At 72.4% G+C, this 55,961-nt stretch carries 54 protein-coding genes and 2 tRNA genes (2 of these 56 cut by a window edge); 34 read left to right on the top strand and 22 right to left on the bottom strand.

Annotation, left to right across the window (positions count from 1 at the left end; genetic code table 11):
* The 3 genes in view from AC4H2S_RS14215 to AC4H2S_RS14205 are tightly spaced (each overlapping or abutting the next) and all read left to right on the top strand, a layout consistent with a single transcriptional unit that may run on beyond the window.
* A protein-coding gene (locus tag AC4H2S_RS14215; RefSeq protein WP_491497627.1) for an FAS1-like dehydratase domain-containing protein crosses the window boundary here: on the top strand, positions 1-164 show its end. It extends 250 nt beyond the left edge of the window; the window shows 164 of its 414 coding nt (coding positions 251-414); its start codon lies beyond the left edge, outside the window; its stop codon occupies positions 162-164.
* Positions 161-577, top strand: a complete 417-nt coding sequence (locus tag AC4H2S_RS14210) for a MaoC/PaaZ C-terminal domain-containing protein (RefSeq protein ID WP_491497626.1) — start codon at positions 161-163, stop codon at positions 575-577. The genes AC4H2S_RS14215 and AC4H2S_RS14210 overlap by 4 nt, the downstream gene beginning before the upstream one ends.
* Positions 555-1,628, top strand: coding sequence for a UDP-N-acetylmuramate dehydrogenase (locus AC4H2S_RS14205; RefSeq protein WP_491497625.1), 1,074 nt, complete (start codon positions 555-557; stop codon positions 1,626-1,628). Before AC4H2S_RS14210 ends, AC4H2S_RS14205 begins: the two co-directional genes overlap by 23 nt.
* A 46-nt stretch (positions 1,629-1,674) precedes the next feature.
* On the opposite strand, the gene AC4H2S_RS14200 is transcribed toward AC4H2S_RS14205, so the two are convergent.
* Positions 1,675-2,718 carry an adenosine deaminase gene (locus AC4H2S_RS14200; protein ID WP_491497624.1) on the bottom strand — a complete coding sequence of 348 codons (1,044 nt, stop codon included), beginning with the start codon at positions 2,716-2,718 and terminating at the stop codon, positions 1,675-1,677.
* Between the two features lie 148 nt (positions 2,719-2,866).
* Here AC4H2S_RS14200 and AC4H2S_RS14195 point away from each other — a divergent pair.
* From AC4H2S_RS14195 to AC4H2S_RS14170, 6 genes are all read left to right on the top strand, one after another.
* Positions 2,867-2,939 (top strand) — tRNA-Trp (locus AC4H2S_RS14195).
* A gap of 39 nt (positions 2,940-2,978) precedes the next feature.
* The gene (gene secE, locus AC4H2S_RS14190; protein ID WP_186340212.1) at positions 2,979-3,233 is read left to right on the top strand and encodes a preprotein translocase subunit SecE; all 255 of its coding nucleotides are present in this window, start codon (positions 2,979-2,981) and stop codon (positions 3,231-3,233) included.
* Positions 3,234-3,327: 94 nt separating this feature from the next.
* Positions 3,328-4,173, top strand: a complete 846-nt coding sequence (nusG, locus tag AC4H2S_RS14185; RefSeq protein ID WP_491497623.1) for a transcription termination/antitermination protein NusG — start codon at positions 3,328-3,330, stop codon at positions 4,171-4,173.
* 103 nt (positions 4,174-4,276) lie between these two features.
* Complete coding sequence (gene rplK, locus AC4H2S_RS14180; protein WP_186340213.1) at positions 4,277-4,705, top strand: 50S ribosomal protein L11; 429 nt, start codon at positions 4,277-4,279, stop codon at positions 4,703-4,705.
* A gap of 94 nt (positions 4,706-4,799) precedes the next feature.
* Positions 4,800-5,522, top strand: a complete 723-nt coding sequence (gene rplA, locus AC4H2S_RS14175) for a 50S ribosomal protein L1 (protein ID WP_491497622.1) — start codon at positions 4,800-4,802, stop codon at positions 5,520-5,522.
* A 191-nt stretch (positions 5,523-5,713) separates the two neighbouring features.
* A complete protein-coding gene (locus AC4H2S_RS14170) occupies positions 5,714-6,571 on the top strand; it encodes an SCO4651 family lipoprotein (protein WP_491497621.1) in 858 nt (285 codons plus the stop codon).
* Positions 6,572-6,599: 28 nt separating this feature from the next.
* On the opposite strand, the gene AC4H2S_RS14165 is transcribed toward AC4H2S_RS14170, so the two are convergent.
* A complete protein-coding gene (locus AC4H2S_RS14165) occupies positions 6,600-7,589 on the bottom strand; it encodes a DnaB-like helicase C-terminal domain-containing protein (RefSeq protein WP_491497620.1) in 990 nt (329 codons plus the stop codon).
* A 288-nt stretch (positions 7,590-7,877) separates the two neighbouring features.
* On the opposite strand from AC4H2S_RS14165, the gene rplJ reads away from it, so the two are divergent.
* The 6 genes from rplJ to AC4H2S_RS14135 all read left to right on the top strand — a co-directional run bounded on the left by rplJ (position 7,878) and on the right by AC4H2S_RS14135 (position 19,030).
* Positions 7,878-8,543: a 50S ribosomal protein L10 gene (gene rplJ, locus AC4H2S_RS14160; protein WP_491497619.1), complete on the top strand. Its 666-nt coding sequence runs from the start codon at positions 7,878-7,880 to the stop codon at positions 8,541-8,543.
* 78 nt (positions 8,544-8,621) lie between these two features.
* Complete coding sequence (gene rplL / locus AC4H2S_RS14155) at positions 8,622-9,014, top strand: 50S ribosomal protein L7/L12 (protein WP_491497618.1); 393 nt, start codon at positions 8,622-8,624, stop codon at positions 9,012-9,014.
* 341 nt (positions 9,015-9,355) lie between these two features.
* On the top strand, positions 9,356-12,937 hold the full coding sequence (rpoB, locus tag AC4H2S_RS14150; RefSeq protein ID WP_491497617.1) for a DNA-directed RNA polymerase subunit beta: 3,582 nt from the start codon (positions 9,356-9,358) through the stop codon (positions 12,935-12,937).
* Between the two features lie 86 nt (positions 12,938-13,023).
* Positions 13,024-16,869, top strand: a complete 3,846-nt coding sequence (locus AC4H2S_RS14145) for a DNA-directed RNA polymerase subunit beta' (protein ID WP_491497616.1) — start codon at positions 13,024-13,026, stop codon at positions 16,867-16,869.
* Positions 16,870-16,955: 86 nt separating this feature from the next.
* Positions 16,956-18,203 (top strand): geranylgeranyl reductase family protein, encoded by a 1,248-nt coding sequence (locus AC4H2S_RS14140; RefSeq protein ID WP_491497615.1) that lies wholly within the window; start codon positions 16,956-16,958, stop codon positions 18,201-18,203.
* Positions 18,200-19,030 (top strand): lysophospholipid acyltransferase family protein, encoded by an 831-nt coding sequence (locus AC4H2S_RS14135; protein ID WP_491497614.1) that lies wholly within the window; start codon positions 18,200-18,202, stop codon positions 19,028-19,030. The genes AC4H2S_RS14140 and AC4H2S_RS14135 overlap by 4 nt, the downstream gene beginning before the upstream one ends.
* On the opposite strand, the gene AC4H2S_RS14130 is transcribed toward AC4H2S_RS14135, so the two are convergent.
* On the bottom strand, positions 18,963-19,988 hold the full coding sequence (locus AC4H2S_RS14130; protein WP_491497613.1) for an acyltransferase family protein: 1,026 nt from the start codon (positions 19,986-19,988) through the stop codon (positions 18,963-18,965). The genes AC4H2S_RS14135 and AC4H2S_RS14130 overlap by 68 nt on opposite strands.
* A gap of 32 nt (positions 19,989-20,020) precedes the next feature.
* On the opposite strand from AC4H2S_RS14130, the gene AC4H2S_RS14125 reads away from it, so the two are divergent.
* The 4 genes from AC4H2S_RS14125 (at position 20,021) to AC4H2S_RS14110 (ending at position 24,672) form a co-directional block, all read left to right on the top strand.
* Positions 20,021-20,923 carry an NUDIX domain-containing protein gene (locus tag AC4H2S_RS14125; protein WP_491497612.1) on the top strand — a complete coding sequence of 301 codons (903 nt, stop codon included), beginning with the start codon at positions 20,021-20,023 and terminating at the stop codon, positions 20,921-20,923.
* Positions 20,916-22,184, top strand: coding sequence for a hydroxyacid-oxoacid transhydrogenase (locus AC4H2S_RS14120; RefSeq protein ID WP_491497611.1), 1,269 nt, complete (start codon positions 20,916-20,918; stop codon positions 22,182-22,184). The genes AC4H2S_RS14125 and AC4H2S_RS14120 overlap by 8 nt, the downstream gene beginning before the upstream one ends.
* Positions 22,185-22,577: 393 nt before the next feature.
* Complete coding sequence (locus AC4H2S_RS14115) at positions 22,578-23,792, top strand: class I SAM-dependent methyltransferase (RefSeq protein WP_491497610.1); 1,215 nt, start codon at positions 22,578-22,580, stop codon at positions 23,790-23,792.
* On the top strand, positions 23,785-24,672 hold the full coding sequence (locus AC4H2S_RS14110; RefSeq protein ID WP_491497609.1) for a hypothetical protein: 888 nt from the start codon (positions 23,785-23,787) through the stop codon (positions 24,670-24,672). Before AC4H2S_RS14115 ends, AC4H2S_RS14110 begins: the two co-directional genes overlap by 8 nt.
* Here AC4H2S_RS14110 and AC4H2S_RS14105 read toward each other — a convergent pair.
* A complete protein-coding gene (locus tag AC4H2S_RS14105; protein WP_491497608.1) occupies positions 24,669-25,382 on the bottom strand; it encodes an aspartate/glutamate racemase family protein in 714 nt (237 codons plus the stop codon). The genes AC4H2S_RS14110 and AC4H2S_RS14105 overlap by 4 nt on opposite strands.
* A gap of 20 nt (positions 25,383-25,402) precedes the next feature.
* On the bottom strand, positions 25,403-26,155 hold the full coding sequence (locus tag AC4H2S_RS14100) for an SDR family NAD(P)-dependent oxidoreductase (protein ID WP_491497607.1): 753 nt from the start codon (positions 26,153-26,155) through the stop codon (positions 25,403-25,405).
* A gap of 25 nt (positions 26,156-26,180) precedes the next feature.
* On the opposite strand from AC4H2S_RS14100, the gene AC4H2S_RS14095 reads away from it, so the two are divergent.
* The 4 genes from AC4H2S_RS14095 to AC4H2S_RS14080 all read left to right on the top strand — a co-directional run bounded on the left by AC4H2S_RS14095 (position 26,181) and on the right by AC4H2S_RS14080 (position 29,422).
* Positions 26,181-27,071, top strand: coding sequence for an RNase H family protein (locus AC4H2S_RS14095; RefSeq protein ID WP_491497606.1), 891 nt, complete (start codon positions 26,181-26,183; stop codon positions 27,069-27,071).
* A gap of 55 nt (positions 27,072-27,126) precedes the next feature.
* Entirely contained in the window at positions 27,127-27,498 is a 372-nt protein-coding gene (locus AC4H2S_RS14090) for a hypothetical protein (RefSeq protein ID WP_491497605.1), read from the top strand.
* A 131-nt stretch (positions 27,499-27,629) separates the two neighbouring features.
* Entirely contained in the window at positions 27,630-28,886 is a 1,257-nt protein-coding gene (gene mshA / locus AC4H2S_RS14085) for a D-inositol-3-phosphate glycosyltransferase (protein ID WP_491497604.1), read from the top strand.
* Positions 28,883-29,422 (top strand): type III secretion system chaperone family protein, encoded by a 540-nt coding sequence (locus AC4H2S_RS14080; RefSeq protein ID WP_491497603.1) that lies wholly within the window; start codon positions 28,883-28,885, stop codon positions 29,420-29,422. The genes mshA and AC4H2S_RS14080 overlap by 4 nt, the downstream gene beginning before the upstream one ends.
* Here AC4H2S_RS14080 and AC4H2S_RS14075 read toward each other — a convergent pair.
* The 3 genes from AC4H2S_RS14075 to AC4H2S_RS14065 form a co-directional block, all read right to left on the bottom strand.
* On the bottom strand, positions 29,419-30,348 hold the full coding sequence (locus AC4H2S_RS14075) for a DMT family transporter (protein WP_491497602.1): 930 nt from the start codon (positions 30,346-30,348) through the stop codon (positions 29,419-29,421). The genes AC4H2S_RS14080 and AC4H2S_RS14075 overlap by 4 nt on opposite strands.
* A 73-nt stretch (positions 30,349-30,421) precedes the next feature.
* Positions 30,422-31,099: a response regulator gene (locus tag AC4H2S_RS14070; protein WP_491497601.1), complete on the bottom strand. Its 678-nt coding sequence runs from the start codon at positions 31,097-31,099 to the stop codon at positions 30,422-30,424.
* A 10-nt stretch (positions 31,100-31,109) separates the two neighbouring features.
* Complete coding sequence (locus AC4H2S_RS14065) at positions 31,110-32,345, bottom strand: sensor histidine kinase (RefSeq protein ID WP_491497600.1); 1,236 nt, start codon at positions 32,343-32,345, stop codon at positions 31,110-31,112.
* A gap of 112 nt (positions 32,346-32,457) precedes the next feature.
* Between AC4H2S_RS14065 and phoU the strand changes: the two genes are divergently transcribed.
* A complete protein-coding gene (phoU, locus tag AC4H2S_RS14060) occupies positions 32,458-33,108 on the top strand; it encodes a phosphate signaling complex protein PhoU (RefSeq protein ID WP_491497599.1) in 651 nt (216 codons plus the stop codon).
* Positions 33,109-33,147: 39 nt separating this feature from the next.
* Here the strand turns inward: phoU and AC4H2S_RS14055 are convergent, their stop codons facing one another.
* Genes AC4H2S_RS14055 through AC4H2S_RS14045 form a run of 3 tightly spaced genes read right to left on the bottom strand, consistent with a single transcriptional unit; the run spans position 33,148 to position 35,096 of the window.
* On the bottom strand, positions 33,148-33,891 hold the full coding sequence (locus AC4H2S_RS14055) for a phosphoglyceromutase (RefSeq protein WP_491497598.1): 744 nt from the start codon (positions 33,889-33,891) through the stop codon (positions 33,148-33,150).
* A complete protein-coding gene (locus AC4H2S_RS14050; protein WP_491497597.1) occupies positions 33,888-34,364 on the bottom strand; it encodes a hypothetical protein in 477 nt (158 codons plus the stop codon). The genes AC4H2S_RS14055 and AC4H2S_RS14050 overlap by 4 nt, the downstream gene beginning before the upstream one ends.
* 21 nt (positions 34,365-34,385) lie before the next feature.
* Positions 34,386-35,096, bottom strand: a complete 711-nt coding sequence (locus AC4H2S_RS14045) for a UbiA family prenyltransferase (RefSeq protein ID WP_491497596.1) — start codon at positions 35,094-35,096, stop codon at positions 34,386-34,388.
* 156 nt (positions 35,097-35,252) lie between these two features.
* Between AC4H2S_RS14045 and AC4H2S_RS14040 the strand changes: the two genes are divergently transcribed.
* Positions 35,253-35,738 (top strand): CarD family transcriptional regulator, encoded by a 486-nt coding sequence (locus AC4H2S_RS14040; RefSeq protein WP_056602200.1) that lies wholly within the window; start codon positions 35,253-35,255, stop codon positions 35,736-35,738.
* 113 nt (positions 35,739-35,851) lie between these two features.
* Positions 35,852-36,322 (top strand): 2-C-methyl-D-erythritol 4-phosphate cytidylyltransferase, encoded by a 471-nt coding sequence (locus tag AC4H2S_RS14035; protein ID WP_491497595.1) that lies wholly within the window; start codon positions 35,852-35,854, stop codon positions 36,320-36,322.
* Here the strand turns inward: AC4H2S_RS14035 and AC4H2S_RS14030 are convergent.
* Both AC4H2S_RS14030 and ispF read right to left on the bottom strand, forming a co-directional pair.
* A complete protein-coding gene (locus AC4H2S_RS14030) occupies positions 36,303-36,986 on the bottom strand; it encodes an IspD/TarI family cytidylyltransferase (RefSeq protein WP_491497594.1) in 684 nt (227 codons plus the stop codon). The two genes, AC4H2S_RS14035 and AC4H2S_RS14030, sit on opposite strands and share 20 nt — an antisense overlap.
* Positions 36,987-36,995: 9 nt before the next feature.
* Positions 36,996-37,481 carry a 2-C-methyl-D-erythritol 2,4-cyclodiphosphate synthase gene (gene ispF / locus AC4H2S_RS14025; RefSeq protein ID WP_491497593.1) on the bottom strand — a complete coding sequence of 162 codons (486 nt, stop codon included), beginning with the start codon at positions 37,479-37,481 and terminating at the stop codon, positions 36,996-36,998.
* A gap of 37 nt (positions 37,482-37,518) precedes the next feature.
* On the opposite strand from ispF, the gene AC4H2S_RS14020 reads away from it, so the two are divergent.
* Positions 37,519-39,036 carry a molybdopterin-dependent oxidoreductase gene (locus tag AC4H2S_RS14020; protein WP_491497592.1) on the top strand — a complete coding sequence of 506 codons (1,518 nt, stop codon included), beginning with the start codon at positions 37,519-37,521 and terminating at the stop codon, positions 39,034-39,036.
* A gap of 267 nt (positions 39,037-39,303) precedes the next feature.
* Here the strand turns inward: AC4H2S_RS14020 and AC4H2S_RS14015 are convergent, their stop codons facing one another.
* Complete coding sequence (locus AC4H2S_RS14015; protein WP_491497591.1) at positions 39,304-40,518, bottom strand: C39 family peptidase; 1,215 nt, start codon at positions 40,516-40,518, stop codon at positions 39,304-39,306.
* A 110-nt stretch (positions 40,519-40,628) separates the two neighbouring features.
* Between AC4H2S_RS14015 and cysS the strand changes: the two genes are divergently transcribed.
* From cysS to AC4H2S_RS14000, 3 genes are read left to right on the top strand one after another with little or no spacing between them, the layout of a single operon-like run.
* Positions 40,629-42,047, top strand: coding sequence for a cysteine--tRNA ligase (cysS, locus tag AC4H2S_RS14010; protein WP_491497590.1), 1,419 nt, complete (start codon positions 40,629-40,631; stop codon positions 42,045-42,047).
* Between the two features lies 1 nt (position 42,048).
* Positions 42,049-43,011, top strand: a complete 963-nt coding sequence (rlmB, locus tag AC4H2S_RS14005) for a 23S rRNA (guanosine(2251)-2'-O)-methyltransferase RlmB (protein WP_491497589.1) — start codon at positions 42,049-42,051, stop codon at positions 43,009-43,011.
* The gene (locus tag AC4H2S_RS14000; RefSeq protein ID WP_491497588.1) at positions 43,008-44,540 is read left to right on the top strand and encodes a metallophosphoesterase; all 1,533 of its coding nucleotides are present in this window, start codon (positions 43,008-43,010) and stop codon (positions 44,538-44,540) included. Before rlmB ends, AC4H2S_RS14000 begins: the two co-directional genes overlap by 4 nt.
* On the opposite strand, the gene AC4H2S_RS13995 is transcribed toward AC4H2S_RS14000, so the two are convergent.
* Positions 44,531-45,739 (bottom strand): DUF4032 domain-containing protein, encoded by a 1,209-nt coding sequence (locus tag AC4H2S_RS13995; protein WP_491497587.1) that lies wholly within the window; start codon positions 45,737-45,739, stop codon positions 44,531-44,533. The genes AC4H2S_RS14000 and AC4H2S_RS13995 overlap by 10 nt on opposite strands.
* Before the next feature lie 10 nt (positions 45,740-45,749).
* The gene (locus AC4H2S_RS13990) at positions 45,750-47,600 is read right to left on the bottom strand and encodes a glycoside hydrolase family 13 protein (RefSeq protein WP_491497586.1); all 1,851 of its coding nucleotides are present in this window, start codon (positions 47,598-47,600) and stop codon (positions 45,750-45,752) included.
* A gap of 48 nt (positions 47,601-47,648) precedes the next feature.
* On the opposite strand from AC4H2S_RS13990, the gene AC4H2S_RS13985 reads away from it, so the two are divergent.
* Positions 47,649-47,724, top strand: a tRNA-Thr gene (locus tag AC4H2S_RS13985).
* 29 nt (positions 47,725-47,753) lie between these two features.
* On the opposite strand, the gene pdxY is transcribed toward AC4H2S_RS13985, so the two are convergent.
* Genes pdxY through AC4H2S_RS13955 form a run of 6 tightly spaced genes read right to left on the bottom strand, consistent with a single transcriptional unit; the run spans position 47,754 to position 54,404 of the window.
* On the bottom strand, positions 47,754-48,617 hold the full coding sequence (gene pdxY / locus AC4H2S_RS13980; protein ID WP_491497585.1) for a pyridoxal kinase PdxY: 864 nt from the start codon (positions 48,615-48,617) through the stop codon (positions 47,754-47,756).
* Positions 48,618-48,640: 23 nt separating this feature from the next.
* Positions 48,641-49,402, bottom strand: a complete 762-nt coding sequence (locus AC4H2S_RS13975) for a dioxygenase family protein (RefSeq protein WP_491497584.1) — start codon at positions 49,400-49,402, stop codon at positions 48,641-48,643.
* Between the two features lie 34 nt (positions 49,403-49,436).
* Positions 49,437-50,132, bottom strand: coding sequence for a uracil-DNA glycosylase (locus AC4H2S_RS13970; protein ID WP_491497583.1), 696 nt, complete (start codon positions 50,130-50,132; stop codon positions 49,437-49,439).
* On the bottom strand, positions 50,129-51,565 hold the full coding sequence (locus AC4H2S_RS13965; RefSeq protein ID WP_491497582.1) for a pyridoxal phosphate-dependent decarboxylase family protein: 1,437 nt from the start codon (positions 51,563-51,565) through the stop codon (positions 50,129-50,131). The genes AC4H2S_RS13970 and AC4H2S_RS13965 overlap by 4 nt, the downstream gene beginning before the upstream one ends.
* Positions 51,562-52,920 (bottom strand): MFS transporter, encoded by a 1,359-nt coding sequence (locus AC4H2S_RS13960; RefSeq protein ID WP_491497581.1) that lies wholly within the window; start codon positions 52,918-52,920, stop codon positions 51,562-51,564. The genes AC4H2S_RS13965 and AC4H2S_RS13960 overlap by 4 nt, the downstream gene beginning before the upstream one ends.
* A complete protein-coding gene (locus AC4H2S_RS13955; protein ID WP_491497580.1) occupies positions 52,917-54,404 on the bottom strand; it encodes an alpha/beta fold hydrolase in 1,488 nt (495 codons plus the stop codon). The genes AC4H2S_RS13960 and AC4H2S_RS13955 overlap by 4 nt, the downstream gene beginning before the upstream one ends.
* A 98-nt stretch (positions 54,405-54,502) precedes the next feature.
* On the opposite strand from AC4H2S_RS13955, the gene AC4H2S_RS13950 reads away from it, so the two are divergent.
* The 3 genes from AC4H2S_RS13950 to AC4H2S_RS13940 form a co-directional block, all read left to right on the top strand.
* On the top strand, positions 54,503-55,141 hold the full coding sequence (locus AC4H2S_RS13950) for a fasciclin domain-containing protein (protein WP_491497579.1): 639 nt from the start codon (positions 54,503-54,505) through the stop codon (positions 55,139-55,141).
* A 114-nt stretch (positions 55,142-55,255) separates the two neighbouring features.
* Positions 55,256-55,846, top strand: coding sequence for an RNA polymerase sigma factor (locus AC4H2S_RS13945; protein WP_491497578.1), 591 nt, complete (start codon positions 55,256-55,258; stop codon positions 55,844-55,846).
* A protein-coding gene (locus AC4H2S_RS13940; RefSeq protein WP_491497577.1) for an anti-sigma factor crosses the window boundary here: on the top strand, positions 55,833-55,961 show its 5' end (the start). It continues 648 nt past the right edge of the window; 129 of the gene's 777 nt are visible here — the first part of the coding sequence; its start codon is at positions 55,833-55,835; its stop codon lies beyond the right edge, outside the window. The genes AC4H2S_RS13945 and AC4H2S_RS13940 overlap by 14 nt, the downstream gene beginning before the upstream one ends.

Genomic DNA, 55,961 nt, shown 5'->3' with positions numbered 1-55,961 from the left:
TCGGCGACGAGCTCAGCGCGACGCTGACGGTGACCGGGCTGCGGCAGATCGGCGGCGCCGACATCATCGCCACCGCCAGCGAGATCACCGACGCCACCGGCGCGGTCGTGTGCACCGGCAAGGCCACCCTCGTCCACTCCTCGGGCCAGGAGGCGGCGCAGTGACCGCCCCGCTGGAGGCCGGCGCCTCCCTCGAGCCCAGGACCTACACGATCACCCGGGCCGACCTCGTCGCCTACGCCGACGCCAGCGGCGACCACAACCCGATCCACCAGGACGAGGAGGTCGCGCGCAGCGTCGGCCTGCCCGGCGTCATCGCCCACGGCATGTACACCCTCGCCCTCGTCGGACGGGCGGTCGCGGAGTGGACCGACGGCGCCGAGGTCGTCGACCTCGGCGCGAAGTTCACCAGCCCCGTCGTCGTCCCCGCCGAGGGCGGGGCCCAGGTCGTGGTGGGGGGCACCGTGAAGTCGGTCGCCGACGGACTGGTCACGCTCGCGCTCGAGGTGACCTGCGAGGGCAGCAAGGTGCTCGGCATGCCCAGGGCCGTCGTGCGTGGGGCCGGCGCCGGTGACTGACCTGCGCGACCACACCACCCTGCGGCTGGGCGGCCCCGCCCGGGAGTGGGTGCGTGCCGACACCGAGGCCGACCTCGTCGCGGCCGTGGCCGACGCCGACGCCGCCGGCACCCCGGTGCTGCTGCTGGCGGGCGGCTCCAACCTCGTCGTGGCCGACGCCGGCTTCGACGGCCGGGTCGTGCAGGTCGCCACCACCGGGACCGCGGCCGACACCGACACCTGCGACGTCGACGCGCTCGCCCAGTGCGGCGGCGTCGTGCTCACCGTGGCGGCCGGCGAGGACTGGGACGCGCTCGTGGCCCACGCCGTCGCCCAGGGATGGGCGGGCATCGAGGCCCTCTCCGGGATCCCCGGCGCGGTCGGCTCCACCCCGATCCAGAACGTCGGCGCCTACGGCCAGGACGTCTCCCAGACCATCTCCCGGGTCCGGACCTGGGACCGCGTCGACCGCACCCAGCGCACCTTCGCCGCCGCCGACTGCGGCTTCGGCTACCGCCACAGCCGGTTCAAGGCCGAGCCGGGGCGCTACGTCGTCCTCGAGGTGACCTTCCAGCTTCGGCAGGGCGACCTGTCCGAGCCGATCGACTACGCCGAGCTCGCCCGCACCGTCGGCGTGCGGACCGGCGAGCGGGCGCCGCTGGCGGCCGTGCGGGACGCCGTGCTGGCGGTGCGCGCGGGCAAGGGGATGGTGCTCGACCCCGCCGACCACGACACCTGGAGCGCGGGATCCTTCTTCACCAACCCGGTCCTCGCCCCCGAGCAGGCCGCTGCGCTGCCGGCCGACGCCCCGCGGTGGGAGCAGCCCGACGGCGGCGTGAAGTCGAGCGCCGCCTGGCTGATCGAGCGCGCCGGCTTCACCAAGGGCTACACCAGCGCGGCGGCGGGGGAGCGCGTACGCCTGTCGACCAAGCACACGCTCGCCCTTACCAACCGCGGTGGCGCCACGACCGAGGAGCTGCTCACCCTGGCCCGCGAGGTGCGCGACGGGGTGCGCGAGCGGTTCGGCATCACCCTGGTCAACGAACCCGTGACGGTCGGCTGCTCCCTCTGAGCCCTGCGAGACCTCTGAGCCCTCCGGGCCCTCGTGGCCGGAGGGCTCAGGCCAGCCAGGCCGCGATGTCGCGCCGCGCGGCCGCCATCACGTCGGAGGGCGCCTGCGAGGCCTCGAACGACATCTCCGCCAGCCGGGCCAGCGTCGCGTCGTCGAGCTCGTGCGCGGCGCGCATGGTGGCGTACTGGCCGGCGAGCCGGGAGCCGAAGAGGAGCGGGTCGTCGGCGCCGAGCGCGACGGTCGCGCCCGCTGACAGCAGCTGGGGGAGGGGCACCGACGTCAGGTCGGAGTAGACGCCCAGCGAGACGTTGGAGACCGGGCACACCTCGAGCGCCACGCCCGACTCGACCACCCGGTCGAGCAGCGCGGGGTCCTCGACGGTGCGCACGCCGTGGCCGAGCCGCTGGGCGCCCAGGCTGTCGAGGCAGGTGCGCACGTGGGACGGCCCGCGCAGCTCGCCGCCGTGCGGCACGAGCAGGAGCCCGGCGCGCTCGGCGATGCGGAAGGCCCCCTCGAACTCCTCGGTGCGCCCGCGGCGCTCGTCGTTGGACAGCCCGAAGCCGACCACGCCCCGACCGGCGTACTGCGCGGCCAGCCGGGCCAGCGTGCGGGCGTCGAGCGGGTGCCGGGTGCGGTTGGCGGCGATGACCACGGCCATGCCCAGGCCGGTGCGCTCGGAGGCGTCGCGCACGCAGTCGAGGACCAGCTCGGTGAACGCGGTGATGCCGCCGAAGCGCGCCGCGTAGCCGCTCGGGTCGACCTGGATCTCCAGCCAGCGGCCCCCGTCGCGCACGTCGTCCTCGGCGGCCTCGCGCACCAGGCGGCGTACGTCGTCGGGCGTGCGCAGCACCGAGCGCGCCACGTCGTAGAGGCGCTGGAAGCGGAACCAGCCCTTCTCGTCCGCCGCGCTCAGCTGCGGCGGCCAGTCCTCCACCAGCGAGTCGGGCAGCACGATCTGGTCGCGCTCGGCGAGCTCGAGCAGCGTGGCGTGCCGCATCGAGCCGGTGAAGTGGAGGTGCAGGTGCGCCTTGGGCAGCCGCGAGACGTCTCGCAGCGGCTCCGTACGCCCCGCCCCCGCAGCACCCGCCATCCCTGCATCGTAGGCGGACCCGGTGCTCGCTCCGCCCCCGGTGCGACGCCTCGGTTCGACTGGGACTGGGCCCGCCCCGTATGCTTCCGGACTGGTGGTTTCGCCACATGCTTCGGCATGCCCCCAGTGATGGGGACGAGACCGCCGGAGGGCACTAGCTCAACTGGCAGAGCATCGGTCTCCAAAACCGAAGGTTGGGGGTTCAAGTCCCTCGTGCCCTGCGAGGAACACTGCACAGCAACAACGAGAAGGTGGATGACGTGGCCGACGGCAACGCGGTTCAGGACCGGCGCGACTCGCGCGGCGACGACCGTGGGCGCACCAGCCCCGTCACGTTCCTGCGCCAGGTGGTGGCCGAGCTCCGCAAGGTGGTGTGGCCCACCCAGCAGCAGCTGGTCACCTACTTCTTCGTCGTGCTGGTCTTCGTCATCGTGGTGATGGCGCTCGTGACCGTCCTCGACCTGGCTTTCGGAAAGCTGGTCTTCGAGGTCTTCACGGGCAACAGCGCCCAGTGACGAGGTGGGCAGTGACCACCGCTCGCAATCCCGCCGGGTGATCCCGGCCCCCGGTCCCGGCGACCGGGACCAGCAACGACCTACGGAGTGAGACGTGTCTGAGAACAATGACGTGGACCAGGTCGACGACCAGGTCGAGTCCGTCGACGAGGCGACCCCGGAGGACGCCGTCACGGACTCCGTCGCGGACACCGAGACCGACGAGGTGAGCGACGAGGGGATCGAGGACGCGACCGACGAGGCCGCTTCCGAGGAGACCGACGCCGACGAGTCCGAGGACGAGGCCGAGGCCGGCGACGAGCCCGCCGAGGAGTCGGCCGACGACCCGCTCGAGGCGTTCCGCCGTGAGCTGTGGGCCAAGCCCGGCGACTGGTTCGTGGTGCACACCTACTCCGGCATGGAGAAGCGGGTCAAGCAGAACCTCGAGAACCGCATCATCTCCCTCAACATGGAGGACTACATCCACGAGATCGTGGTCCCCACCGAGGAGGTCGCGGAGATCAAGAACGGCCAGCGCAAGATGGTCACCCGCACCGTGCTCCCCGGCTACGTCCTGGTCCGCATGGACCTCACCGACGAGTCCTGGTCGGCCGTGCGCCACACGCCGTCGGTCACCGGCTTCGTGGGCCACAGCCACCAGCCCGTGCCGCTGAGCATGAGCGAGGTCGAGGACATGCTCGCGCCGGCCGTCGTGGCCGTCGCCGAGGCCGAGGCCGCCGCGTCGGGCGAGAAGGGCGCGTCCACGACCCCGCGCAAGCCGGTCGAGGTGGCCGACTTCGACGTCTCCGACTCCGTGATGGTCGTCGACGGTCCGTTCGCCACGCTCCACGCGACGATCACCGAGATCAACGCCGAGTCGCAGCGCGTGAAGGCGCTCGTGGAGATCTTCGGCCGCGAGACCCCGGTCGAGCTCTCGTTCTCGCAGATCCAGAAGGTCTGACGATTTCGTCGGTCCGCCGTGCGGGCCCGACACTGAAGTAGCGACAACCCGTGGCAGGGGGCATCGGCCCTCGTCAGGACCACAAGAGAGAAAGAAGAAGGCAATGCCTCCCAAGAAGAAGATCGCCGCACTGGTCAAGGTGCAGCTGCAGGCCGGCTCGGCCACCCCGGCCCCGCCGGTCGGTACGGCGCTCGGCCCGCACGGCGTCAACATCATGGACTTCTGCAAGGCCTACAACGCCCAGACCGAGTCCATGCGTGGCAACGTGATCCCCGTCGAGATCACCATCTACGAGGACCGCTCGTTCGACTTCATCACCAAGACCCCGCCGGCCGCCGAGCTGATCAAGAAGGCCGCCGGCCTCTCCAAGGGCTCCGGCGTCCCGCACAAGGACAAGGTCGGCAAGCTGACCAAGGACCAGGTCCGCGAGATCGCCGCGACCAAGCTGCCGGACCTCAACGCCAACGACATCGACGCGGCCATGAAGATCGTCGAGGGCACCGCGCGCTCGATGGGCGTCACGACCGACTGAACGAGGTCGCGGGCTCAGCACAACAGCTCCGACGTGGGAGAGCCGCGCTGGCTCGCCTAAACCACATCCTTCGCACCACAGAAACGAGAAGACCATGCAGCGCAGCAAGACCTACCGCGCGGCCGCGGAGTCGTTCGACCAGGACGAGCTCTACGCCCCGCTGGCCGCCATCAAGATCGCCAAGGCTGGCTCCAAGAAGAAGTTCGACGAGACCCTCGACGTCGTCATGCGACTGGGCGTCGACCCGCGCAAGGCCGACCAGATGGTCCGCGGCACCGTCAACCTGCCTCACGGCACCGGCAAGACCGCCCGCGTCCTCGTGTTCGCCAACGCCGACAAGGCCGAGGCTGCCCGTGAGGCCGGCGCCGAGTTCGTCGGTGGCGACGAGCTGATCGAGAAGGTCGCCGGCGGCTGGCTCGACTTCGACGCCGTCGTGGCCACGCCCGACATGATGGGCAAGGTCGGCCGCCTCGGTCGCGTGCTCGGCCCCCGCTCGCTCATGCCCAACCCGAAGACCGGCACGGTGACCCCCGACGTCGCCAAGGCCGTCACGGACATCAAGGGCGGCAAGATCGAGTTCCGCGTCGACCGCCACTCCAACCTGCACTTCATCATCGGCAAGGCCTCGTTCTCCGAGGTCGCGCTCGCGGAGAACTACGCCGCCGCGCTCGACGAGGTGCTGCGTCTCAAGCCGGCCAGCTCCAAGGGTCGCTACATCAAGAAGATCACCGTCTCCACCACGATGGGTCCCGGCATCCAGGTCGACCCCAACCGCGTGAAGAACGTCGCGTCCGAGGACGAGGGCGCCCAGGCCTGACCCCCGGTCCGCCAGCACGGCCCGGTCACCCCTCACGGGGTGGCCGGGCCGTCCTGCGTTCCCGGGCAGGTCCGGGGGCGGTTGCTCCCGTCGAGACCCCGGCCGTTCGTTTGCCCGTGCGACCCTTGGGTAGAAGGCCACCCGGCCACCCGGCCACCGGATCGTCGATCACCTCGTCCCAGGAGACACTCATGCGCGTCACGCCCCTTGCCCGCCGCCTCGGCTCCGCCGCCCTGGTCCTGACCCTGGGGGCCGGGCTCGCCGCGTGCAGCGACGACGCCGGCTCCGACGACTCCTCGAGCTCGGCGACCGACGAGAGCACCGACGAGAGCACCGACGACAGCACGGACGACGGCGCCGCGGAGGGGGAGAGTGGGGCGTCCCTGACCGAGCTGTCGGCCGACGACTTCTACCCGTCGGTGATGGACGCGATGCGCGAGGCCGAGACGTTCGCCTTCGAGACCACCTCCGGCACCGCCGGCCAGACGCAGACCATGACCGGTGAGGCCCGCTTCGCCGGCGACGGCGTGGAGATGAAGGCGTCGAGCACCGGGGCACAGGAGATGGAGATGATCCTGATCGACCAGGCGATGTACATGAGGTCGAAGGACCTCGGCACCGGTGACAAGTGGCTCAAGATCGACCTGAGCGACCCCGACTCGCTGTTCGGCATGATCGGCAAGATGACCGACCCCGAGGTGATGTTCAGGTCGATGGAGGCGCCGAAGAAGCTCGAGCTCGTCGGCACCGAGGACGTCGACGGCGTCGAGACCAACCACTACCGCATCACCCTCGACCCCACCCAGTACGTCAAGGCGATGGAGTTCCCGCCCGCGATGGCCAAGATGCTGCCCGACGAGCTGGTGACCGAGATGTGGGTCGACGCCGACAACCTGCCGCGCAAGTTCACCCAGACGATCGAGGTCCCGGCGACCGGAGGCGGCCAGCCGACGACCTCGATCAGCGAGGGCACCTACTCCGACTTCGGCACCGACGTGGAGATCGAGGCGCCCCCGTCGAGCGAGGTCACCGAGCAGCCCGGGCTGTGAGCCCGGCGACGGGCGGGTCTGCCCGGGGTCAGTCCCGGAAGATCCGCTCGTCGATCAGCTGCTCCTTGACCTCCGTGCCCTCGGGCTCGTAGCGGCCCTGGTCGAAGCGGGTGCGGAACTGCAGCACGGCCCCGTCGCGGCCGAACCGGTTCTTCTCCACCGTGAGCACGGCGTACTCCCGGAACCGCTCGGCGTTGCCGAGGTCGTAGGTCAGGTGGTGGCGCGCGACGATGTCGAACTTGTTGTTGAGCACCAGCACGACGTCGGCCTCGTAGGCCAGGGCGCTCGAGCCGCGCAGGTCGTTGGCGCGCATCCGCCTGCCGGAGCGCAGTGCCTTCTTCTCCGCCGCGGAGATGGCCAGCACCGGGGCCGCGATGTCGATGGCGAGGTCCTTGAGGCCCTCGACCACCTCGGTCGTGCTGGTCTCCTCGTCGGGGTGGCGCGACATCACCTTCTGCAGGTAGTCGACGACGACGAGCGGCGTGGTGCCCGACAGCTCGCGCACCGCCTCGATGGCGGCCTGGATCGCGCCGAGGTCGGTGCGGGTGCCGGTGGAGCGGTGCACGAAGAGCATCTCGGAGTAGTGGGCCACCCGCGCCAGCGCCTCCACGCCCGAGGGGACCGACTCCAGGCGGTGCTCGAGGGAGCTCACCCAGAGGTCGTCGAAGATCGAGCGGATGCTGTTGACCCGCACCTGGTCGGAGTCGTCGAGCTCGCCCGCCTCCATCGCGAGGAGCTTCTGGGTCAGGTCCTCGGCGTCGTGCTCGAAGGAGAAGTAGAGGACCGGGCGGCCGGTCGCGGCGTTGTTGCGCGCGACCTGGAGGGCGAACGTGGACTTGCCGAGGCCCTGCGGGCCCGCGAGCAGCACCAGCGAGCCGGCGCGCATCCCGCCGCCGATCAGGGGGTCGAGACCGCCGAAGCCGGTCTTCCAGAGGCGCCCTGCTGCGTTGCGCCCGGTGAGCATGCGTTCGTCGCTGCGGGCGAGCGAGGCCCCGACGGTCATGAGCTGGTGGTCCACGCGGCAATGGAACCAGTGTTGGCGACCGGGCGTGGGACGATTGGGCGCTTTGCCGCCCACTCCCCGCCGATTTGTCGCCCTCGTGCCGTGGCGCGTAGTGTTCCTCTCGAAACCAGAGACCGCAGGTTGTCATGGGCTCCTCGCCCACGACTGAAGGTCCGCAGCAGCGGGCGGCCGGCGCAGGTGACAGAGCAGCGGCAGAGATGCCGCACCAACGCCCTGAGCCTGTGCTCGGGGCGTTCGTCGTCTGTGGGACCGACGCCGGTGGTCAACCCCGGAAGGAGACCCATGGCGCGGCCAGAAAAGACTGCCGCCGTCGCAGAGATCGTTGAGTCCTTCAACGACTCCGCCGGCGCTGTGCTGACCGAGTACCGCGGGCTCACCGTGAAGCAGCTGCAGGACCTGCGGCGAGCCCTCGGCGAGAACGCCAACTACGCCGTGGTCAAGAACACGCTGGCCAAGATCGCCGCCACTGAGGCGGGCATCGACGGCTTCGACGACCTGCTGACCGGCCCCACCGCCATCGCCTTCATCAATGGAGACGTGGTCGAGGCCGCCAAGGGTCTGCGTGACTTTGCCAAGGCAAACCCCGCTCTTGTCATCAAGGGCGGAGTCCTCGACGGCAAGCCCCTCGACGCCTCCGAGATCGCCAAGCTGGCGGACCTCGAGTCGCGTGAGGTGCTGCTGGGCAAGCTGGCGGGCGCGATGCTCGCCTCGCTGTCCCAGGCCGTCTACCTGCTCAACGCGCCGATCGCCCAGGCCGCCCGTCTCGCGGGTGCGCTGCAGGCCAAGGCCGAGCAGGACCCCTCGATCCTCGCAGGTGGTGCCGGCACGCCGGCTGCTCCCGCTGCCGAGGACGCTCCGGCGCAGGAGGCCCCCTCGTCCGAGGGAGCCGCCGACACCGAGGCGACCGACGAGTCGGCCGACACGGCCGCCGAGTCCACCGACGCCTGACCAGGCCGACGTACACCACCTGAAACCCCGGCGCTGCCGCACCACGCGGCCGCACCACACAAGGAAAGGTTTGCCACCATGGCGAAGCTCAGCACCGACGAGCTCCTTGAGGCCTTCAAGGAGATGACCCTGATCGAGCTCTCCGAGTTCGTGAAGCAGTTCGAGGACACCTTCGGCGTGACCGCCGCCGCCCCCGTCGCCGTGGCCGCCGCCCCGGCCGCCGGTGGTGCCGCCGGTGGCGACGCCGCCGCCGAGGAGAAGGACGAGTTCGAGGTCGTTCTCGAGGCCGCCGGCGACAAGAAGATCAACGTCATCAAGGAGGTGCGCGCCCTGACCTCCCTCGGTCTGAAGGAGGCCAAGGACCTCGTCGAGGCCGCCCCCAAGACGATCCTCGAGAACGCCACCAAGGAGGCCGCGGACAAGGCCAAGGAGGCCCTCGAGGCCGCCGGCGCCACCGTCACGGTCAAGTGACGATCCGCGTCTGAACCACGCTGCTCCGCAGCAACCGTCGAAGGGCGGCCACCCCGGGTCCGGGGTGGCCGCCCTTCGTCATGCCCGGGCTCGGGAGCCGTTCCCGGAGCGACCCGAACGGGCCCGATCGGCGCGTTCTGCTTGACCACGGGCCCTCCGGCGTCCATAGTCATGGCCAACGCGTGGCATGACCCGATGGGAAATCGTCCCCGCGTTTGTGGCGTGTCCTGAGTTGCGCTATCGTGTCTCCTTGCGCCTGCCCTCAGATGCCCGACGCCTTCCGGACGGTCGTCGTGGTGGTCGGCAAGCGCCGATCACTTGCTCATCTGTGAGGACACCTCTTGGCCGCGCGCAGCTCTGCTGGTAACCACCGTCGCACCTCTTTCGCAAAGATCACCGAACCTCTCGAGGTTCCCCCCCTCATCTCGCTCCAGACGAGCAGCTTCGACTGGCTGGTCGGCGGCGAGCGCTGGGAGGCGGAGGTGGCCGCCCGTCGGGCTGCCGGTGAGGACGTCTCCGAGAAGACCGGTCTGCAGGAGATCTTCGAGGAGATCTCCCCGATCGAGGACTTCTCCGAGACGATGATGCTCTCCTTCGACAACCCCGTCTTCCTCGACGAGAAGTACACCGAGGAGGAGTGCAAGGAGAAGGACTTCACCTACTCCCGCCCGCTCTACGTCTCGGCCGAGTTCATGAACCACGAGACCGGCGAGATCAAGGGCCAGACGGTCTTCATGGGCGACTTCCCGATGATGACCCGCAAGGGCACCTTCATCATCAACGGCACCGAGCGCGTCGTGGTGTCCCAGCTGGTCCGCTCGCCCGGCGTCTACTTCGAGTCCAGCCCCGACAAGACGTCCGACAAGGACATCTTCACCGCCAAGCTCATCCCGAGCCGCGGTGCCTGGCTGGAGTTCGAGATCGACAAGCGCGACCTGGTCGGCGTCCGCCTCGACCGCAAGCGCAAGCAGAACGTCACCGTGCTGCTCAAGGCGCTCGGCTGGACCACCGAGCAGATCCGCGAGGAGTTCGGCCAGTACGAGTCGATGATGCTGACGCTCGAGAAGGACAGCGTCCGCTACGAGACCGTCTACGAGGAGCTGCAGAAGAAGGCGCGGGGCGAGGCCCCCACCGCCGAGCAGGTCAACGACGAGGTCACCCGCCTCGCGCTGCTCGACATCTACCGCAAGCTCCGCCCGGGCGAGCCGCCGACGGCCGAGGCCGCGCAGACGCTGCTCAACAACTACTACTTCAACCCCAAGCGCTACGACCTGGCGAAGGTCGGGCGCTACAAGATCAACAAGAAGCTCGGCCTCCAGGAGGCCTTCGACCAGCAGACGCTGACCATCGACGACGTCGTGGCCGCCATCCGCTACGTCGTGCAGCTGCACGACGCGGGTGTCCAGGCCGACGCGCCCGACCTGCTGGATGCCGCCGGCAACGTCGTCGAGGGCCCCGACGGTGCTCCCGTCAAGGTCCAGGCCGACGACATCGACCACTTCGGCAACCGCCGCATGCGCACCGTGGGCGAGCTCATCCAGAACCAGCTCCGCACGGGCCTGGCCCGCATGGAGCGCGTGGTCCGCGAGCGGATGACGACCCAGGACGTCGAGGCCATCACGCCGCAGTCCCTGATCAACATCCGTCCCGTGGTCGCTGCGCTGAAGGAGTTCTTCGGCACCTCGCAGCTCTCGCAGTTCATGGACCAGACCAACCCGATCGCCGGCCTGACGCACAAGCGTCGCCTCTCGGCGCTCGGTCCCGGTGGTCTGTCCCGTGACCGCGCCGGCATGGAGGTCCGTGACGTCCACCCGTCGCACTACGGCCGCATGTGCCCGATCGAGACCCCTGAAGGCCCCAACATCGGCCTGATCGGCTCGCTGGCCTCCTACGGCCGGATCAACCCGTTCGGCTTCGTCGAGACCCCCTACCGCAAGGTCGAGGGTGGTGTGGTCACCGACCAGATCGACTACCTCACCGCCGACGACGAGGACCGCTACGTCATCGCGCAGGCCAACGCCCCGCTCGACGACAAGATGCGCTTCACCGAGGAGCGCGTCCTGGTCCGCCAGAAGAACGGCGAGGTCGACGCGATCCTGCGTGACGAGGTCGACTACATGGACGTCTCGCCGCGCCAGATGGTGTCGGTCGCGACGGCCCTGATCCCGTTCCTCGAGCACGACGACGCCAACCGCGCGCTCATGGGCGCCAACATGCAGCGCCAGGCCGTGCCGCTGATCACCAGCGACAGCCCGCTGGTCGGCACCGGCATGGAGTACCGCGCGGCGGTCGACGCCGGTGACGTGGTCGTCGCCGACAACGCCGGTGTGGTCAAGGAGGTGTCCGCCGACGCCATCGAGACGATGAACGACGACGGCACCTACCAGACGTACCGCCTGGCCAAGTTCCGTCGCTCCAACCAGGGCACCTGCATCAACCAGCGCCCGCTGGTCAAGGCCGGCGACCGCCTCGAGGTCGGCACGCCGATCGCCGACGGCCCCTGCACCGACGACGCCGAGATGGCGCTGGGCACCAACCTGCTCGTCGCCTTCATGCCGTGGCAGGGCCACAACTACGAGGACGCGATCATCCTCAGCCAGCGCCTGGTGCAGGAGGACGTCCTCACCTCGATCCACATCGAGGAGCACGAGGTCGACGCCCGTGACACCAAGCTCGGGCCCGAGGAGATCACCCGGGACATCCCGAACGTCTCCGAGGAGGGCCTGGCCGACCTCGACGAGCGCGGCATCATCCGCATCGGCGCCGAGGTCACCACCGGTGACATCCTGGTCGGCAAGGTCACGCCCAAGGGCGAGACCGAGCTCACCCCCGAGGAGCGCCTGCTCCGTGCGATCTTCGGCGAGAAGGCGCGCGAGGTGCGCGACACCTCGATGAAGGTGCCCCACGGTGAGTCCGGCACGGTCATCGGCGTGCGCGTCTTCGACCGCGAGGACGGCGACGACCTGCCTCCGGGCGTCAACCAGCTGGTGCGCGTCTACGTCGCGCAGAAGCGCAAGATCTCGGTCGGCGACAAGCTCGCCGGACGCCACGGCAACAAGGGCGTCATCGCCAAGATCCTGCCGATCGAGGACATGCCGTTCATGGAGGACGGCACGCCGGTCGACGTCGTGCTCAACCCGCTGGGTGTGCCGCGACGCATGAACATCGGCCAGATCCTCGAGCTGCACCTGGGCTGGCTCGCCAAGCAGGGCTGGGACCTCAACCTCTCCGGTGAGAAGGGCGAGTCCGACTGGAAGAAGCGCCTGATCTCGATCGGCGCCGACCAGGCCGCCCCGAACACCAAGGTCGCGACCCCGGTGTTCGACGGTGCCCGCGAGGACGAGATCACCGGTCTGCTCGGCTCCACGCTGCCCAACCGCGACGGTGAGCGGATGGTCAAGGAGGACGGCAAGGCCAACCTCTTCGACGGTCGCTCGGGTGAGCCGTTCCCGGCGCCGGTGGCGGTCGGCTACATGTACATCCTCAAGCTCCACCACCTCGTCGACGACAAGATCCACGCTCGCTCGACCGGCCCCTACTCGATGATCACGCAGCAGCCCCTGGGCGGTAAGGCCCAGTTCGGCGGCCAGCGGTTCGGCGAGATGGAGGTCTGGGCGATGGAGGCGTACGGCGCCGCCTACGCCCTGCAGGAGCTGCTGACGATCAAGTCGGACGACGTGCCGGGTCGTGTGAAGGTCTACGAGGCCATCGTGAAGGGCGAGAACATCCCCGACTCCGGCATCCCCGAGTCGTTCAAGGTGCTCGTCAAGGAGATGCAGTCGCTCTGCCTCAACGTGGAGGTGCTGTCGCAGGACGGCTCCACCATCGAGATGAAGGACGCTGAGGAAGACGTCTTCCGCGCGGCCGAGGAGCTCGGCATCGACCTGTCCCGCCGCGAGCCCAGCTCGGTCGAAGAAGTCTGAGTCACCGGTGCGCCGGCCCCCGGCCGGCGCACCGCCCTCAGTCCCACGCTCCACTTTCCACGTACTAACGAAGGACTACAGCCATCGTGCTCGACGTTAACTTCTTCGACCAGCTTCAGATCGGCCTGGCCACCGCGGACGACATCCGCACGTGGAGCCACGGCGAGGTCAAGAAGCCGGAGACCATCAACTACCGCACGCTCAAGCCCGAGCGTGACGGCCTCTTCTGCGAGAAGATCTTCGGTCCCACCCGGGACTGGGAGTGCTACTGCGGCAAGTACAAGCGCGTGCGCTTCAAGGGCATCATCTGCGAGCGCTGCGGCGTCGAGGTCACCCGCTCCAAGGTGCGCCGCGAGCGTATGGGCCACATCGAGCTCGCCGCGCCCGTGACCCACATCTGGTACTTCAAGGGCGTCCCGTCGCGCCTGGGCTACCTGCTCGACCTGGCGCCGAAGGACCTCGAGAAGGTCATCTACTTCGCCGCCTACATGATCACCTCGGTCGACGAGGACGCCCGTCACCGCGACATGGACTCCCTCGAGAACAAGGTGGGCCTCGAGCGCGAGCGCCTCGAGAAGCGTCGCGACGCCTCCGTCGAGGACCGCGCCAAGAAGCTCGAGGAGGACCTCGCCACCCTCGAGGCCGAGGGTGCCAAGGCCGACGCCAAGCGCAAGGTGCGCGACGGTGCCGACCGCGAGATGAACCAGCTCCGCGACCGCGCCAACCGTGAGATCGCGCGCCTCGAGGAGGTCTGGGACACCTTCAAGAGCCTCAAGGTCCAGGACCTGCTCGGCGACGAGCTGCTCTACCGCGAGATGAAGACCTGGTTCGGCAAGTACTTCGAGGGCCACATGGGCGCCACGGCGATCCAGAAGCGCCTCCAGGACTTCGACATCGAGGCCGAGGTGGAGTCGCTGCGCGACACCATCGCCAACGGCAAGGGCCAGCGCAAGGTCCGCGCCCTCAAGCGCCTCAAGGTCGTCGACGCCTTCCGCAAGACCGGCAACCAGCCCATCGGCATGGTGCTCGACGCCGTCCCGGTGATCCCGCCGGACCTGCGCCCGATGGTCCAGCTCGACGGTGGCCGCTTCGCCACCTCCGACCTCAACGACCTCTACCGCCGCGTCATCAACCGCAACAACCGCCTCAAGCGGCTGCTCGACCTCGGTGCTCCCGAGATCATCGTCAACAACGAGAAGCGGATGCTGCAGGAGGCCGTCGACAGCCTCTTCGACAACGGTCGTCGCGGTCGTCCGGTCACCGGCCCGGGCAACCGGCCGCTGAAGTCGCTCTCCGACATGCTCAAGGGCAAGCAGGGTCGCTTCCGCCAGAACCTGCTCGGCAAGCGCGTCGACTACTCGGGTCGTTCGGTCATCGTCTCGGGCCCGCAGCTCAAGCTCCACCAGTGCGGCCTGCCCAAGCAGATGGCGCTCGAGCTCTTCAAGCCGTTCGTGATGAAGCGCCTCGTCGACCTCTCGCACGCGCAGAACATCAAGTCGGCCAAGCGCATGGTCGAGCGCGCCCGCCCGGTCGTGTGGGACGTCCTCGAAGAGGTCATCACCGAGCACCCCGTGCTGCTCAACCGTGCGCCCACCCTGCACCGCCTCGGCATCCAGGCCTTCGAGCCGCAGCTGATCGAGGGCAAGGCCATCCAGATCCACCCGCTCGTGTGCGGCGCGTTCAACGCCGACTTCGACGGTGACCAGATGGCCGTGCACCTGCCGCTGTCCGCGGAGGCGCAGGCCGAGGCCCGCATCCTGATGCTCTCGACCAACAACATCCTCAAGCCGTCGGACGGCCGTCCGGTGACCATGCCCTCGCAGGACATGATCATCGGCCTGTTCTGGCTGACCACGGACCGCGAGGGCGAGCCCGGCGAGGGTCGCGTCTTCTCCTCACCGGCCGAGGCGATCATGGCCTTCGACCGCCGTGAGATCACGCTGCAGAGCAAGGTCAGGATCCGCCTCACCGACGTCGTGCCCCCGCTCGACCTCGAGGTCGGCTCGGACTGGGAGGACCGCACCGCGCTCCTGCTCGAGACCACCCTGGGCCGGGTCTACTTCAACGACACCCTCCCGGCGGACTACCCGTTCGTCAACGAGGAGGTCGGCAAGAAGCGCCTCGGCTCGATCGTCAACGACCTCGCCGAGCGCTACACCAAGGTCCAGGTCGCCGCCTCGCTCGACGCCCTCAAGGACGCCGGCTTCCACTGGGCCACGCGCTCGGGTGTGACCGTCTCGATCGACGACGTCACCACGCCCGACAACAAGGCCGAGATCCTGGGCCGCTACGAGGCGCAGGCCGAGAAGGTCCAGAAGAACTACGAGCGCGGTGTGATGACCGACGACGAGCGTCGTCAGGAGCTCATCGAGCTGTGGACCCAGGCTGCCGCCGAGGTCGGTCGCGCGATGGAGGCCAACTTCGACCGCGCCAACCCGATCTACATGATGGTCGACTCGGGCGCCTCCGGAAACATGAACCAGATCCGGCAGGTCGCGGCCATGCGTGGACTGGTGGCCAACCCGAAGGGCGAGATCATCCCGCGCCCGATCAAGGCCAACTTCCGCGAGGGCCTGACGGTGCTCGAGTACTTCATCGCCACCCACGGTGCCCGCAAGGGCCTCGCCGACACCGCGCTCCGCACCGCCGACTCGGGCTACCTGACCCGTCGTCTGGTGGACGTCTCGCAGGACGTCATCATCCGTGAGGACGACTGCGGCACCGAGCGCGGCCTGCCCAAGCGGATCGACGACGAGCACGTGGAGACCTCGGCCTACGCCCGCTCCGCGGCCGTCGAGATCACCCACCCGGAGACGGGCGAGGTGCTCGCCGCCGCCGGTGAGGACCTCGGCGACGTCAAGATCGGCGAGCTCGTGGCCGCCGGCATCACCGAGGTCAAGGTCCGCTCCGTGCTGACCTGCGACGCCCGCACCGGCACCTGTGCCAAGTGCTACGGCCGCTCGCTGGCCACCGGCAAGCTCGTCGACATCGGCGAGGCGGTCGGCATCATCGCCGCCCAGTCGATCGGTGAGCCCGGCACGCAGCTGACGATGCGTACCTTCCACACCGGTGGTGTGGCCTCGGCCGACGACATCACGCAGGGTCTGCCCCGTGTGGTCGAGCTCTTCGAGGCCCGCTCGCCCAAGGGTCGTACGCCGATCGCGGAGTCCGCGGGACGCGTCAAGATCGAGGAGACCGACAAGGCTCGCGTCGTCGTGGTCACCCCCGACGACGGCTCCGAGGTCCAGGAGATCCCGGTGTCGAAGCGCTCGCGCCTCAACGTCGAGGACGGCGACCACATCGACGTGGGTCACCACATCACCTCCGGTACGCCCGACCCGCAGGACGTCCTGCGCATCCTGGGTGTCCGCAAGGCCCAGGAGCACCTCGTCGACCAGGTCCAGGAGGTCTACCGCTCGCAGGGCGTGGCGATCCACGACAAGCACATCGAGATCATCGTGCGGCAGATGCTGCGCCGCGTGACGGTCATCGAGTCCGGTGACACCAACCTGCTCCCGTCCGACCTGGTCGACCGGGTGCGGTTCGAGGAGGAGAACCGGCGCGTGGTCTCCGAGGGCGGCAAGCCGGCCTCGGGTCGCCCGGTGCTCATGGGCATCACCAAGGCCTCGCTCGCGACCGAGTCGTGGCTCTCGGCGGCCTCCTTCCAGGAGACCACCCGGGTGCTCACCGACGCCGCGATCAACGGCCGTTCCGACAGCCTGCGTGGGCTGAAGGAGAACGTGATCATCGGCAAGCTCATCCCGGCCGGCACCGGCCTCGAGCGCTACCGCAACATCCGGGTGGAGCCGACCGAGGAGGCCCGCGCCGCGGCCTACTCGGTCACCGGCTACGACTCCTACGACTACGACTTCGGTCCGTCGTCGCAGGCCGTCGCACTCGACGACTTCGACTTCGGTTCCTACCAGAACTGACGCGGTCGACGCAGGCCCCGACTCCTCACGGAGTCGGGGCCTGTGCCCATTTCGGGCGCGCTCGGTGCGCCTGAGAGGATTCGGTCGTGACACCCCCCTCCTCGCGCCCCACCTCGGCCGACGTGCTCGTCGTCGGCGCGGGCCCCGCCGGGTCCGCCGCCGCCGCGTGGGCCGCCCGTGCCGGGCTCGACGTCGTGCTGGCCGACGCCGCCACCTTCCCCCGTGACAAGACCTGCGGCGACGGGCTGACCCCGCGCGCGATCGGGGAGATGCAGCGCCTCGGCCTCGAGGACTGGCTGCGCGCCCACACCGTCAACCAGGGCCTGCGCGCCCACGGCTTCGGCCAGACCCTGCTGCTGCCGTGGCCGGGCGGCTCGCTGCCCGACTGGGGATCCGCGGTCGCGCGCACCGAGCTCGACGACCACCTGCGCACCGTCGCGATCAAGAGCGGAGCCCGCGCCGTCGATGGCGCCCGCGCGGTCGGCGTGCGCCGCGAGGGCGACCGGGTGGCCGCCGTGGAGCTCCGTGACGCCGAGGGCACCTACGAGGTCGCCTGCCAGTGGCTGGTGGTCGCCGACGGCGTCCGCTCGCCGCTCGGCAAGCTGCTGGGCCGCGAGTGGCACCGCGACACCGTCTACGCCGTGGCCGGGCGCGCCTACGTCGACTCCGAGCTCTCCGACGACCCCTGGATCAGCTCCCACCTGGAGCTGCGCGACGAGCAGGGCGAGCTGGTCTCGGGCTACGGGTGGATCTTCCCGCTGGGCGACGGCACGGTGAACCTCGGCGCCGGCACCCTGGCGACCAGCAGGCGTCCCGCGGAGGTGGCCATCAAGCCGCTGATGCAGACCTACGCCGACACGATCGGCGCCGACTTCAGGCTCTCCGGCGAGCTCCGGATGCCGACCTCGGCGCTGCTGCCGATGGGTGGCGCGGTCAGCAACGTCGCCGGTCCCAACTGGGCGCTCATCGGTGACGCCGCGGCGTGCGTCAACCCGCTCAACGGCGAGGGCATCGACTACGGCCTGGAGACCGGTCGGCTCGTCGCCGATCACCTCGCCAGCGGCACCGGCCTCGGTGAGGCCTGGCGCTCGACCCTCGTCGAGCACTACGGCGAGGCGTTCTCGATCGCCCGTCGTCTCGCCGGGATCGCGACCCAGCCGAAGGTCGTCTCCGCGCTCGGGCCGGCCGGGATGCGCTCGGACTGGCTGATGACGCTCGCGCTCCGCTGGATGGGCAACCTCGTCGACGACGCCGACCGCGACCGCGCGGCCCGGGTCTGGCGCTGGGCCGGTCGGCGCTCGATGGCGCGCGACGCGCGAGCGCCGTTCGCGTGAGCCGTGAGCGCACCTACCGGGCCGCCGTCGCGCTCGGGAGGGTGGGGATGCGCGCCCTGGCGTTGCGGGTGACCGGCTTCGGCGCCGAGCACGTGCCGCGCAGCGGGCCGGTGCTGCTGGCGGCCACGCACGTGTCGTACCCCGACTTCGTGTTCGTCCAGGAGGGGGTGCGCTCGTCGGGGCGCCACGTCCGGTTCATGACCCGCCACGACGTGTGGCAGGCGCCGCTGGTGGGGCGTGCGATGAGCGCCATGGGGCACATCCCCGTCGACCGCGCCGCGCCCGCCGGGGCGTACGTCATGGCGCGAGGGCTGCTCCGCGACGGCGAGGCGGTCTGCGCGTTCCCCGAGGCGGGGATCAGCTACTCCTTCACCGTCCGCTCCCTGATGCGGGGGGTGGCGAGCCTGGCCCGGGAGACCGGCGTGCCCGTGGTGCCGGTCGCGCTGTGGGGCGCGCAGCGCGTCTACTCGGTGGGGGTGCCCGACGAGCGCGGCCGCGAGCCGCGTCCCGACCTCACCCGCGGCCGCCGCATCGACGTGTCCTTCGGGCCGCCGCTGACCATCGGTCCCGGCGAGGACCTCACCGACTGGACCTGCCGGCTCGGGGCGGTGCTCACCGAGCAGCTCGAGGAGCTGCAGCGGCTGCCGCACCACCGTCCGCGCCCGGGCGAGCACGCGCCGTGGTACCCCGCCCATCTCGGCGGGCACGCCCCGACGCGGGCCGAGGCCGCCCACCTCGACATCGTGCCGCGCGCGGCGGTCAGGCCGACGTGGGGGCCGACTCGGGACGCCGGCGACGCGACTCCAGCCAGCCGAGCGGGTTCGTGAACGGCTCGAGCGCCCGCCGCACGGGTGGGGAGGCGAGGAGGAACGCGAGCCCCACCGCGCCGACCACCGTGACGACGAGCCCCGCCACCGGGTAGGAGGCGGTGACGTCGGGCCAGCCGAGGGCCTTGACCGTCTTGATGACGAAGCCGTGGAACAGGTAGACGACCATGGTCGCGGTGCCCATCGTGGTGAACCAGCCGAGGCTGCGGCGCGGCACCAGCGCCATCGCCGAGAAGGCCCCGAGCAGGCCGACCACCATCACGGTGAGCCGGGTCTGGAAGACGATCTCGTTGTCGATCGGCAGGTCCGCGTAGCCGGTGTCGTACCAGAGCAGCGCCGTCTCGGCCCAGGTGTCGGTGTAGACCGCCATCACGCCGATCCCGATCAGCGCCGGCACCGCGGCCACCCGCACCCAGACGTCGTCGAGGTGCTGGAGGTGGCGTGGCTTGAGGTGCAGGCCGAGCACGAAGAACGGCAGCAGGCCCAGGAAGCGGGGGATCATCAGCGAGTCGTCGCTCCAGAGACCCCCCAGCAGGCTGACGATCACCGACAGCGGCAGGAACAGCCAGTGCCGCTTGAGGATCGGGGTGCACAGACGCCACATCAGCAGCACGACGAGGTACCACATCGTCCAGTGCGGGACGATCCACAGCGGCCCCTCCACGCCCTCGTCGGCGACCTCGCGGCGGTAGTGGAACAGCGCCGGCTCGAAGAGGAGGTAGGGGATGAGCAGGGTGTAGACGAGGCTCCTCATCCGGCGCCGGTCCCACTCGAACGACTTGGAGAGGTAGCCGCTGACGAAGACGAAGGCCGGGATGTGCCACAGGTAGATGAAGTCGTAGACCCAGTGGCTGCCCGTGGTCGCCTCGACGAGCCCGATCGAGTGCCCCACGACGACGAGGGTGACCAACACCATCTTCACGTTGTCGAGCCACGGATCGCGGGACGGGGGAGACACGGCGCACACCGTAACTCACTAGGTTGGGGGCCATGGGAGCTCTGCCGAGGCGTCAGCGGGTGGCGGCGTACGCCGTCATCCTCCGCGTGCGCGGTGGGCGGGTCGAGATCCTTCTCAGCCGCCTGGCGCCCCGGGTGTCGCGCTCCGAGCTGTGGACGCTCCCCGGCGGCGGCGTCGACCACGGTGAGGATCCCCGGGACGCCCTGATCCGCGAGGTGGAGGAGGAGACCGGGCTCGCCGCGACCGTCGGGGACCGCGCGCGGGTCTACAGCGCCCACATGCCCCGCGCGCCGCGGGACGGCACGCTCGTCGACGCCCACGCGATCCGGCTGGTCTACGAGGGCTGGGTGCCGCCGGACTCGCCCGTCCCGCGGGTGGTCGAGGTCGACGGGTCCACCGTCGAGGCGGCCTGGAAGCCGCTCGACGACGTCACCTCGGGCGCGGTCCCGGTGTCGTCGGTGGTGACCGAGGCCCTCGTCGACCACCAGCCGTTCCGCCTGCAGCGCCTCGCCGCGTACGCCCTCGTCACCCGTCGGCACGACGGCGACGAGGAGGTGCTGCTGACCCACCTCTCCCGCACCGCCGCCCACCCCGGGAGGTGGACCCTGCCGGGCGGCGGCATCGACCACGGGGAGCACCCCTCGGTGGCGCTGGCCCGGGAGGTCGAGGAGGAGTGCGGCCTCGCGTGCGAGGTCGGTGAGCTGATCGGGGTGCACGACACCCACTTCTCGGGCACCGCCCCGTCCGGGCGGATCGAGGACTTCCACGGCGTGCACCTGCTCTACCGCGCCACCGTCGCCGACGGCGACCCGCGGGTCGTCGAGGTCGACGGCACCACCGACGCCGCGGCGTGGGTGCCGACGGCGGCCATCAGGTCCGGCGAGATCGAGGTGCTGGACGTCGTCATCCATGCGTTGGGAGCCGAGCGTGACTGAGAGCGTCTTCACCTATGCCGCACCCGGGCTGAAGTTCGGCCGCGGGGCCAGCGACGAGATCGGCTGGGACGTCCAGCAGCTGTGCCGCGACGTCCCCGGCGACGGGACCCGGCGGGTCCTGCTCGTCACCGACCGCGGGGTCGCCGCGACCGGGCACCCCGACCGGATCGCCGATGGCATGCGCGCGAGCGGGCTGGAGGTCGTGCTCCACGCCGACGCCCGCGTCGAGCCCACCGACGCCTCCCTCGAGGCCGCGATCGCCGCGGCGCGCGAGTCGGGCCCGTTCCACGCGGTGGTCGCGGTCGGCGGCGGCTCGTCGATCGACACCGCCAAGGCCGTCGACCTGATGCTCACCAACCCCGGTGAGCTCATCGACTACGTCAACGCGCCGGTCGGCGGCGGCCGGGCCCCCGAGCACCCGCTCCTCCCGCTGGTCGCCGTGCCCACCACGACCGGCACCGGCGCGGAGTCGACCACCATCTGCGTGCTCGACGTGCTCGCGCTCAAGGTCAAGACCGGGATCTCCCACGCCCGCCTGCGACCCACCCTCGCCGTCGTCGACCCCGACCTGACGACGACCCAGCCCGCGATGGTCACCGCCTCGGCGGGCATGGACATCCTCTGCCACGCGCTGGAGAGCTGGACGGCCCGGTGGTTCGCCGACTTCGAGGCCAAGCGCCCCGAGCAGCGCGTCCCCTACTGCGGCGCCAACCCGATCGCCGACATGTGGGCCGAGAAGTCGCTGTCCCTCCTCGCCGGCTCGTTCCGCGACGCCGTCCGCGACGGCACCGACCGGCACGCCCGCGAGCAGATGGCGCTCGCCGCCACGTTCGCCGGCCTCGGCTTCGGCAACGCGGGCGTCCACGTGCCCCACGCGTGCGCCTACCCGATCGCCGGCCGGGTCCGCGACTACCGTCCCGAGGGCTACCCGGCCGACGAGCCGATCGTGCCCCACGGCATGGCGGTCGTGATGACGGCGCCGGCCGCCTTCGCGCTCCTGCACGACGCCGCGCCGGAGCGGCACCGCCGGGCGGCCGCGCTGCTCGGGGGTGAGGGCGAGCCCCTGCCCGACGTGCTGCGGGCGCTGATGCGCGACGTCGGGCTCCCGAGCGGCCTGGCCGAGCTCGGCTACGGGGCCGCCGACGTCGACGACCTCGTCGAGGGGGCGCTCAAGCAGCAGCGCCTGCTGGCCACCGCCCCGATCGAGGTGACGGCCGACGACCTGGCCACCGTCTTCCGGGACTCCCTCGAGCACTGGTGAGGCGCGGGCGGACGCCGCTGCGCACGGGGTAGCCGGGCAATGGGTCGAGTCGGCGCGTCCTGACACCAGCCCGGGGTCGAGTCGGCGCGTCCTGACGCCAGTACAGGGTCGAGTCGGCGCGTCCTGACTGGCCGGTGGTCAGGACGCGCCGACTCGACGGGGTTCGAGCGCGAGGACGCGCCGACTCGACGGGGTTCGAGCGCGAGGACGCGCCGACTCGACGGGGTACGAGCGCGAGGACGCGCCGACTCGACGAGATGGGAGCGGACGTCGAGGAATGAGCGGACGCCGGGCCGGTCACTAGAATGAGGGCATGAACCCCCGCCACCGACGCCTCGTGATCCCGGTGGCCCTGGGGGCGCTGATCCTCATCGTCGTCCTCGCCGCGGTCCTGTGAGCGAGGAGCTCGCCACCGTCCGCGCGGCCGTCCTGGACGCCGACGGCCTGGTCCGCGCGCTGGCGAGCGGGCGGCGCAAGGGCCGCCCGGCTCCGGTCGTGGGCGGTCGCGAGGTGCGCCGGGTCGAGGTGCGCGCGGTCGACCTCAGGTCGGGTCGCCACCTCCAGGTGACGACGTACGACGACACGCAGGCGCACACCACCAACCACCGCGTGGGCGAGGCGGCCGAGGCGGCCGTCGACGCGCTGCTGGCGGAGCCGTTCGCCAACTGGCACGTCGAGACCGCCACCGCGACCCACCAGCTGCGGGTGACGAAGAAGGGCGTGCCGCTGCTGCACACCGCGACTCGCGCCGAGGAGCTCGCGCCGTCGCGGGAGCACGACCGCCCCAAGGACCGGCTGCTCCCCGAGGACCACCCGGTGCTGGTCGCGCTCGGGATCAGCGACGCCCAGGGCCGCATCAAGCCGCGGAGGCAGGCGAAGTACCGCCAGGTCGAGGAGCTCGTCCGGCTGCTCGACGCCAGCCTCACCGAGGCCGTCGCCCAGGGGCACGTGCGCACGCCCACCCCGGACGACCCGCTCCGGGTGGTCGACCTCGGTTGCGGCAACGCCTACCTCACCTTCGCCGCGCACGCCTACCTCGCCGACCGGCTCCCGGTGCGGATGACGGGCGTCGACGTGAAGCAGCAGTCCGCCGACCACAACTCGCGGGTGGCTGCCGAGCTGGGCATCGACGCCGACTTCGTCGTCGGGTCGATCGCCGAGGCCCGCCTCCCCAGGCCCCCCGACGTGGTGCTCGCCCTCCACGCGTGCGACACCGCCACTGACGACGCCCTCGCCCGGGCCGTGGAGTGGCAGGCGCCGCTGGTGCTCGCCGCGCCGTGCTGCCACCACGACATCGCCGCCCAGCTGAGGGCGAGCGAGCCGCCGGAGCCCTACGCCATGCTCACCCGCCACGGCATCCTCCGCGAGCGCTTCGCCGACACCCTCACCGACGCCCTGCGCGCCTCGCTGCTGCGCCGTGAGGGCTACCGCGTCGACGTGGTCGAGTTCGTCGAGAGCGCCCACACCCCGCGCAACACGCTGCTGCGCGCGGTCCGCACCGGCGCCGACGGCGCCGAGGCCGCCCGCGAGTACGACGAGCTGCTGGCCGCGTGGGGCGTACGACCCCGCCTCGGCGACCTGCTGGCCCCGCGGCCGGTCGATGCCTGACCTGCGCCGTCTCGCGATCGGGCTCGCCGTGGCGGCGCCCTTCCTGCTCGGCGCCGCGGCGGGCGCCGACCACACGGACCGCTCCCGCGCGGCCTTCCGCTTCACCGACCCCGAGGTCGTCGAGTCCAGCGGACTGGTGGTCCTGCCCGCCGGCCGCGGCTCGCTCGCGGTCACCACCAACGACTCGGGCGACTCCGGGCGGGTCTTCGCCGTCGACCCCGCGAGCGGGGAGACCGTCGGCGTCACGTCGTGGGACCGCGACCCCACCGACGTCGAGGCCCTCGCGCCGGCCGGGCCGGGGCACGTGTGGGTCGCCGACATCGGCGACAACCGGCGCGCCCGTGACCACGTCGAGGTCCTCCGGGTGCCGGTCGGGCCCGGGGACGTCGAGACCGAGCCGGTGGCCCACCGGCTGGTCTACCCCGACGGCCGCCAGGACGCCGAGGCGCTGGTCCGGCACCCGCTGTCGGGACGGCTGTTCGTGATCAGCAAGGGGGTGTTCTCCGGCGCGGTCCACGCGGTCCCGCGCCACCTGCGGGCCGACCGCCCCCACCGCCTCACGGCGGTCGCCGACGCACCGGGCCTGGTCACCGACGCGGTGTTCCTGCCGGGCGGCGGCGGGGTGGTGGCACGCACCTACACCCATGCGCACCTGATGGCCTACCCCTCGTGGCAGGTCGTCGCGTCGTGGCCCCTGCCGGTGCAGGACCAGGGCGAGGGCATCTCGATCGACGGCCGCGAGCTGCTCCTCAGCACCGAGGGCGCGGGCTCGGAGGTGCTGGCGGTCCCGCTGCCGCCGGTCGCCGACGCGGTCGAGCTGCAGGGGCCCGTGTGGACCGGGCTGCGGCTGCTCGCGACGGCGTACGCGCTGCCGCTCTAGCCCTCGGTGTCGGTGCCGCTGTCGGCGAGGGCAGCGTCGAGCGCGGCCTGCACGTGCAGCGTGGTGCAGGGGAAGACGGGGAGCTCGACGTCGGCCTGCGAGACCAGCAGCTCGAGCTCGGTGCAGCCGAGCAGCACGCCGCCCGCGCCGGCGTCCCACAGCTCCTCGATGATCGAGACCACGCGGCTGCGCGTGCGCGGCAGCACGACGCCGTGCACGAGCTCCTCGTAGATCGCGTCGTTGAGGAAGTCGTGGTGCGAGGCGTCGGGCACCACGACCGACAGGTCGTGGCTCGCGAGCCGGTCGACGAAGAACGACTCGCCCATCGCGACCTTGGTGCCGATCAGGCCGACCTTGTCGATGCCCGCGGCGCGGACCGCCTCGGCGACGACGTCGGCCAGGTGCAGGACCGGGATGTCCACGGCCGCCTCCACCTGGTCGGCGACCTTGTGGAACGTCGTGGTGCACAGCAGCAGGAAGTCGGCGCCCGCGCGCTCGACGCCCCGCGCGGCGTCGGCCAGGAGCGCGCCGACCTGGTCCCAGCGCTCGTCGTCCTCGAGGTGGGTGACCTCGGCGAAGTCGACCGTCGTCAGGGCGAGCCTCGGCGAGGACAACCCGCCCAGCCGCTCCCGCATCCCGAGGTTGAGGTCGCGGTAGTAGACCGCGCTGCTCTCCCAGCTCATGCCGCCGACGAGTCCGATGGTCTTCACGCGCGGAAGTCTCCCATGCCTCAGGACCGGTGCACCTTGTGTGCCGCTGCTTGGGCGCGCGGCTTGATCACCAGCTCGTCGATGTCGACGTGGGAGGGCCGGGTGGCCACCCAGGCGATGGCGTCGGCCACGTCCTCGGCGAGAAGTGGCTGGTCGACGCCGGCGTAGACCGCCTCGGCGCGCTCGCGGTCGCCGCCGAAGCGCACCAGCGAGAACTCGTCGGTGCGCACCATGCCGGGGGCCACCTCGCTGATCCGGATCGGCTCGCCGTTGAGCTCCAGGCGCAGGGTCTCGGTGACCACCTTCACGCCGTGCTTGGCCGCGGTGTAGCCCGCGCCGCCCTCGTAGGCCCAGCGACCGGCCGTCGAGCCGACGTTGACGATCACGGCGTCGCCGCTGGCGCGCAGGGCGGGCAGCAGCGCCCGGGTCACCCGGACCAGGCCCAGCACGTTGACGTCGTACATCCACGCCCACGCGTCGACGTCGGCGCCGTCGACCCGGTCGGTGCCGAGCGCACCGCCGGCGTTGTTGACCAGCACGTGGCACGTCGGCACCGTCGCGGCGAGCGCGTCGACCGACGCCTGGTCGGTGACGTCGCAGGTGACCGCCCGACCGCCGATCTCGGCCGCGAGCTCCTCGATGCGGTCGGTGCGGCGCGCGGCGCAGACCACGTGGAAGCCCCGGGCGGCCAGGGCGCGCGCCGTCGCGGCGCCGATGCCGCTGGAGGCGCCGGTGACGACGGCGGTGCGGGGCTGGGTGCTGTTCTCGGTCATGGCCCCATCCTGCCAAGATGTGCCGGTGATCATCGCGGCGGCCGACGGTTCGGCACTCGGCAACCCCGGCCCCGCCGGATGGGCGTGGTACGTCGACGACGGGTGCTGGGCGTCCGGCGGCTGGCCGCACGGCACCAACAACATGGGCGAGCTGATGGCCGTGCTCGACCTGCTCCAGCAGACCGCCCACCTCGACGAGGAGCTGCGGGTCTACTGCGACAGCACCTACGTCATCAACGCGATCACCAAGTGGATGAAGGGCTGGAAGCGCAAGGGCTGGAAGAAGGGCGACGGCAAGCCCGTCATGAACGTCGAGCTGATGAAGGCCCTCGACGCCGCCATGGAGGGCCGCGAGGTCGACTTCGTGTGGGTCAAGGGCCACGCCGGCCACGAGCTCAACGAGGCCGCCGACCGCCGGGCCAACGCCGCCGCGATGGCCTACCGCGACGGGCGCGAGCCCGACCCCGGCCCCGGCATGCCCGACAGCTCGACGGCGCACCCGGCCGCGGCCGTCGGCCAGGTCGAGCCCGAGCCCGACCTGTTCTCCGGCCTCGCCGCCGAGGAGCTCGACGCCGCGCCGTCCGACGAGGAGCACGTCGTGGCGATGGAGCGCGCCCTGCTCGGTGACGAGGTGCGCTCCGACCCGGCCGCCGTCGCCGCGCTGCTGCACCCCGAGTGGCAGGAGATCGGCGCGTCCGGCCGGCTGTGGGAGCGCGCCGAGCTGCTGGCCGAGATCGGCCCGCTCGCCCGTCCGGTCACCCTCGACGTCCTCACCGTCTCGCGGGTGGCCCCCGACGCGATCCTGCTGGTCTGGCGGGCGTCCGGCGACGACGGCAGCCGGCTGCGCAGCTCGCTGTGGGTGCGCACCGGCGGGCAGTGGCAGCAACGGTTCCACCAGGGCACCCCCGAGCGCTGAGCGGCGCCCCCCACCTCGGCTCACCGGGGTGGCCGCGCCGTGGCACACTCGTCCGGTGCCTCCCGCCAAGATCTCCGCGTCGCTCGCCCTCCTGGGCGGTGTGCTCTGGGTCGTGCGTGCGCTGCTCGGTGGCGGTGACGACCCGTTCCTGGGCACCCTCCACTTCGTCGGCCTGGCCTGCCTGCTGATCGCCTCGGCGGTCTTCGGCACCACGCTGGTCAAGAGCGACGCCGTAGCCATGCGCGTCGTCGTCGGCCTCGCCTCAGGCCTCCTCACGCTGTCGCTCATCGAGGCGTTCCGCCCGGCCGGCACCCCGTGGTACGACGGGTTCTGGGGCATCGTCGCCGCCCTGATCGGCGCGATCGCGCTGGCGCGCGGGCGCGGTCGCAGCACCGGACGCTCCACGCGCGGCGCCCACGCCGGCTGACCCCGGCCGGCATCCGTCTGGCGCCTGCGGGTCATCCGGCGCCCGGCGGGAATCCCCCGGCGTCCGCCGCGGTTGTGCCGGAGGTGCCCTGATCGGGGCACGCGAGCAGAGACGTCTCTCAAGGAGGCAACGTGGGCGAGCGGGTGGCGATGATCAGCCTGCACACCTCACCGCTGGACCAGCCCGGCACGGGTGACGCCGGGGGCATGAACGTCTACGTGATCGAGCTATCGCGCCGCCTGGCCGCGCAGGGGATCGCCGTCGACGTCTTCACCCGCGCCACGTCCTCGGCCCTGCCGCAGGTCGTCGAGGCAGCCGACGGCGTGCTGGTGCGCCACGTGGCCGCCGGCCCGTTCGAGGGGCTCACCAAGGCCGAGCTGCCCGGCCAGCTGTGCACGTTCGCGCGCGAGGTGCTGCGCACCGAGGCGATGCAGCCGCCGGGCCACTACGACGCCGTCCACTCCCACTACTGGCTGTCCGGGCAGGTCGGGGCGCTGGCGCGCGACCGCTGGAACGTCCCCCTCGTGCACTCGATGCACACCATGGCGAAGGTCAAGAACGAGGCGCTCGCCGGGGGTGACACCCCCGAGCCCCTGTCCCGCGTCATCGGCGAGGAGCAGGTCGTGGCGGCCGCCGACCTGCTCGTGGCCAACACCGACACCGAGGCCTGCCAGCTCGTCGACCTCTACGGGGCGAGCCCCGACGCCGTCGAGGTGATCCATCCCGGCGTGGACCTGGCGGTGTTCGCCCCGCGCGGGCGCGAGCAGGCCCGCCGCGCGCTCGACCTGCCGTCGGACGCCGTCGTGCTGCTGTTCGCCGGCCGGATCCAGCCGCTCAAGGCGCCCGACGTGCTGCTGCGGGCGGTCGCCGTGCTGCTGGAGCAGGACCCAACGCTGCGGCACCGGCTCGTCGTGCCCGTCGTGGGCGGGCCGTCCGGCTCCGGGCTCGAGCACCCCACCGCCCTCGCCGACCTGGCCGCCGACCTCGGGATCAGCGACGTCGTGCGCTTCGTCCCGCCGGTGAGCCAGCGCGAGCTCGCGGTGTGGACCTCTGCGGCCACCGCGGTCGCCGTGCCGTCCTACAACGAGTCGTTCGGCCTGGTCGCCGTCGAGGCCCAGGCCACCGGCACACCAGTGGTGGCGGCCTCGGTCGGCGGCCTGACCACGGTGGTGCGCGACGGGGTGAGCGGCCTGCTCGTCGACACCCACGAGCCGCGCGACTGGGCGGCCGCCCTGCGCCGGCTGATCGACGACCCCGCACTGGCCGAGCGCCTCGGTCGCGGCGCCGTGGTCCACGCGCAGGACTTCTCGTGGGAGCGCACCGCGGCGCGCACCCTGGCGGCGTACGAGCGTGCCGCCGGCCGCATGCGTGCTGAGATGGCCTCGTGAGCACCGCCGACACCCAGCCCGACACCCCGGCCGACGCTGCCGCCGGCGTCGTGCGCGACTACCTCGCCGCCAACGACATCGAGCACACCGAGACGACCCGCGACGGCGTCGCCGGCGCCCGCTTCTCGTTGACGCTGCCGGGGGAGAAGAAGCTCCAGACGCCGGTCCGGCTCGACGTGGGCGCCCACGCGCTGGGCGTGCACGCCTTCGTGTGCCGCAACCCCGACGAGAACCACGCCCGGGTCCACCGCTGGCTCCTCGAGCGCAACCTCAGGATGTACGCCGTCTCGTTCGCCGTCGACCGCCACGGCGACATCTACCTCGAGGCGCGCCTGCCCCTCGCGTCGGTCGAGCCCGACGAGCTCGACCGGATCCTGGGCTCGGTGCTGGCCAACGCCGACGAGTCCTTCAACGCGATCCTCGAGCTCGGCTTCGCCTCGTCCATCCGCAAGGAGTGGGAGTGGCGCCTCTCGCGGGGCGAGTCGACCCGCAACCTCGAGGCCTTCCGCGGCTGGCTCGAGGCGGGCTCCGACTAGGGCGTGGGCGTGGGTGTGGGCCTCGGCCTGCGCCGCGTCATCAGCACGCCGGTGATGGCCAGCGCGCCCCCGACGAACGTCAGCGCGGGTGGCACCTCGTCGATGGTCAGCCAGGCGATCAGGGTCGCGATCGCCGGGACCAGGAACGTGGTGAGCGACAACGCCCCGGCGTCGGTGTGGGTCAGCGCGTAGGCCCACGTGGTGAACGCGACGGCGGTCGGGAAGACGCCCAGGTAGACGATCCACCACAGCTCCGCGCCCCCGCCGGCGACGATCCCCGGCAGGTCCCCGGAGAACGGCAGGCAGATGAGCGCCCCGGTCAGGAACGAGACGAACACGACCTGCACCGACGGCAGGCGGCGCAGCAGCACCTTCTGGGTCAGCACGCCGATGGCGTACATCACCGCGGCGACCAGGACGAGGCCCACGCCGAGCAGGCTGGCGTCGGTGTCGGCGGAGGAGCCCCTCGCGATGACCGCGACGCCGGCGAACCCGACGACCATCCCGCCGAGCAGCCACGCGTGCAGCCGCTCGCCGAAGAGCGGCACCGCGAGCAGTGCGACGATCACCGGGCCGATCTGGATGATCATCGCGGCGGTGCCGGCGTCGACGTGGCGTTCACCGGCGTTGAGCGCGAGGTTGTAGACGCCGAACCACCCGACGCCCCCGGCGGCCAGCAGCGCCCACTCGCGCCGGGTGGGTCGCACCCAGCCGCGGCGCAGCACCAGCGGGAGCACCACGAGCGCGGCCACGAGGAGGCGGCCCGATCCGAGGGCGCCCGGGCTGATGTCGTGGGCGACGTGGCGGATCACCACGAACGCCGAGGCCCACATGACGAGCGTGACTGCCCCGGCGGCGACGGGCAGCCACGGCGCCGGTGCGGTGGGCTCGGCGGGCTGGGTCGAGGTGGGACTGGTGGTGGTCACGGGTCAAGGCTAGGTACGGTCATGACGTCCCGGCCAGCGCATTTCGGACGCCGCACGCCGACATCCCGCCGGATCACAGGTCGAGCTTGTAGCCCAGCCCGCGGACGGTGACGAGGTACTTCGGCTCGCCCGGGTCGGGCTCGAGCTTGCCGCGCAGCCGCTTGACGTGCACGTCGAGGGTCTTGGTGTCGCCGACGTAGTCGGAGCCCCAGACGCGGTCGATGAGCTGTCCGCGGGTCAGCACGCGCCCCGGGTTGCGCAGGAACATCTCCAGCAGCTCGAACTCCTTGAGCGGGAGCCGCTGCTCCGTGCCGTCGACCGTCACGACGTGCCGCTCGACGTCCATCCGGACCGGCCCCGCCTCGAGGGTGTCGGGCATCAGCTCGGGCTCGTGGCCACGGCGCAGCACGGCCCGGATGCGGGCCACCAGCTCGCGGGGGGAGTAGGGCTTGGTGACGTAGTCGTCAGCGCCGAGCTCGAGGCCCACGACCTTGTCGACCTCGTCGTCCTTGGCGCTCACCATGATCACCGGCACGGACGAGGACTGGCGGATCTGGCGGCACACCTCCGTGCCGGGGATCCCAGGCAGCATCAGGTCGAGCAGCACGATGTCGGGACCGAAGCGGTCGAACTCGGTGAGCGCGGTCCTGCCGTCGGCGGCGATCGCCACCTCGTAGCCCTCCTTGCGGAGCATGTAGGCCAGCGCGTCGCTGTAGCTCTCCTCGTCCTCGACGACCAGTACGCGGGTCATGCGGCGGTGCTCATCTGGTGGTCTCCTGCTGTGCTCTGCGTGGTGCGGGATCGGTGGCGGTCGCGGGTCGCGCCGGGGCGACGACCTCGACCGGGGTGGTGGTGCGGCCCGTGCCCGGCTCGGGGCCGCGGGGGAGGGTGAGCGTGAAGGTGGACCCCTGCCCCTGCACCGACCACACGGCGATGTCGCCGCCGTGGGTGGCCGCGACGTGCTTGACGATGGCCAGGCCGAGGCCGGTGCCGCCCGTGGAGCGGTGCCGGGCGGGGTCGACGCGGTAGAAGCGCTCGAAGATGCGCTCGATCTCCTCGGCGGGGATGCCGATGCCCTGGTCGACGACCGAGATCTGCACCTGCTCGCCCACCGAGCGGGTGGTCACGACCACGCGCGAGCCCTCGTTGGAGTAGGCGACCGCGTTGGCGACGAGGTTGCTGATGGCCGCGCCGATCTGCTCCTGCGAGCCGAAGACCTCCAGGCCGGGCTCCCCGCGCGACTCGACGGTGATCTGGTTGGCGGCGGCCTCGGTGGCGCTGGTGTCGACGGCGGTCGCGACCGCGGCGTCGAGGTCGACCATGACGGGGGTCTCCAGCGGGTCGTGGCCCTGGAGGCGGGACAGCTCGATGATCTGCTGGACGAGCCGGGAGAGCCGGTCGCTCTCGGTGAGCATGCGACCGGCGAAGCGCTGCACGGCCTCGGGGTCGTCGGCGGCGTCGGTGACGGCCTCGGCGAGCAGCCGGATCGCCCCGACCGGGGTCTTGAGCTCGTGGCTGACGTTGGCGACGAAGTCGCGGCGCACCTCCTCCACGCGGCGCTCGCGCGTGCGGTCCTCGACCAGCGCCAGCACCAGCCGGGCGCCGAGCGGCGCGACGCGGGCGGTGAGCGTGCGGGTGACCCGGCCGTCCGGGGCGGGGATGTCGAGGTCGCTCTCGCGGATCTGGCCGTCGCGGCGCACCTGCGCGACCAGGTCGAGCAGCTCGGGCACCACCACGGTGTCGCCGCGCACCAGCCCGAAGGCGTACGCGGGGGCCGAGGCCTTGACGACGTGGTCGGACTCGTCGACGACGACCGCGCTGGAGCGCAGGATGCTGAGCACGGCGGCCACGCCCGCCTGGACGACCGGCTCCTCGGCCGCCGGCGGCGTGCGGCGCTGCCGGTCGCTGATGTGCCACGCGAGCACGGCCCCGCCCGCCATGATGGCCCCCGCGAGCGCGGCCAGGGCAGCCTGCGTCGTCGGGTCCACGCCCCCCATCGTACGCAGCGCGCGCGTGCCGACGGCCCGGACGGACGGGGGGCACGGACTGTTCATCCTGCGTTCACCGCGCACGCACGTCTGTTCGCTTCGGGTGCCTACTGTGCGCCGCATGCGTGAGGCATTCCATGACCAGCTCGACGGCATCTTCGCCGACCTCTCCGAGATCTGCGGGCAGGTCGAGGTCGCGGTGCGCGAGGCCACCAAGGCGCTGATGACCGGCGACGTGCACACCGCCGACCAGGTCATCAGCAACGACCGGGCGATCGACGCCGCACGCGAGCGGGTGGACGACACGGCGTTCGCCCTGCTCTCGCTGCAGCAGCCCGTGGCCGGCGACCTGCGGATGATCGTCTCCGCCCTGCGGATGGTGAGCGAGCTCGAGCGGATGGGCGACCTGTCGGTGCACGTCGCCAAGATCGCCCGCCTGCGGGTGCCGGCCGTCGCCGTGCCCGACGAGCTGCGGCCCACGATGGAGCGGATGGCGCTGACGGCCGAGGACATGGTGCGGCGGGTCCGCAGCATCATCGTCGACCGCGACGTGGAGGCCGCGATCGAGCTCGGTCGCGACGACGAGGTGATGGACCAGCTGCGCCGGCGCAGCTTCACCGAGCTGCTGTCGACCGACTGGCGCCACGGCGTCGAGGCGGCGGTGGACGTCGCCCTGCTGGGCCGCTACTACGAGCGCATCGCCGACCACGCCGTCTCGGTCGCCAACCGGGTGGTCTTCGTCGTCACGGGCGACCTGCCGGAGCGCGTGTGACCCACGCCGGCGCCGGGCCGGACGTGGTGGGGAAGAGGGTCAGCGACCCTGGTTGGCGACGGCCGCGGCAGCGGCGGCGGCGGCCTCGGGGTCGAGGTACTCCCCACCCGGGACCGTGGGTCGCATCTCCTCGTCGAGGCGGTAGACGAGCGGCATCCCGGTGGGGATGTTGAGCCCCGCGATGTCGGCGTCGCTGATCTGGTCGAGGTGCTTGACGAGCGCGCGGAGGCTGTTGCCGTGCGCGGCCACCAGGACCGTGCGGCCGCCCTGCAGGTCAGGCACGATCTCGGCGTCCCAGTAGGGCAGGAAGCGCGCGATGACGTCCTTGAGACACTCCGTGCGCGGCAGCTCGTCGCCGAGGTCCGCGTAGCGCGGGTCGGCGGCCTGGGAGAACTCCGAGGAGTCGTCGAGCGGCGGCGGCGGGGTGTCGAAGGAGCGGCGCCAGAGCATGAACTGCTCCTCGCCGTACTCCTCGAGCGTCTGCTTCTTGTCCTTGCCCTGGAGCGCGCCGTAGTGGCGCTCGTTGAGGCGCCACGAGCGCTTCACCGGGATCCAGTGGCGGTCGGCCGCGTCGAGCGCGAGGCAGGCGGTGCTGATCGCGCGACGCTGCAGCGAGGTGTGCACGATGTCCGGCAGGACGTCGGCCTCGCGCATCAGCTCGCCCCCGCGGACCGCCTCGTCCCGGCCCTTGTCGGTGAGGGGCACGTCGACCCAGCCCGTGAACAGGTTCTTGGCGTTCCACTCGCTCTCGCCGTGGCGGAGCAGGACGAGCGTGTGCGTCATGAGACGTCCAGGCCTTCCCAGTAGGCGTCGTCGTTGTCGGGGACGACGGGGACGTTGAGCGAGATGCGCTCGCCGTTGCCGAAGTCGACCGACAACGGCAGGAAGTCGCCGGCCTCGAAGTCGCCGGTCAGCACGATCCCGGCGGGCGGCTCGGCGAGGTTGACGAACCCGCCCGGCGCGACGGTGACGGGCTCGAAGTCGGCGGGCTCGATGGGCGTTCCCTCGGCGCCGGTGACCCCGGTGAGGCTCTGCTCGTCGCTCAGGTCGTTGTTGGACAGCGACGCGATGAACGTGCCCGACCCGGCGTTGCCGGAGACCACGACCGCCGAGAGCACGTCGACCGTGCCCTCGCGGTTCTCGGCCGCACCGTTGACGTCGTACTCGCGCTCGGTCGCGGCGTCGAAGCCACAGGAGGACAGCGGCGCGGCGAGCGCGAAGACCGCGGCAGCGGTCGCGAGAGGTCGAAGTCGCATGGCCCACAGCCTAGCGTTGGCTCAGGCCAGCCCTGCGCTCCGCCCTGCGATCAGGACGCCGACGACCACCAGGCCGGTCCAGGCCCCCGCCAGGAGGAGCAGTCGCGGGGTGCCGGTGCGCAGCGCGAGCAGCATCGGCAGGGACCTGTCGCCCTCCAGGTGGTCGTGCACCAGTCCCGGCAGGGCCACCAGGACGTGTACGCCCAGCCCGAGTGCGGCGGCCAGCACGACCATCACCGGCGTCGGCGGCGTCGGGGAGCCGACCCCGCCCCAGCCGCCGTGGGCCAGGAACGCGGGATAGAGGGCGAAGCTCGCCATCCACGGCACGAAGGACAGCGGCCGGTCGTGCAGGAGCCGGTCGCCGAGCGCCGACAGCGCCAGGAGGGCCAGGTAGGCCGCGGCGGCCCGGCGTCCGTTGGCCACGGCGAGCGGCACCACGAGCAGCACCGCGCACGCGAGCGCGAACCACACGGTGCCGGGGTCGAGCCGGCCGTCGGCGAGGGGCTTGCCGGGTCGGTGCCGGGCGTCGCGCTCGCGGTCGGCGAGGTCGTCGGCCCAGCCCAGGAGCGCCTGCCCGACCAGCACCGTCGCGCCGACCAGCGCGACCTCGCGCGACGCACGACCCGCGACGGCCGCGGCGCACGCCAGCGCGGCGGCGGTCAGCAGCGCCTGGCGCGGGTGCGCCGCCCGGACGAGCAGCAGCGACGGGGTCGTCGAGAGGGCCCGGAGCATGGTGCGAAGTATGCCCAGCGGCCCGTCCGGAGGGGGGCCGCACCACAGCACGGGCCGTTCTGTCAAGCCCGGATAGGGCCTCTGACCTGCGCAAACGCGACGGGAGCCGCTTCGAACCCGTGTTAGAATGCTCACCTAGGAAGGGGAACTGAACATATGACTTTCACCGTTGGCGAAACGGTCGTCTATCCCAATCACGGGGCCGCGGTCATCGAGGACATCGAGATGCGGACGATCAAGGGAGAGGACCGGCAGTACCTCGTCCTCAGGATCGTCGCACAGCAGGACCTGGTCGTGCGCGTCCCGGCCTGCAACCTCGACCTCGTCGGCGTCCGCGACGTCGTCGACAAGGAGGGCCTCGACCGCGTCTTCGACGTGCTGCGCGCGGCCCACGTCGAGGAGCCGACCAACTGGTCGCGGCGCTACAAGGCCAACCTCGAGAAGCTGCACTCCGGCGACGTCATGAAGGTGTCGGAGGTCGTGCGCGACCTGTGGCGCCGTGAGCGTGACCGTGGCCTGTCCGCCGGCGAGAAGCGGATGCTGGCCAAGGCCCGGCAGATCCTCGTCTCCGAGCTCGCGCTCGCCGAGAAGACCAACGAGGACAAGGCCGAGGCGATGCTCGACGAGGTGCTCGCCTCCTGAGCGTCGACGACGCTGACCGAGGCCCCTGGGACGACGTTCCCAGGGGCCTCGGCGTCGTTCTGGACGAGGACCGCGGCGCCCTGCCCTACGCGCTGATTCACGGCGAGGCCCTGGTGGCGTGCGCCGCCTGGGGCCTCGGCGAGTCCGGCGTCGACCTCCTCGACGGCGGCGTCTCGTGGGACGAGGTGGTGGAGTCCGGGTGTGACCTGGTCCTCCACGACGCGCTGTGCCCGATGACGCCGCCCGACTTCATCGCCGCCTGCCTCGAGCGGGCGCGCGCGAGCGGCCACCCCGTGGTGGGCACCCGCCCGGTGACCGACACGGTGAAGGTGGTCTCCGACGGCGTCGTGGGGCAGACCCTCGACCGTGACGCGCTCGTCGCGGTCGCCTCGCCCCTGGTGGTCCCCGCCGCCGTCCTGGCCTCCCTGCCGGGGCGCCCGGCCAGCGACCTCGCCCGCGCCGTGGCCGACCTCGAGGCCGCGGGCCACCCGGTCGAGATGATGCAGGCGCCGCCCGAGGGCCGACGGGTCTCCTCGCCCGACGACGTACGCCTGCTGGCCGCCCTCACCCAGCGTTCGGCGTGAGCTCCGAGGCGAGCGCCACGTCCTCGGGGAAGGTCACCTTGAGGTTGAGGGCGCTGCCCGCGACGGCCGCCACCGCGACGTCGGTGTAGGTCGAGACGCACGCCGAGGTGTCGGTGCCCTCGAACGCGTCCGCGTCGGCCGCGCGGTAGGCCGCCAGCACCGCGTCGGCGCGGAACGCCTGCGGCGTCTGCACGCCACCGACCTGCTCCGCCACGACCGTCCGGCCGGGCCCGAGCAGCTGGGTCACAGGCACCACCGGGATCGCGCCGCCGATCTCGCGGGCGGCGGAGACCACGGCCGCCCACAGCGCGCGCCCCGCCAGCGGCCGGGCGCCGTCGTGGACCGCGACGACGTCGACCTCGCCGGACTCGATGTCGCCGGCCAGCACCCGGAGGGCCGCCCACTCCGAGGCGTGCCGGGTGGCCCCTCCGTCGACGAGCAGCACCTCACGGTCGCCGAGGTGCGGGGCGAGCGCCGCCGCGACCAGCGACCGGTCCTCGGGCCGCACGACCAGCACGAGGCGGCGTACGTCGGGCAGCGCGAGCGCGTCGCGCACCGACCACACCAGCACCGGGACGTCGCGCAGCGGCAGCAGCACCTTGTTGACCTCGGCCCCGACCCGGCTGCCGGAGCCGGCGGCGAGGATGACGACAGCGGTGGACACCGGCGCGCCTCAGCGGGTGAGCAGCGCGGTGGCGATCGCCGCCACGCCCTCGCCGCGGCCGGTGAGGCCGAGGCCGTCGGTCGTGGTGGCGGACAGGGTCACGGGCGCGCCGAGCGCGGCCGACAGGGCGGCCTCCCCCTCGCCGCGGCGCGGACCGAGCCGCGGGACGTTGCCGATGACCTGCACCGCGACGTTGCCGATCTCCCAGCCGTCGTCGCGCACCCGTCGGGCGGTCTCCGCGAGCAGCGTGGCCCCCGACGCTCCGGCCCACTCGGGGGCCGAGGTGCCGAAGTTGCTGCCCAGGTCGCCGAGGCCGGCCGCCGACAGCAGGGCGTCGCAGGCGGCGTGGGCGGCGACGTCGGCGTCGGAGTGGCCCTCGAGCCCGGCCGGCTCGTCGGGCCAGGCCAGGCCGGCGAGGTGCATCGGCACACCGGCGACGAGGCGGTGCACGTCGGTGCCGATGCCGATGCGCGGGACGGGGTGGGGGGAGGTCACGTCGGCATCATGCCGGACGCCCGTCACAATGGGCCCTGTGACCGCTCGCCGTCCGTACTGGATGCTCGCCGGAGTCGTCGCGGGCCTGGCCGGCCTCGCGACCAGCTACGCGACCGCGATGGTGCTCACGATCCGCGAGGCGCCGCTGGTGGCGGTGGCCGAGCTGGTCATCCGGCTCACCCCCGGCCCGGTCGCCGAGGCGGCCATCTCCGTGCTGGGCCAGTTCGACAAGACGTTCCTGGTCCTCGTCATCCTGCTCCTGCTGCTGTGCTGCTTCGCCGTGGCGGGGCTGGTGGCCCGCGGCGGCTGGTACCGGCCCCTGCTGGTCTGGCTCCCGCTCGCCGGGGTGGGCCTGGCCGCGGTCCTGACCCAGCGCCAGGCGAGCGCCGTCGACGCGCTCCCGGTGGCGGTGGGCCTGCTCACCTGGGTCACGCTCCACTCGGCGCTCACCGACGCCCTCGAGCGGGGACGACGCCGCCCCGACCTCGAGTCGCGCGAGCGGCGCGTCTTCCTGATGGTCGCCGGAGCGGTGTCCGTGGCGGCGCTCGGCATCGCCGTCGCCGGCCGGGTCGTCGGTGCCGGTCGCCGGCGCGTCGAGGCCAGCCGCCGGCTGCTCCGCATCCCCGGCGTCACGCGGCGCGAGCCGCCGGCCGCCACCTCGGTCGGCGTGGCCGGCGTCGCGCCGTGGCAGACGCCCAACGAGGACTTCTACCTGATCGACACGACCATCGCGAAGCCGGTCATCGAGCCGGAGGAGTGGTCGCTGCGCATCCACGGGCTGGTCGAGCGCGAGCTCACCCTCGACTTCAGCGCCCTCGTCGCGCGCAGGATGACGGAGTCGTGGATCACGCTGTCGTGCGTGAGCAACGAGATCGGCGGCGGCCTCGTCGGCAACGCCCGGTGGAGCGGCGTACGCATCGCCGACCTGCTCGAGGGCCTGGGCGTCTCGCCCGAGGCCGACTGCGTCCTCCAGACCTCGCACGACGGCTGGACCTGCGCGACCCCGCTCGAGGCGCTCACCGACGACCGCGACGCCATGCTCGCCGTCGCGATGAACGGCCGCCCGCTGCCGATCGAGCACGGCTTCCCCGTGCGCACGATCGTGCCGGGCCTCTACGGCTACGTCTCGGCCACCAAGTGGGTCGTCGACCTCGAGGTGAGCACCTTCGCCCGCTCCACCGGCTACTGGACCACCAAGGGCTGGTCGGCCGAGGGACCGGTCAAGATCGCCTCGCGGATCGACGTGCCGCGCGCGGGCGCCGAGGTGGAGGCCGGCCCGGTGCGCTTCGGCGGCGTCGCCTGGCACCAGCACACCGGGATCGAGTCGGTCGAGGTGCAGGTCGACGGCGGCGCCTGGACCCCCGCCGAGCTCGGCCGCGTGCCGTCGGCGGACACCTGGGTGCAGTGGGCGGCCACGCTCGACGTCCCCGAGGGAGAGCACGAGGTCCGGGTCCGCGCCACCGGCACGGACGGCGAGACGCAGACCAGCGTCGTGCGCTCGCCCGACCCCGACGGCGCCACCGGCTGGCACACCGTCGACTTCCGCGCCGTCTGACCACCCCGATCGAGGTCGAGTGGGCGCGTCCTGAGCGCTGATGGGGGTCGAGTGGGCGCGTCCTGACCGCTGACAGGGGTCGAGTGGGCGCGTCCTGACCGCTGACAGAGGTCGAGGCGGCGCGTCCTGGCATACCGGCGTCAGGATGCGCCGACTCGACGGGGCCGGGGCGTCAGGATGCGCCGACTCGACGGGGCCGGGGCGTCAGGATGCGCCGACTCGACGGGGCTGCGGGGTCAGGACGCGCCGACTCGACGGGCGGCGGGGTCAGCTGTTGCGGATGACGTACGCCGTCCCGCCGGAGGCCGCGATCCACAGTCGCTCGAACTGCGCGCGGTCGTAGACGCGGCGCACCTCGGCGTTGGTCGCCCCCGCGGGGTCGTTGACCACGACGTCGCCGTCGGCCTCGAAGCCGACGATCACCAGCAGGTGCCCGTTGCTCGCCGAGATCGGAGCGCCGGCGAGCTGGTTGCGGCCGAAGGCGATCGACACCACCAGCGGCACGCCGGCGGCGATGTGGTCCTCGGCCTCGCGCAGGTCGCGCATCCGGGTGACGTAGGAGTCGCCGGCGACGAGGGTGGCGGCGTAGGCGGTGTTGAAGGCCCAGTTGCCGGTGCCGCGGTAGCCGTGGTCGTAGACCATCTTCGCGGTGTGGTCGACGACGGCGTCGGCGTGGCCGGGCGTGATCCCGGCGGGCGTCGGGGAGATGCCGTAGTAGGCGAGCACCATCGCGGTGGAGGTGGGCGAGCACCACGCCTCCCCGCCGCCGCCCCAGGCGGGGTAGTGGCCGCTGTGCACCATCTGGGAGTACGTCGGCACGGGCAGCACGGTGCCCGCCGCCGGGCCGGGCTGGGAGGTCGGGCGCGGCGCCGAGGCGTCGGCGGAGGCGACCGCGCCGATGCGCTCGAGGCTGACCGCCTTGGCCGAGCTCTTCGGCCGCAGGAGCGTGACGCGCACCTGCCACGACGTCACGGCGCCCGCGGCGTACCAGGTGTCGGCGCTGACGCGGCCGAGGTCGTCGGCCTGGCCGGTGTACGTCGCCCGCTTCACCGGTCGGTTGCCGCGCGCCCAGTCGGCCACGGTGTCCCACGACCCGGTGCGCCCGCTCGCGTCGCGGGCCCGCAGCTCGACACGCACCATCGTCCGGCCGGGCGTGGTGGCCTCCCAGCTCGGCACCAACGCGGTCGCACCGAAGCCGGGCGTCGCCCACGGGGAGGTCCAGGTGCCGGCCTCGTAGGCCTTGCCGGCGACGGTGCGGGGCTTGGCGCGGAGCATCGAGACCTGGCCGCGGCCGAGCTTGAGGCCGCGGCGCTTGCCGGCCTTGAAGTCGGCATAGCTGCTCCAGGACGTCAGCTGGACCTGCGCGGTCGCGCGCGTACGTGCGTCGGAGGACGGCGCGGCCACCTCGGCCGCGCCGGCAGCGGGGACCAGCGAGGTGGCCATCAGCAGGGGCAGGGCGAGGGTCGCGAGACGTCGGAGCACCGTTCGACGATAACCCGAGAAGTCCCACGCGTCTCAGGAGTCACACTGGCCGGCGGCCTCCCGCACTCGGCGAAGCCAGCGGATCGCCCCGCTCGCCCTAGACTTGCCCGGTGACCCTGAGGCTCCACGACACCGCGACGCGCGAGACCCGCGACTTCGTCCCGCTCACCCCGGGCAAGGTCGGCATCTACGTGTGTGGGCTGACCGTGCAGTCGGAGCCGCACGTCGGCCACGTCCGGTCCGCGGTCAACTTCGACGTGCTCCGCCGCTGGCTCGAGGCCACCGGCCACGAGGTCGACTTCATCCGCAACGTCACCGACATCGACGACAAGATCCTCACCAAGTCCGCCGAGCTCGGCATCCACTGGTACGCCCTCGCGTCCGCGATGAAGCGCGAGCTCGACGCGGCGCTGACCGCCATCAACGTGCTGCCCCCGACCTACGAGCCGGGCGCCACGGGCCACGTCCCCGAGATCGTGGAGCTGATCGAGGAGCTGATCGCCCGCGGGCACGCCTACGCCGCCGGCGACGGCAGCGGCGACGTCTACTTCGACGTCCGCAGCTGGCCCGCCTACGGCGAGCTGACCCGCCAGCGGGTGGACGACATGGAGCCCGCCGGCGACGCCGACCCCCGCGGCAAGCGCGACCCCCGCGACTTCGCCCTCTGGAAGGGCTGGAAGCAGGACTCCGAGCCGCGCACCGCCTCCTGGCCGAGCCCGTGGGGACGCGGGCGGCCGGGCTGGCACATCGAGTGCTCGGCGATGGCCGGCAAGTACCTCGGCCCCGCCTTCGACATCCACGGCGGCGGCGTCGACCTGCGGTTCCCGCACCACGAGAACGAGCAGGCGCAGTCCCGGGCGGCCGGGCGCCCGTTCGCGTCCTACTGGCTGCACAACGCCTGGATCACCACCGCCGGCGAGAAGATGAGCAAGTCGCTGGGCAACTCGCTGCTCGTCCCGTCGGTGCTCGAGCGGGTGCGCGGCGTCGAGCTGCGCTACTACATGGTCTCGGCGCACTACCGCTCGCACGTCGAGTTCAGCTTCGAGGCCCTCGAGGAGTCGGCGCGCGCGTTCCGCCGCATCGAGGACTTCCTCGAGCGCGCCTCGGGCGTCGTCGGCACGTGGTTCGCCTCGGTGCCCGACGCCTTCACCGACGCGATGGACGACGACCTCGGCACCCCCGCCGCCGTCGCGGTCGTCCACGAGTCCGTCCGCGAGGGCAACCGGCTCCTGGCCACGGGGCCGTCGGAGGAGCTGGGACAGCGCTTCGGCGAGGTGGTCGCCATGCTCGACGTGCTCGGCCTCAACCCGGCCGACCCCGTCTGGGCGTCGAGCAGCGGCTCCGACGAGACGCTCACCGGAGTGGTGGACGCGCTGGTGCGGGGACTGCTAGAGGAGCGGACGGCGGCGCGCGAGGCCAAGGACTGGGCTCGCGCCGATGCCATCCGGGACCGGATCAAGTCGGCCGGCGTCGAGGTGGAGGACACCCCGACCGGCCCACGGTGGACGACTGTGTTGGGGAGTGTGTGACGTGGCCGGCAACTCGCAGCGCAAGGGCGCCATCAAGAAGACGGGCAAGGGCAACCCCACCGCCGGGTCGGGCGGTCGCGTGCGCCGCGGCCTCGAGGGCCGCGGTCCCACGCCCAAGGCCAAGGACCGGCCCTACCACCAGGCGCACAAGGCGGCCAAGCGCGCTGAGCGCGACAAGGGCACCCGCCCCCGGCGGCGCACCAGCTCCGACGCCGAGTGGGCGGCCGGGCGCAACTCCGTCGTCGAGCTGCTGCAGGCCGGCGTGCCGGTCACGGCCGTCTACGTCGCCGAGGGCGCCGAGCGCGACGGCCGGATGCGCGAGGCGTTCAAGCTCGCCGCCGAGCAGGGGCTGAACCTGCTCGAGGTGACCCGCAACGAGATGGACCGGATGACCGGCGGTGCCGTCCACCAGGGACTCGCGGCGCGGCTGCCGGCCTACGAGTACGCCCACGCCGACGACCTGCTCGAGCGCGCCGCCGAGGCCAAGGAGCCGGTGCTCGTCGTCGCCCTCGACTCCGTCACCGACCCGCGCAACCTCGGCGCGGTGATCCGCTCTGCCGCCGGGTTCGGCGCGCACGGCGTGCTGATCCCCGAGCGCCGCGCCGCCGGGATGACCGCCTCGGCGTGGAAGACCAGCGCCGGTGCCGCGGCACGGCTGCCGGTCGCCCAGACGGTCAACCTGACCCGCCAGCTCAAGGCCTACCAGGACGCCGGCTGCATGGTCGTGGGCCTGGCCGCCGACGGCGACATCTCGCTGCCCGAGCTGGTCGCCCCCGGCGGCCTGGCCGAGGGCCCGCTCGTGGTGGTCGTCGGCTCCGAGGGCAAGGGCCTGAGCCGGCTGGTCGCGGAGACGTGCGACCAGATCGTGTCGATCCCGATGTCCGGCCAGCTCGAGTCGCTCAACGCCGGGGTCGCCGCCTCAGTGGCCCTCTACGCGATCTCGCAGGCCCGCGCCGAGCGATGACCCCCACCCCGCGCCGGCTGCTGGTCGGCGTCACGCTGGCCGCGCTGAGCCTGGCGCTGGGACTCGCGGTGGCGGTCTCGCTGTTCCTCACCAGCAGCCGCACCGTGGTGCTCGTCGGCCACGACACCGTCGTACGGCCCACGCTGACGCCCGACGCGGTGGTGCAGACCGGACCGCTGCTGCCCGACCTCCGCTTCCGTGACGTGGGTCCGCTCGGGGTCACCCTCACGCTCGGGAAGACCGAGGTCGGCTCGATCGAGGAGCTGGTCGAGCGCTACGCCCTGATCGCCGCCGACCCCACCGCGCCGATCGACAAGGTCCAGGACGTCGTGGTCGACATGGCGGTCACCGCGGCGCTGCGCGGGCTGGCGGTCGGCCTGCTGCCGCTCGCCGTCTTCCTGCTGCTGGGCCACCGGCGTCGCGACGAGCTGGTCCGCGGGCTCCGCACCAGGCAGGGCGTGCTCGCACTCGTCCTGGTGCTCGCCCTGCCGCTGCTGTTGTGGCAGCCGTGGGAGCGCGACGAGCAGACCCAGGAGGACGGGGCCGGCTGGCAGACGCTGGCCGAGCTGGTCGGGCCGGACGTGCGGCTGCCGGGGGAGGTCCGCGACATCGAGGTGCGTGCGGGCCCGGTCACCACGCAGAGCAAGCGGCTGGTGCTCAGCGCCGTGGACACCTACGACAAGAGCAAGGAGTTCTACTCCTCGGCCGCCGAGGCGGCGGCGGGGCTCGTCGAGGAGGGCCTGCGCACGCCCGGGGACGACGAGACGGTCGCCCTGCTCGTCAGCGACCGGCACGACAACATCGGCATGGACCGGGTCGCGCGCGCCATCGGCGAGGCGGCCGGCGCCACCGTCGTGCTCGACGCCGGCGACGACACTTCGACCGGGCAGCCGTGGGAGGCGTTCAGCCTCGACTCCCTCGACGCGACGTTCGAGGACTGGGAGCGCTTCGGTGTCGCGGGCAACCACGACCACGGCGAGTTCGTCGGCACCTACCTCGCCGACCTGGGGTGGACCATGCTCGACGGCGAGGTCGTCGACGCCCCCTGGGGCGGGACGCTGCTCGGCGTCGACGACCCGCGCAGCAGCGGTCTGGGCAGCTGGCGCGAGGAGTCCGGGCTGAGCTTCGCCGAGGTGGGCGACCGGCTCGCCGACGACGCCTGCGCGGCCGCCGAGGACGGCGAGCGGGTCAGCACCGTGCTGGTCCACGACGCCAACCTCGGTCGCGAGGCACTGGCCCGGGGCTGCGTCGACCTGGTGCTCGGCGGGCACACGCACGTGCAGGCCGGCCCGGACGCCGTCGAGGGCGAGGACGGCGGCACCGGCTACGCATGGACCAACGGCACGACCGGCGGGGCGGCGTACGCCATCGCGCTGGGCAGCAAGCCGCGGCGCGACGCCGAGGTCACCCTGGTCACCTACGCCGAGGGACGCCCGCTCGGGCTGCAGTGGGTGCGGCTGCGCACCAACGGCACGTGGCAGGTCGGCGAGTGGGAGCCGATCACGCCTGCTGCCGCGAATCACACCTGACCGGTGATCGCCTCGTCGGGCCGGGTCGTGAGGAAGCGGTTGATGTAGTCGCGGGCTGTCTCGAAGATGTCGACCTCCTGGCCGGCGCGCTCGGAGAGGTACCAGCGGTGCTCGAGGATCTCGTGGAAGACCTCGGCGGGCTCGAGCTTGCCGGTGGCGTCGGGCGGGATCATCGCCATGATCGGCTCGAAGACCTCGTGCATCCACCGGCTCGCGACGACGTGTCGGTCCTCGCGGCCGAGGTCGTTGTTGGCGGTGTAGGCCGCCATGTCGTTGAGCAGCCGGCGGGCCTGGTTGTCCTGCACGGTCATGCCGGTCAGGTCGCGCAGCTCGCGGGTGTGGTGGCCGAGGTCGACGACCTTCGGCTGGATGCGGATCGTGTCGCCGCCGAGGTCGGTGACGATGTCGAGCTCGTCGACGTCGAAGCCGAGGTCGTTGAGCCGCTCGACCCGCCGCTCGATGCGCCACATCTCGTCGCCGCCGAACTCCTCGAGGTCGGTCAGCTCGCGCCACAGCGTCTCGTAGCGGGAGCGGAGGTGCTCGACGACGGCCAACCCGTCGATGGGTCGGTTGACGGCGCCGCTCGCGCTCAGGTCCATCAGCTCGGCGAAGATGTTCTCGCAGCCCACCGTGATGTCGTACTCCCGCAGCCGGTCGCTCACGGACTCGTGCAGCTCACCGGTCTCCGCGTCGACCAGGTACGCGGCGAGGGCGCCGGCGTCGCGGCGGAACAGCACGTTGGACAGCGACACGTCGCCCCAGTAGAAGCCGGCGAGGTGCAGGCGGACCAGCAGGACGACGATCGCGTCGATGAGCGTCGGGACGTGGTCGGCGTCCATGCCCCTGCTGAAGAGGGTGCGGTAGGGGAGTGAGAAGCGCAGGTGCTGGGTGATCAGCGCGGCGGGCAGCTCTTCGCGCTCGCGCGTCGCGCGGCCCGTGACGACGCCATGGGGCACCACCGACGGCATGCCGAGCCGCTGGAGGTCGCGCAGCATCCGGTACTCGCGGAAGGCGATGTCGCCGGTGGTCTCCTTCACCGCGTAGACGCGCGTGCCGAGCCGCACGATGCGCACCACGTGGCGTGACAGGCCGCGGGGCAGCGGCACGACCACGTCGTCGGGCCAGTCCTCCAGCGGGAGGTGCCAGGGCAGGCGGAGGATGGCCGGGTCCGGCCGGCTGGCGACGGTGCGCATGGCCATACGCCGCACGCTACTCGCTGACGAGGTCCCACACGTCGACGCGGGGGCCGGTGCTGGCCGGGACCTCGATGCCGCCCGGGCCCGGGGCGAGGTCGGTGCCGCCCGGCTCCGAGCCGAGCAGGTGCCGCGCGGCGCCGAGCGGGAGGGTGAACGCTCCTGACGCGGCGCGGCGGGCGACGACCAGCGCGGCCCGGCCCGGGAGCTCGCGCAGGTAGGCGATGGTGTCGGCGTCGACGTGGGCCCAGCGCAACCCGCCCCGGCGCAGGGCCGGGTGGGCGCGTCGCACCCGGGCCAGGTCGGCGTAGGTGCGCAGTGTCTGCTCGTCCCACTCCTCGCGCCGGTGCCACGGCATCGGGCGGCGCGCGTCCTCGCCGTTGACGCCCTCGAGGCCGATCTCGTCCCCGGCGAAGACCATCGGGACGCCGGGCAGGGTGAACTGCAGGCCGGCCGCCACCCGGTGGACGGCGGCGTCGCCGCCGACGAGGGTGCGGATCCGGGCGGAGTCGTGGGAGCCGAGGATGTTCCAGCTCGACGCGGTCGCCCGCCAGCCGAGGGCGCCCTGCCACGCTCGGAACGTCTCCACGACGGCCGGGCCGCCGCGGCGGGGGACGGGCACCGGGCGGCCGAAGGGACGCGCCGGGGACGCCGGGTCGCGGACCCACGACCACACCGGCCACGAGAACCCGGAGTAGTTCATGGTGCCGTGCCAGCCGTCGCCGTCGACGTCACCCGTGGCGTCGTGGTTGTGCTCGCCGATGACCCACGCGTCCGCGCGCAGCGCCGTCGCCGTGGCGCGCACCGTGCGCGCCACCTCGTGGGCGACGTCGATGTCGCCCAGCCGGCCGGTCATGTTGGCGACGTCGATGCGCCACCCGTCGACGTCGTAGGGGGGCTGCAGCCAGCGGCCGACGACCGAGTCGGGGCCCTCGACCATCGCGTGGCGCACGTCGCGGTTGGCGTGGTTGATCTTCGGCAGGGTGCCGTGCCCCATCCAGTTGGCGTAGCCGCCGTCCTCGTCGAAGTAGTAGAAGGAGCGGTGGGGGTCGTCGGGGCCGTCGGCGGCGGCGAGGAACCACTCGTGCGTGTCGCCGGTGTGGTTGGTGGTGAGGTCGCCCAGGATGTGCCACCCGCGCGCGTGCACCGCAGCGCTCAGCCGGGCGTACGCCTCGCTGCCCCCGAGCAGCGGGTCGACCTCGGTGAAGGTCGTGGCGTTGTAGCGGTGGTTGCTCTCGCCCGGGAAGACGGGGGTCGTGTAGAGGATGTCGGCGCCCACCGCGGCGACGTGGTCGAGGTGCTCGGCGATGCCGTCCAGGTCGCCGCCGAAGAGCTGCATGGGCGTGCGCGGGTCGCTGCCCTCGAACACCACCTCGTCGTCCCAGTCGGCCGGCAGGGCCCAGTCGGGCACCTCGCGCCGGTCGGCCGCCGCCGACCGGGCGAACCGGTCGGGGAAGACCTGGTAGACGACCCCGTCGCGTCCCCAGTCCGGTGCCGGCGGGTAGGCCGCGATCCGGAAGTCCGCGGCGTCGGGCAGGTCGTGGCCGACCAGGCCCGCCCCGGTCAGCCACTCCTGCGCGCTCTCCCCGTCGGCGACGGCGCGCACGAGAAGGAAGCGGTAGTGCGTGACGGGGTTGTGCACCGGCAGCTCGCCCTCCCACCAGACCACGCCGCCGGTGTCGGTGTCGCTGCGGGTCATCGGGTGGTAGACCGGCTCGGCGTCGTACGTCGTGCGCAGCCAGATCGCGTCGACCGGATCGCCGGCGTCGGTGCGCACCCGGACGGTCACCGTGGCGCCGAGCGCGGGCGCCTCGTCACAGACGTGTAGCGGCGAGCCGTCGTGGTGCGGGAGGTGGAGGAGGCTCACGCGCGCAATCCTCCCTCACCTAGGATTGCCGCGCGCTCGCGGGCGCACGCCGGTGTAGCTCAGTTGGTAGAGCGCATTACTTGTAATAATGATGTCGCGGGTTCGATTCCTGTCACCGGCTCCAGTGTCACCGGCTCGGCGCTGCCCTGCGGCTCAGCGGAGCCGCTCGACCTCGAACTCGCACGCCGGGTCGGCGATGGCGTCCTGCGCGTCGATCAGCCGCAGCTCGCGGTCGCCGGAGTCGAGGGTCTGCCGGAGCACCGCGAACACCGAGGAGGCCGTGCGCGCCAGCGCGTCGGCGGGGGATCCGGTGGTGCGCAGGTGGGCGGTGAAGAGCGCGGCGGTGATGTCGCCGGAGCCGTTGGCCTTCATCGGCAGGCGGGGGGTGGTCACCAGCCAGGCGCCCTCGTCGGTCACGGCGATCATCTCGATCGCGTCGTCCGGCGCCCCGTCGCGGTCGACCGAGGTGACCAGGACGGTCTGGGGGCCCAGGGCCCGGACCTCCTCGACGGCGGACAGGATGGCCTCGAGCGAGGACGGCCCGCTCAGCGCGTCGCGCCCGGTGATGAAGCCGAGCTCGAACTGGTTGGGCGTCAGCACGTCGGCCACCGGGATGACGGTCGAGCGGTACTTCGGCGGGATCGCCGGGTTGACGAAGCACCCGGAGGTGGCGTTGCCCATGACCGGGTCGCAGGTGTAGGTCGCCGCCGGGTTGGCGGCCTTGACCCGGGCGACCGCGTCGGCGATGACGTCGGCGATCTCCGGTGAGCCCTGGTAGCCCGACAGGATCGCGTCGCACGTCTCGAACGCGCCCCGCTCCTCGATGCCGGTGATCACGTCGGCGACGTCCTGGGCCGGGATCATCGGCCCGCGCCACGAGCCGTACCCGGTGTGGTTGGAGAAGTTGACCGTCAGCACCGGCCACACCTCGTGACCCAGGCGCTGCAGGGGGAAGACGGCCGCGGAGTTGCCGACGTGGCCGTAGGCGACGTGGGACTGGATCGAGAGGACGCGCACGCGCCGAGACTAGTCGAGGTGTCTCAGGCGACCTGGAGCGACCGCTTGGACAGTCCCATCCAGTAGCCGTCGATGACCTGGATGCCGGGCTGGTCGGCCGTCGTCGCCGCGCCCAGGGTCACGAACAGCGGCGTGTAGTGCTCGACGGTCGGGTGGGCGTAGGGCATGCCCGGAGCCTTGGCCCGGTAGTCCGACAGGGTGTCGACGTCGCCGCGGGCCATGGCGTCGGCGGCCCAGAGGTCGAAGTCCACCGACCAGCCGGGGGCAGGCGCGTCGATGCGGAACTCCTCGAGGAACGGCAGGCCGTGGGTGAGGAAGCCGGAGCCGATGATCAGCACGCCCTCCTCGCGCAGCGGGCGCAGCCGCTCGCCGAGCGCCATCAGGCGCGCGGGGTCGTCGGTCGGCAACGACATCTGCAGCACCGGGATGTCGGCCTCGGGGTACATGATCCTCAGCGGCACCCAGGCGCCGTGGTCGAGTCCGCGCGAGGTGTGCTGGTGCACCGGCTCGCCGCTCGGCATCATCGCCGCGACCCGCTGGGCCAGCGCCGTGGCGTCGGGCGTCTCGTAGGTCATCTGGTAGTACTTCGGCGCGAATCCGCCGAAGTCGTAGACCAGCGGCGCCCCGCTGGCGCTGAGGCTCACCGGCGCGGACTCCCAGTGGGCGCTGACGATGAGGATCGCGGTGGGGCGGGGCAGGTCGCCGGCCCAGGCCGCGAGCTGGCCCGACCAGGTCGGGTCGTCGAGTAGCGGCGGCGCACCGTGGCCGATGTACAGGGCAGGCATGGAAGTGGTCATGACATCCTCAATAGTACGAGATTCAACTATATTCCGGAAGTCGCCAGTCGACCGGTTCCGCGCCCTGCTCCTCCAGCAGCCGGTTGACCGTGCTGAAGGGCTTCGAGCCGAAGAATCCGCGGCGCGCGCTGAGCGGTGAGGGGTGGGGCGACTCCACGCACGGCACCTCGCCGAGGAGCGGGCGCAGCGACTGGGCGTGCCGTCCCCAGAGGATCGCCGCGCACGGCCCGCCGCGCTCGGCGAGGGCGGTGATCGCCCGCTCGGTGATCGGCTCCCACCCCTTGCCCCGGTGGCTGTTGGAGTCGCCGGGCCGCACGGTGAGCGTGCGGTTGAGCAGCATCACGCCCTGGTCGGCCCACGCCGACAGGTCGCCGTGGCGCGGCGGGACGATCCCGAGGTCGTCGCGCAGCTCGACGTAGATGTTGACCAGGCTGGGTGGCAGCGGCCACACGTGCCGCTCGACGGCGAAGCTCAGCCCGATCGGGTGCGCCGGGTTGGGGTAGGGGTCCTGCCCCACGACCAGGACGCGTACGTCGGCGAGCGGGCGCCGGAACGCGCGGAGCACCAGGTCGCCCGCCGGCTGGTAGCCGCGCCCGGCGGCCACCTCCTCGCGCAGGAAGCGGCCCATCGCCGCGATCCGGTCGTCGACCGGGGCCAGCGCCTGCGCCCAGTCGGGCGCCACCAGCCCCTTCTCCACGAGCCCGGCGAGCGCGCTCATCGGCCCACCTCGCGCACCGGGCGCTGGAGCCGGTCCAGGAACGCCACCAGCAGCGCCTCGCGCATCGGCGGGGAGGCCACGTCGAGCATCGCGTTGACCTCGGCCATCCGGGTGGGCAGCTCGAGCTCCCCGGCGCCCGACTCGCCCACGAGCCCGGACGCGGCGAGCAGGCCGTCGAAGTCGTCGTCGCCGAGCGAGGCGGGGTCGAGTGCCTCGATGAACGCCACCACGCCGGCGTCGACCGCGACCGGCCCGGCCTCCCGGGCCGCCGCGACCGACGCCGACAGGGCGTCGGCGAAGTCGTCGACGTGCGCGAGCGTGCCGGCGCTCACCGACAGGTGGATGCTCGGTCCTTCGTCGCCGTGGGAGAGCTGCGGCTGGACGTACCACCCGCGCGAGACGAGCTCGTCGGTCAGCGTGAACGGGTCGCAGGTGTCGTCGGTCGCCAGGGCGACCAGGGTCGAGTCGGGGACCGCCACGAGCCGCAGCGCGGGCTGCGCCTCGATGCTCGCGACGACCGCGTCGAGGGCCGAGAGCGCGCGGTCGGCGAGGGCGAGGTAGCCGTCGTCCCCGAGGTGCTGCACGACCGCCCACGTGCCGGCCACGGGCCCGCCCGAGCGCGTCGACTGCGTCGTCGCGTTGAGCATCGTGTAGCCCGGCCAGGCAGCGGAGGCGAAGTACTGCGGGCGGCGCAGCGCCGCGTCGCGGTGCAGCAGCAGCGAGGTGCCCTTGGGGGCGTAGGCGTACTTGTGGGTGTCCACCGAGATCGACGTGACCCCGTCCACGGCGAAGGTCCACGGCGCGACCGGGCGGCCGAGCCGGGCGGCGTAGGGGAGCACCCATCCGCCGATGCACGCGTCGACGTGGCAGCGGACGCCGCGGGCGGCCGCTGTGGCCGCGATCTCGGCGACCGGGTCGACGACCCCGTGGGCGTACGAGGGCGCGCTCGCCACGACGAGCACCGTGTCGTCGTCGATCGCCTCCGCCATCGCCCGCGCGTCGGCGCGGTGGTCGGGCCCGACCGGCACGAGCACGGCCTCCACCCCGAAGTAGTGCGCGGCCTTGTGGAACGCCGCGTGCGCGGTGGCGGGCACCACCATCCGCGGCCGGGCCACCCCGGGGCGGCTGTCACGCGCCCCCTGCACGGCCAGCAGGATCGACTCGGTGCCGCCCGACGTCACCGTCCCGACCGCGGACTCCGGCGCGTCCAGCAGGCCGCACGCGAAGCCGACCAGCTCGTTCTCCATCTGCAGCAGGGAGGGGAACGCCGTCGGGTCGAGCGCGTTGGACGCGGCGTACGCGGCCACCGCCTGCCGGGCGACGCGGTCGACCTCGGGCTCGCCCGAGTCGTAGACGTAGGCCAGGGTCCGGCCGCCGTGCACGGGCAGGTCGCGGGCCTGGAGGGCCGCGAGCCTCTCGATCGGGTCACTCACGCAGGGCTCCTCGGGGCTTGCTGGGCGTTCGCCACGTCGGCGGGGTCGAGGGTGTACTGCCGCAGCCAGTGCAGGCTGGCCAGGGTCAGCGCCGCCGGCACGAGCGAGAAGCCCAGCGCGATGGCGGTCAGGGCCGAGTCGGGCTGGCTGAGGTCGCGGCCCTCGCTCGAGAGGTAGCCACCGAGCGCGAGCATCAGGGCGAAGACGGCCGGCCCGAGCGCGAGCCCGAGCGTCTCGCCCGCGGTCCAGACGCCGGTGTAGACGCCGGCGCGGTTCTCGCCGGTGCGGGCCGCGTCCACGGCCGCGACGTCGGGGAGCATCGCCATCGGGAAGACCTGGCAGCCCGCGTAGCCGACCCCGACGAGCCCGGTCGCGACGAACGTCCAGAGGTCGTTGCCGCCCCGCGACAGCACCGCCAGGGCGGCACCCGTCGCGAGCACCACCGACGCGGCGGCGTAGCCCTGCTTCTTGCCCACCCGCTCGCCCCAGCGCGCCCACAGCGGTGTCAGCAGCAGCGCAGGTCCGACGAAGCAGACGAAGAGGATGGTGGCCGCGCCGCTGCGGCCGAGCAGGTCCTCGGCGACGTAGGCGACGCCCGCCAGCATGCAGCCGGTGGCCAGCGCCTGCAGCATGAACGTCGTCAGCAGCACCCGGAAGTCGCGGGCGCGCGCCACGACGCGCAGCTGCTCACCCAGCGACCCGGCCCCGGCGACCACGGCGCCGATCGGCGCCCGCCGGGTGCCCCACCACGCCCCGAGGATGCCCGCCAGGATGACCACCGACATGACCACGCCCATCACGCGGTAGCCGTCCCTGCCGCCCACCGCGTCGCGGATCACCGGCGCGCTCGCCCCGGCGAGCATGATCGTCAGGGCCAGGATGGCCACGCGCCACGTCATCAGCCGGGTGCGCTCGTCGTAGGACGAGGTGATCTCCGCCGGCATCGCGACGTAGGGCACCTGGAAGAACGCGTAGGCCGACGCCGCCAGCACGAAGAACAGCAGCACCCAGCCCGCCTCGAGCCACCGGCCCTCGAGGTCGGGGGCCGCGAAGATCAGCGCGAACGCCCCTGCCAGCATCAGCCCGGCGCGCAGCAGCCAGGGTCGCCGGGGACCGTCGGGGTCGACCGTGCGGTCGCTGATCCGGCCGGCGACCGGGTTGAGCACCACGTCCCAGGCCTTGGGCAGGAACACGATCACCCCGGCCCAGATCGCCGCGATGCCGAGCTCGTCGGTCAGGTAAGGCAGGAGCATCAGCCCGGGGACGGTGCCGAAGGCACCGGTCGCGACCGAGCCGCTGCCGTAGCCGATGCGGACGGCGCGCGGCAGCCGGGCGGCGTCGGCCGGGTCGCTCACCGGCCACCCAGCGCGCGGGAGCCCGCCGAGCCGTAGCGGCGCGTGGGGTTGGAGCCGATCGTGCCGGCGGCGGGGGCGGTCTTCTTGGCGGGCGTCTTGGTGGCAGCCGTCTTCTTGCCCGGCGTCCTCTTGCCCGGCGTCCTCTTGGCAGGCGTCTTGGCAGGCGTCTTGGCAGGCGTCTTGGTGGCCTTCTTGGCCGGCGTCTTCGTGGCCGGCGGCGTCTTGGTGGCGGGGGCCTTCGTGGCCGGCGTCCTCTTGGCGGCCTTCTTCGTGGCCGGCGTCTTCGTGGCGGCCTTCTTCGTGGCGGCCTTCTTCGCGGCCTTCTTCGCGGCCGCCGTGCTGCTCGTCCTGCGGGGCGCCGGCCCGGCGCTGGTCGCCCGGGTCTCGGGCGCCGGCGGTCCGGTCGAGGGCAGCGGTCCGCGCGACCACTGCGAGACCCACTCGTCGATCGCGGTCCAGGTGGTCGCGCGCGCGGCCCGGCCGCTGAGCATGCCGAGGTGGCCGCCGGGGACGACCTCGAAGCGCACCTCGGGCGAGCCGGTCAGCAGCGGCACCACGGCGCGTACGGCCGGGAGCGGCGCGATGCCGTCGGTGTTGCCCGCGAAGACGAGCGCCGGCACCGAGATCGCCGCGAGGTCGACGGTGCGGTCACCGACCGGCATCCGGCCCGTCGCGAGCGCGTTGCCCTTGACGAAGCGGTGGTAGAGCTGGCCGAAGGTCCGGCCGGGGTAGGCGGTCATGTTGGACATGAACCGGGTGACCGCCTCCATCTGGGCGAGGTAGTCGGTGTCGTCGAGGTGGGTCAGCACCGCCAGCGGCTTGGTGACGATCTTCTGCGCGGAGGCGGCGGTGAACGCCCAGTTGACCAGCGGGGTGGGCACGCCGCCGAGCGCCCGGTAGGCCCGCGTGATGGCGCCCCTGCCCTGCGTCAGGTTGAGCAGGGGGCGCACCGGCGCCACGAGCGGCACCTTGGTCACGTCGACCGGCGAGCCCACCACCGTGATCGAGGCGATCGGCAGGTCCTGCCGGTCGGCCGCGACGAGGAGGGTGAAGATGCCGCCCAGGCTCCACCCGACGAGGTGCACGCCCCGGCCGCCGGAGTGCTCGTGGACGGCCTCGATCGCCGCCGGCAGCACCTCGTCGACCCAGTGCTCCACGCCCAGCGACCGGTTGCGGAACGAGACCTGCCCGTACTCCACGAGGTAGGTCGGACGCCCCCGGGAGACCAGGTGCTCGACCAGGGAGCAGCCCCGGCGCAGGTCGTAGCAGAGCGCCGGCGCCGCCAGTGGGGTCACCAGCAGCACGGGGTCGCCGGTCTGGGGGACGTCCTTGGCCGGGCGGTAGTGGTAGACCTCGCGCAGCTCCCCGTCGTCGATCAGTGTCCGCGGCATCGGCCGCAGGTCTGCCAGCCCGCCGTAGAGCAGCGTGTGCGCGACGTTTCCGGCCGCGGCGACCACCTGGTCGGGCTTGGGGATGAGGTCCATGGAAGAAATCTACGCAGGAGGTGCATCCGGCGGCGGGGTTCGTGCGGAGAAGGGGGTGACGGGCGCCAACGGGCGCCCCTGACGGAAGGACCCAGCTCATGTTGCGACGCGTTCCCGCCATCCTCGCCACGTCGGCCCTCGCCCTCGGTGCGATGGGGGCCACCGCGCCCGCCGCCAGCGCGAAGCCCGCGGGCGACGAGAGCCTTGCCGCCCTCCTCACCTCCGACGGCAACAAGTTCGACAAGAACAACAAGGACTTCGACATCCTCACCGAGGCCGCCCTGGCCGTCATCGGCGCCAAGCCCGACTCCCCGGTCGCGCTGCTGGCTGACGGCTCCAAGCGCCTCACCGCCTTCGCCCCGACCGACGAGGCCTTCCGCCAGCTGGCCAAGGACCTGTCCGGCAAGACGATCAAGAGCGAGAAGAAGGTCTTCGCCGCCCTCGTCGAGCTCGCCGGTGTCGACACCATCGAGACCGTCCTGCTCTACCACGTCGTGCCGGGCGCGACGCTCACCAGCAGCAAGGTGCTCAAGGCCAACGGCGCCAAGCTGACGACCGCCCAGGGCGGCAAGGTCACCGTCAAGGTCAAGACCAAGCCGCGGGTGAGCATCACGCTCAAGGACGGCGACCGCAACGACCGCGACCCCAAGGTCGTGCTCAAGGCCCTCGACCTCAACAAGGGCAACAAGCAGATCGCCCACGGGATCGACCGGGTGCTCCGCCCGATCGACCTCTGAGCCCCGCCCCAGCAGCGGACGACCACGCACGACACGAGGCAACCAGGCGGGCGGGGAGCGACGATGACCATCATCCCGTTCCCCGCTCGCGGGCCTCGCCGGTACGGTGACCCGGTGGTGACCGGGGCGGCGTCGTTCGAGGACGAGCAGGACGAGAACGTCCTGACGCTCGCCGCGCGCCTCGTCGCCGGCGACGAGGCCGCCCTCGAGGAGATCTACGACCGCTGGTCGTCGCTGGTCCACACGTTCGCGCTGCGCGCCCTCCGCGACGTCCACGACGCCGAGGACGTCACGCAGCAGGTCTTCGTCGCCGCCTGGCGCAGCCGCCACACGCTGACCCCGAGCCCCGCGGCGCTGCCGGCCTGGCTCGTCGGGATCGCCCGGCACAAGGTCGCCGACGTGCGGGCGTCCCGCTCCCGCGACGCCGACAGGCTCGCCGCCGTGGTGTCGCTGCCCGGGGCCCGCGACGACGCCGTCCAGTCCGCCGACGACGAGGTCGCCGAGCGGCTGGTGGTGCGCCAGGCCGTCGAGGACCTCCCCGACCCGCGCCGCACGATCCTGCTCCTCGCCTTCTGGGAGGACCACAGCCACGCCGAGATCGCCGAGAAGATCGGCCTGCCGCTCGGCACCGTGAAGAGCCACGTGCGCCGTGGCCTGATGAAGCTCCACCAGCAGCTGGAGGGGGTGCGCCATGAGTCACGTTGATCCCGAGCAGCTGGCCGGGCTCGCGCTCGACCCCCGCGACGGGCCGCCCGACGTGCGCGAGCACGTCGCGGCGTGCCCGGAGTGCGCGGGCGCGGTCGCGGCGTTCACCGGCGCA

It is taken from the genome of Nocardioides sp. Z13_37 (assembly GCF_058355585.1).
The sequence above is the reverse complement of the archived record's forward strand: the minus strand, read 5'-3'. Positions and strand labels throughout refer to the sequence as shown.

Bases quoted from the DNA above. Each gene is read 5' to 3' on its own strand.
- AC4H2S_RS14200 (WP_491497624.1), bottom strand. From the start codon at position 2,718: ATGGCGGGTGCTGCGGGGGCGGGGCGTACGGAGCCGCTGCGAGACGTC.
- rplK (WP_186340213.1), top strand. From the start codon at position 4,277: ATGCCTCCCAAGAAGAAGATCGCCGCACTGGTCAAGGTGCAGCTGCAG.
- rplA (WP_491497622.1), top strand. From the start codon at position 4,800: ATGCAGCGCAGCAAGACCTACCGCGCGGCCGCGGAGTCGTTCGACCAG.
- AC4H2S_RS14170 (WP_491497621.1), top strand. From the start codon at position 5,714: ATGCGCGTCACGCCCCTTGCCCGCCGCCTCGGCTCCGCCGCCCTGGTC.
- rplJ (WP_491497619.1), top strand. From the start codon at position 7,878: ATGGCGCGGCCAGAAAAGACTGCCGCCGTCGCAGAGATCGTTGAGTCC.
- rplL (WP_491497618.1), top strand. From the start codon at position 8,622: ATGGCGAAGCTCAGCACCGACGAGCTCCTTGAGGCCTTCAAGGAGATG.
- AC4H2S_RS14125 (WP_491497612.1), top strand. From the start codon at position 20,021: ATGGGAGCTCTGCCGAGGCGTCAGCGGGTGGCGGCGTACGCCGTCATC.
- AC4H2S_RS14110 (WP_491497609.1), top strand. From the start codon at position 23,785: ATGCCTGACCTGCGCCGTCTCGCGATCGGGCTCGCCGTGGCGGCGCCC.
- AC4H2S_RS14100 (WP_491497607.1), bottom strand. From the start codon at position 26,155: ATGACCGAGAACAGCACCCAGCCCCGCACCGCCGTCGTCACCGGCGCC.
- AC4H2S_RS14070 (WP_491497601.1), bottom strand. From the start codon at position 31,099: ATGACCCGCGTACTGGTCGTCGAGGACGAGGAGAGCTACAGCGACGCG.
- AC4H2S_RS14065 (WP_491497600.1), bottom strand. From the start codon at position 32,345: ATGGGGGGCGTGGACCCGACGACGCAGGCTGCCCTGGCCGCGCTCGCG.
- phoU (WP_491497599.1), top strand. From the start codon at position 32,458: ATGCGTGAGGCATTCCATGACCAGCTCGACGGCATCTTCGCCGACCTC.
- AC4H2S_RS14055 (WP_491497598.1), bottom strand. From the start codon at position 33,891: ATGACGCACACGCTCGTCCTGCTCCGCCACGGCGAGAGCGAGTGGAAC.
- AC4H2S_RS14050 (WP_491497597.1), bottom strand. From the start codon at position 34,364: ATGCGACTTCGACCTCTCGCGACCGCTGCCGCGGTCTTCGCGCTCGCC.
- AC4H2S_RS14045 (WP_491497596.1), bottom strand. From the start codon at position 35,096: ATGCTCCGGGCCCTCTCGACGACCCCGTCGCTGCTGCTCGTCCGGGCG.
- AC4H2S_RS14040 (WP_056602200.1), top strand. From the start codon at position 35,253: ATGACTTTCACCGTTGGCGAAACGGTCGTCTATCCCAATCACGGGGCC.
- AC4H2S_RS14000 (WP_491497588.1), top strand. From the start codon at position 43,008: ATGACCCCCACCCCGCGCCGGCTGCTGGTCGGCGTCACGCTGGCCGCG.
- AC4H2S_RS13995 (WP_491497587.1), bottom strand. From the start codon at position 45,739: ATGGCCATGCGCACCGTCGCCAGCCGGCCGGACCCGGCCATCCTCCGC.
- AC4H2S_RS13975 (WP_491497584.1), bottom strand. From the start codon at position 49,402: ATGCCTGCCCTGTACATCGGCCACGGTGCGCCGCCGCTACTCGACGAC.
- AC4H2S_RS13970 (WP_491497583.1), bottom strand. From the start codon at position 50,132: ATGAGCGCGCTCGCCGGGCTCGTGGAGAAGGGGCTGGTGGCGCCCGAC.
- AC4H2S_RS13955 (WP_491497580.1), bottom strand. From the start codon at position 54,404: ATGGACCTCATCCCCAAGCCCGACCAGGTGGTCGCCGCGGCCGGAAAC.
- AC4H2S_RS13950 (WP_491497579.1), top strand. From the start codon at position 54,503: ATGTTGCGACGCGTTCCCGCCATCCTCGCCACGTCGGCCCTCGCCCTC.